General features: G+C 35.7%; 54 protein-coding genes and 1 tRNA gene (2 of these 55 cut by a window edge). 42 read left to right on the forward strand and 13 right to left on the reverse strand.

Annotated elements, in window-relative coordinates:
* From AC2A1G_RS18200 to mce, 3 genes are all read right to left on the reverse strand, one after another.
* Nucleotides 1-450: the 5' end (the start) of a KAP family P-loop NTPase fold protein gene (locus AC2A1G_RS18200; RefSeq protein ID WP_484048318.1), read on the reverse strand. The gene continues 1,182 nt to the left of window position 1, outside the view; 450 of the gene's 1,632 nt are visible here — the first part of the coding sequence; the start codon lies at nt 448-450; the stop codon falls past the left edge of the window.
* Nucleotides 451-592: 142 nt separating this feature from the next.
* Nucleotides 593-666: transfer RNA gene (locus tag AC2A1G_RS18205), tRNA-Ile, on the reverse strand.
* Between the two features lie 62 nt (nt 667-728).
* Nucleotides 729-1,127: a methylmalonyl-CoA epimerase gene (gene mce, locus AC2A1G_RS18210; RefSeq protein WP_484048319.1), complete on the reverse strand. Its 399-nt coding sequence runs from the start codon at nt 1,125-1,127 to the stop codon at nt 729-731.
* An 80-nt stretch (nt 1,128-1,207) separates the two neighbouring features.
* Between mce and rbfA the strand changes: the two genes are divergently transcribed.
* From rbfA to AC2A1G_RS18245, 7 genes are all read left to right on the forward strand, one after another.
* A complete protein-coding gene (gene rbfA / locus AC2A1G_RS18215; RefSeq protein WP_056034986.1) occupies nt 1,208-1,567 on the forward strand; it encodes a 30S ribosome-binding factor RbfA in 360 nt (119 codons plus the stop codon).
* Between the two features lie 3 nt (nt 1,568-1,570).
* Complete coding sequence (locus AC2A1G_RS18220; protein WP_484048320.1) at nt 1,571-2,776, forward strand: ABC transporter permease; 1,206 nt, start codon at nt 1,571-1,573, stop codon at nt 2,774-2,776.
* Between the two features lie 48 nt (nt 2,777-2,824).
* Nucleotides 2,825-4,885: an endonuclease gene (locus AC2A1G_RS18225; protein WP_484048321.1), complete on the forward strand. Its 2,061-nt coding sequence runs from the start codon at nt 2,825-2,827 to the stop codon at nt 4,883-4,885.
* Between the two features lie 62 nt (nt 4,886-4,947).
* A complete protein-coding gene (locus tag AC2A1G_RS18230; RefSeq protein ID WP_484048322.1) occupies nt 4,948-5,688 on the forward strand; it encodes a shikimate dehydrogenase family protein in 741 nt (246 codons plus the stop codon).
* Between the two features lie 73 nt (nt 5,689-5,761).
* A complete protein-coding gene (locus AC2A1G_RS18235; protein ID WP_484048323.1) occupies nt 5,762-7,558 on the forward strand; it encodes a DUF349 domain-containing protein in 1,797 nt (598 codons plus the stop codon).
* A 63-nt stretch (nt 7,559-7,621) separates the two neighbouring features.
* Nucleotides 7,622-8,647 carry a bifunctional diaminohydroxyphosphoribosylaminopyrimidine deaminase/5-amino-6-(5-phosphoribosylamino)uracil reductase RibD gene (gene ribD, locus AC2A1G_RS18240; protein WP_484048324.1) on the forward strand — a complete coding sequence of 342 codons (1,026 nt, stop codon included), beginning with the start codon at nt 7,622-7,624 and terminating at the stop codon, nt 8,645-8,647.
* A gap of 11 nt (nt 8,648-8,658) precedes the next feature.
* Nucleotides 8,659-9,264: an IMPACT family protein gene (locus AC2A1G_RS18245; protein ID WP_484048325.1), complete on the forward strand. Its 606-nt coding sequence runs from the start codon at nt 8,659-8,661 to the stop codon at nt 9,262-9,264.
* A gap of 80 nt (nt 9,265-9,344) precedes the next feature.
* Here the strand turns inward: AC2A1G_RS18245 and AC2A1G_RS18250 are convergent, their stop codons facing one another.
* Complete coding sequence (locus AC2A1G_RS18250; RefSeq protein ID WP_484048326.1) at nt 9,345-10,040, reverse strand: zinc metallopeptidase; 696 nt, start codon at nt 10,038-10,040, stop codon at nt 9,345-9,347.
* A gap of 105 nt (nt 10,041-10,145) precedes the next feature.
* On the opposite strand from AC2A1G_RS18250, the gene AC2A1G_RS18255 reads away from it, so the two are divergent.
* From AC2A1G_RS18255 to AC2A1G_RS18385, 27 genes are all read left to right on the forward strand, one after another.
* On the forward strand, nt 10,146-11,270 hold the full coding sequence (locus tag AC2A1G_RS18255; RefSeq protein ID WP_484048327.1) for a GTP cyclohydrolase: 1,125 nt from the start codon (nt 10,146-10,148) through the stop codon (nt 11,268-11,270).
* 1 nt (nt 11,271) lies between these two features.
* A complete protein-coding gene (locus tag AC2A1G_RS18260; protein ID WP_484048328.1) occupies nt 11,272-11,448 on the forward strand; it encodes a hypothetical protein in 177 nt (58 codons plus the stop codon).
* Between the two features lie 50 nt (nt 11,449-11,498).
* A complete protein-coding gene (locus tag AC2A1G_RS18265; protein WP_484048329.1) occupies nt 11,499-12,530 on the forward strand; it encodes a T9SS type A sorting domain-containing protein in 1,032 nt (343 codons plus the stop codon).
* Between the two features lie 115 nt (nt 12,531-12,645).
* Complete coding sequence (locus AC2A1G_RS18270; protein ID WP_056074660.1) at nt 12,646-13,017, forward strand: NADH-quinone oxidoreductase subunit A; 372 nt, start codon at nt 12,646-12,648, stop codon at nt 13,015-13,017.
* A 101-nt stretch (nt 13,018-13,118) separates the two neighbouring features.
* The gene (locus AC2A1G_RS18275; protein WP_056034962.1) at nt 13,119-13,679 is read left to right on the forward strand and encodes an NADH-quinone oxidoreductase subunit B; all 561 of its coding nucleotides are present in this window, start codon (nt 13,119-13,121) and stop codon (nt 13,677-13,679) included.
* 6 nt (nt 13,680-13,685) lie between these two features.
* Nucleotides 13,686-14,180 (forward strand): NADH-quinone oxidoreductase subunit C, encoded by a 495-nt coding sequence (locus AC2A1G_RS18280; protein ID WP_484048330.1) that lies wholly within the window; start codon nt 13,686-13,688, stop codon nt 14,178-14,180.
* Nucleotides 14,181-14,261: 81 nt separating this feature from the next.
* Entirely contained in the window at nt 14,262-15,485 is a 1,224-nt protein-coding gene (locus AC2A1G_RS18285; protein ID WP_262151266.1) for an NADH-quinone oxidoreductase subunit D, read from the forward strand.
* Between the two features lie 191 nt (nt 15,486-15,676).
* Nucleotides 15,677-16,186 (forward strand): NADH-quinone oxidoreductase subunit NuoE family protein, encoded by a 510-nt coding sequence (locus AC2A1G_RS18290; RefSeq protein WP_047447219.1) that lies wholly within the window; start codon nt 15,677-15,679, stop codon nt 16,184-16,186.
* Between the two features lie 79 nt (nt 16,187-16,265).
* The gene (gene nuoF / locus AC2A1G_RS18295; RefSeq protein WP_484048331.1) at nt 16,266-17,621 is read left to right on the forward strand and encodes an NADH-quinone oxidoreductase subunit NuoF; all 1,356 of its coding nucleotides are present in this window, start codon (nt 16,266-16,268) and stop codon (nt 17,619-17,621) included.
* A gap of 227 nt (nt 17,622-17,848) precedes the next feature.
* A complete protein-coding gene (locus AC2A1G_RS18300; protein WP_484048404.1) occupies nt 17,849-18,577 on the forward strand; it encodes a hypothetical protein in 729 nt (242 codons plus the stop codon).
* A gap of 30 nt (nt 18,578-18,607) precedes the next feature.
* Complete coding sequence (locus AC2A1G_RS18305) at nt 18,608-19,606, forward strand: NADH-quinone oxidoreductase subunit G (RefSeq protein WP_484048332.1); 999 nt, start codon at nt 18,608-18,610, stop codon at nt 19,604-19,606.
* A 176-nt stretch (nt 19,607-19,782) separates the two neighbouring features.
* Complete coding sequence (nuoH, locus tag AC2A1G_RS18310; protein ID WP_484048333.1) at nt 19,783-20,847, forward strand: NADH-quinone oxidoreductase subunit NuoH; 1,065 nt, start codon at nt 19,783-19,785, stop codon at nt 20,845-20,847.
* 167 nt (nt 20,848-21,014) lie between these two features.
* Nucleotides 21,015-21,572 (forward strand): NuoI/complex I 23 kDa subunit family protein, encoded by a 558-nt coding sequence (locus AC2A1G_RS18315; RefSeq protein ID WP_056034942.1) that lies wholly within the window; start codon nt 21,015-21,017, stop codon nt 21,570-21,572.
* Nucleotides 21,572-22,069 carry an NADH-quinone oxidoreductase subunit J family protein gene (locus tag AC2A1G_RS18320; RefSeq protein ID WP_262151250.1) on the forward strand — a complete coding sequence of 166 codons (498 nt, stop codon included), beginning with the start codon at nt 21,572-21,574 and terminating at the stop codon, nt 22,067-22,069. Before AC2A1G_RS18315 ends, AC2A1G_RS18320 begins: the two co-directional genes overlap by 1 nt.
* Nucleotides 22,070-22,073: 4 nt before the next feature.
* Nucleotides 22,074-22,403, forward strand: a complete 330-nt coding sequence (nuoK, locus tag AC2A1G_RS18325) for an NADH-quinone oxidoreductase subunit NuoK (protein ID WP_056034936.1) — start codon at nt 22,074-22,076, stop codon at nt 22,401-22,403.
* A 3-nt stretch (nt 22,404-22,406) separates the two neighbouring features.
* Nucleotides 22,407-24,320 (forward strand): NADH-quinone oxidoreductase subunit L, encoded by a 1,914-nt coding sequence (gene nuoL / locus AC2A1G_RS18330; protein WP_484048334.1) that lies wholly within the window; start codon nt 22,407-22,409, stop codon nt 24,318-24,320.
* The gene (locus AC2A1G_RS18335; RefSeq protein WP_484048335.1) at nt 24,320-25,813 is read left to right on the forward strand and encodes a complex I subunit 4 family protein; all 1,494 of its coding nucleotides are present in this window, start codon (nt 24,320-24,322) and stop codon (nt 25,811-25,813) included. Before nuoL ends, AC2A1G_RS18335 begins: the two co-directional genes overlap by 1 nt.
* A 112-nt stretch (nt 25,814-25,925) precedes the next feature.
* Nucleotides 25,926-27,317, forward strand: a complete 1,392-nt coding sequence (locus AC2A1G_RS18340) for an NADH-quinone oxidoreductase subunit N (RefSeq protein WP_484048336.1) — start codon at nt 25,926-25,928, stop codon at nt 27,315-27,317.
* Nucleotides 27,318-27,467: 150 nt separating this feature from the next.
* Nucleotides 27,468-28,490, forward strand: coding sequence for a hypothetical protein (locus AC2A1G_RS18345; protein ID WP_484048337.1), 1,023 nt, complete (start codon nt 27,468-27,470; stop codon nt 28,488-28,490).
* 4 nt (nt 28,491-28,494) lie between these two features.
* On the forward strand, nt 28,495-29,325 hold the full coding sequence (locus tag AC2A1G_RS18350; protein WP_484048338.1) for a DUF4280 domain-containing protein: 831 nt from the start codon (nt 28,495-28,497) through the stop codon (nt 29,323-29,325).
* A 12-nt stretch (nt 29,326-29,337) separates the two neighbouring features.
* A complete protein-coding gene (locus AC2A1G_RS18355; protein ID WP_484048339.1) occupies nt 29,338-31,476 on the forward strand; it encodes a L,D-transpeptidase family protein in 2,139 nt (712 codons plus the stop codon).
* 2 nt (nt 31,477-31,478) lie between these two features.
* Entirely contained in the window at nt 31,479-32,537 is a 1,059-nt protein-coding gene (locus AC2A1G_RS18360; RefSeq protein WP_484048340.1) for an SH3 domain-containing protein, read from the forward strand.
* 293 nt (nt 32,538-32,830) lie between these two features.
* Nucleotides 32,831-34,621 (forward strand): N-acetylmuramoyl-L-alanine amidase, encoded by a 1,791-nt coding sequence (locus tag AC2A1G_RS18365; protein ID WP_484048341.1) that lies wholly within the window; start codon nt 32,831-32,833, stop codon nt 34,619-34,621.
* A gap of 6 nt (nt 34,622-34,627) precedes the next feature.
* Nucleotides 34,628-35,494 (forward strand): hypothetical protein, encoded by an 867-nt coding sequence (locus AC2A1G_RS18370; RefSeq protein ID WP_484048342.1) that lies wholly within the window; start codon nt 34,628-34,630, stop codon nt 35,492-35,494.
* A 152-nt stretch (nt 35,495-35,646) separates the two neighbouring features.
* Nucleotides 35,647-36,600, forward strand: coding sequence for a hypothetical protein (locus tag AC2A1G_RS18375; RefSeq protein WP_484048343.1), 954 nt, complete (start codon nt 35,647-35,649; stop codon nt 36,598-36,600).
* Nucleotides 36,601-36,730: 130 nt separating this feature from the next.
* On the forward strand, nt 36,731-37,396 hold the full coding sequence (locus tag AC2A1G_RS18380; RefSeq protein ID WP_484048344.1) for a hypothetical protein: 666 nt from the start codon (nt 36,731-36,733) through the stop codon (nt 37,394-37,396).
* Nucleotides 37,397-37,529: 133 nt separating this feature from the next.
* Nucleotides 37,530-39,821 (forward strand): GAF domain-containing protein, encoded by a 2,292-nt coding sequence (locus AC2A1G_RS18385; protein WP_484048345.1) that lies wholly within the window; start codon nt 37,530-37,532, stop codon nt 39,819-39,821.
* Nucleotides 39,822-39,941: 120 nt separating this feature from the next.
* Here the strand turns inward: AC2A1G_RS18385 and AC2A1G_RS18390 are convergent, their stop codons facing one another.
* Nucleotides 39,942-41,105, reverse strand: coding sequence for a Pycsar system effector family protein (locus tag AC2A1G_RS18390; protein ID WP_484048346.1), 1,164 nt, complete (start codon nt 41,103-41,105; stop codon nt 39,942-39,944).
* 25 nt (nt 41,106-41,130) lie between these two features.
* Here AC2A1G_RS18390 and AC2A1G_RS18395 point away from each other — a divergent pair, with 25 nt between their 5' ends.
* Nucleotides 41,131-44,847: a metallophosphoesterase gene (locus tag AC2A1G_RS18395; protein ID WP_484048347.1), complete on the forward strand. Its 3,717-nt coding sequence runs from the start codon at nt 41,131-41,133 to the stop codon at nt 44,845-44,847.
* Nucleotides 44,848-44,915: 68 nt separating this feature from the next.
* Here the strand turns inward: AC2A1G_RS18395 and AC2A1G_RS18400 are convergent, their stop codons facing one another.
* The 7 genes from AC2A1G_RS18400 to ruvX all read right to left on the reverse strand — a co-directional run bounded on the left by AC2A1G_RS18400 (nt 44,916) and on the right by ruvX (nt 51,306).
* Nucleotides 44,916-45,782, reverse strand: a complete 867-nt coding sequence (locus AC2A1G_RS18400) for a hypothetical protein (protein ID WP_484048348.1) — start codon at nt 45,780-45,782, stop codon at nt 44,916-44,918.
* Nucleotides 45,783-45,907: 125 nt separating this feature from the next.
* Nucleotides 45,908-46,135 (reverse strand): hypothetical protein, encoded by a 228-nt coding sequence (locus AC2A1G_RS18405; protein WP_484048349.1) that lies wholly within the window; start codon nt 46,133-46,135, stop codon nt 45,908-45,910.
* 4 nt (nt 46,136-46,139) lie between these two features.
* A complete protein-coding gene (locus tag AC2A1G_RS18410) occupies nt 46,140-48,404 on the reverse strand; it encodes a T9SS type A sorting domain-containing protein (protein ID WP_484048350.1) in 2,265 nt (754 codons plus the stop codon).
* Between the two features lie 244 nt (nt 48,405-48,648).
* Nucleotides 48,649-49,416 (reverse strand): nucleoside triphosphate pyrophosphohydrolase, encoded by a 768-nt coding sequence (gene mazG / locus AC2A1G_RS18415; RefSeq protein ID WP_484048351.1) that lies wholly within the window; start codon nt 49,414-49,416, stop codon nt 48,649-48,651.
* Nucleotides 49,417-49,694: 278 nt separating this feature from the next.
* Nucleotides 49,695-50,252, reverse strand: coding sequence for a DUF5606 family protein (locus tag AC2A1G_RS18420; protein WP_262151219.1), 558 nt, complete (start codon nt 50,250-50,252; stop codon nt 49,695-49,697).
* 68 nt (nt 50,253-50,320) lie between these two features.
* The gene (def, locus tag AC2A1G_RS18425) at nt 50,321-50,893 is read right to left on the reverse strand and encodes a peptide deformylase (protein ID WP_262151217.1); all 573 of its coding nucleotides are present in this window, start codon (nt 50,891-50,893) and stop codon (nt 50,321-50,323) included.
* The gene (gene ruvX, locus AC2A1G_RS18430) at nt 50,890-51,306 is read right to left on the reverse strand and encodes a Holliday junction resolvase RuvX (protein WP_484048405.1); all 417 of its coding nucleotides are present in this window, start codon (nt 51,304-51,306) and stop codon (nt 50,890-50,892) included. The genes def and ruvX overlap by 4 nt, the downstream gene beginning before the upstream one ends.
* Before the next feature lie 125 nt (nt 51,307-51,431).
* On the opposite strand from ruvX, the gene AC2A1G_RS18435 reads away from it, so the two are divergent.
* Complete coding sequence (locus AC2A1G_RS18435; RefSeq protein WP_484048352.1) at nt 51,432-51,914, forward strand: SixA phosphatase family protein; 483 nt, start codon at nt 51,432-51,434, stop codon at nt 51,912-51,914.
* Between the two features lie 558 nt (nt 51,915-52,472).
* Here the strand turns inward: AC2A1G_RS18435 and AC2A1G_RS18440 are convergent.
* Complete coding sequence (locus AC2A1G_RS18440) at nt 52,473-54,017, reverse strand: serine hydrolase (RefSeq protein WP_484048353.1); 1,545 nt, start codon at nt 54,015-54,017, stop codon at nt 52,473-52,475.
* Between the two features lie 217 nt (nt 54,018-54,234).
* Here AC2A1G_RS18440 and AC2A1G_RS18445 point away from each other — a divergent pair, with 217 nt between their 5' ends.
* From AC2A1G_RS18445 to AC2A1G_RS18470, 6 genes are all read left to right on the forward strand, one after another.
* Nucleotides 54,235-54,732: a metallophosphoesterase family protein gene (locus AC2A1G_RS18445; protein WP_484048354.1), complete on the forward strand. Its 498-nt coding sequence runs from the start codon at nt 54,235-54,237 to the stop codon at nt 54,730-54,732.
* A gap of 356 nt (nt 54,733-55,088) precedes the next feature.
* Complete coding sequence (locus tag AC2A1G_RS18450; protein ID WP_484048355.1) at nt 55,089-55,583, forward strand: Smr/MutS family protein; 495 nt, start codon at nt 55,089-55,091, stop codon at nt 55,581-55,583.
* Between the two features lie 18 nt (nt 55,584-55,601).
* On the forward strand, nt 55,602-56,318 hold the full coding sequence (locus AC2A1G_RS18455; protein ID WP_484048356.1) for a DUF3822 family protein: 717 nt from the start codon (nt 55,602-55,604) through the stop codon (nt 56,316-56,318).
* 53 nt (nt 56,319-56,371) lie between these two features.
* Nucleotides 56,372-56,725, forward strand: a complete 354-nt coding sequence (locus AC2A1G_RS18460) for a four helix bundle protein (protein ID WP_484048357.1) — start codon at nt 56,372-56,374, stop codon at nt 56,723-56,725.
* 60 nt (nt 56,726-56,785) lie between these two features.
* Complete coding sequence (locus AC2A1G_RS18465; RefSeq protein WP_484048358.1) at nt 56,786-57,373, forward strand: RsmD family RNA methyltransferase; 588 nt, start codon at nt 56,786-56,788, stop codon at nt 57,371-57,373.
* A gap of 83 nt (nt 57,374-57,456) precedes the next feature.
* Nucleotides 57,457-57,671 carry the beginning of a nitroreductase family protein gene (locus tag AC2A1G_RS18470; RefSeq protein WP_484048359.1) on the forward strand. The gene runs 385 nt beyond the window's last position, so only the first 215 of its 600 coding nucleotides appear in the window; its start codon is at nt 57,457-57,459; its stop codon lies beyond the right edge, outside the window.

A 57,671-nucleotide genomic window follows, 5' to 3' on the forward strand; every position in this document is an offset into this window, starting at 1 on the left:
AAGTCCACCATTACTTTCATTATTATATTGAATCTGAAATATATTTTTTAAATAACCCGTAAGATGGAGAACCAACAACAAATATAATCCATCAAGATATGCAACGTCTGATAAGAATTTCCATTTGAAGTAAGTAAACGGAAATTCAGTGTTAAAAAATCTTTCATACGTATAAAAAACTAACAATAATACAAGTAAGAAAGTAACCTTTATGTTGGGAATCTCATATTCACACTCTCTAACCTTGATTGACACATAAAAAACACTAATCAGTAAAATCAAAAAGTCCAAATAACCGTTTGAGTCCACTGTGTAAAACCAACCAAAAATCTCACCTTTAAAAAAAGTTTCGATTTCCGACGTGAAGGCGATCAACACTGCAATTGATACTAGAATAAAAAAAATATTCTTTATACAAATCTGAATATTAAAATCTGATTTCTCCTCCATAAGTGATGAAATATTTCATAAAGTTGTACTTGCAAGATAGTAATTAAAAAAATGTATTGATAGTGGTCTCACAGATTCTTGCAACAATCTTGCAACAACATAAAAAAAGACACTCACATCTTTGTAAGTGTCTGATTTTCAGTGGTCCCACCTGGGCTCGAACCAGGGACCACCTGATTATGAGTCAGGTGCTCTAACCAACTGAGCTATAGGACCTCAAAATTTGGTTAAATTTTGTGTTTGCAAAAATAGTAAAATTTCTGTGCCTGCAAAACTTTTTATGGCTTTTCTTGACAAAGTTCTACCAAAACACCATTGGTTGATTTGGGATGAAGGAAGACAACTAATTTGTTATCAGCACCTTCTTTCGGTTCTTCTGAGATAAACAGAAAGCCTTCTTTTTTTAATCTCTCAATCTCATCGGCGATATTTTCTACGCCAAAAGCCAAATGATGAATCCCCTCCCCTTTTTTATCAATAAATTTTGAAACCGGACTTTCTTCTTTCGAAGCTTCTAATAGTTCTATTTTCGATTCTCCGGCATTGTAAAAAGAGGTAACAACACCCTCACGCTCTACAGATTCTTTTTTGTAAGATTTTTTGCTTAAAAGTTTTGTGAAAAGTTCGTCAGAAACTCCCAAAGATTTTACAGCGATACCGATATGTTCAAGTTTCATAAGTATATTCTAAGATAATTAATTCTTTGATCCATTTTAAAAAGATCAATTGAAACAAAAGTAGTAAATTTGCACAAATTATGGAAAGTAACAGACAAAGAAAAGTAGCACAGATTATACAGGAAGATTTCGCAGAACTTTTCCGCAAACAGGCATCGGAAAGTAAACAAAACTTTTTGGTTTCGGTTTCTGATGTGAAGGTAACACCGGATTTGGGGATTGCAAAAATTTATTTAAGCATTTTCCCGCAGGAATTCCGTTCTTCAATTATGAAAGAAATTGAGGAAAATAAAGCGCAGTACAGAAATTTCATTGGCCAGAAAATGGCTAAACAGGTTCGCATCATTCCGCAACTTAATTTTTACCTTGACACCACTCTTGATGATGTGGAAAAAATTGAGAAAGAACTTCGTGGTGAAGGAGAAAATCCTATTCTGTAAATCTTGAAAAACATTGCCTTTTACATAGCATCGCGCTACCTGATTTCAAAAAAAGGGAGTACAGCGGTCACTTTTATCACATGGCTTGCCGTGGGAGCTATGAGTGTTGCAGTAACGGCAATGTTTGTAATTATCTCTGTATTTTCGGGTCTTGAAGATTTTAATGAAAATCTTGTAAAAGACCTCCACGCCGATCTTACGATAAAAAGTTCTTCGGGAAAAACGATCAAAAACACTTCTGAAATAACAAAGGTTTTAAAGCAAAATCAGGAAATCTCTCAGTTTTCGAGGGTTATTGAGGAGAAGATTTACATTAATTTTAATGGAAAAGGCGACATTGCATACCTCCGTGGCGTAGATTCGGTTTACGCTCAGGTAAATCCTATTCACCGCAGCATCGTTTATGGAAGCTATCCGGATTTTAGATATAATGACGAAGTTTTGATCGAAAACTCCCTCGATTTAAGACTTTCCATACCTGTAAATTCTGAAAAGGATCAGGCAACTTTGTATATGCCAAAACCGGGTAAAGGTCTCATTAATAAAGAAGAAGATATTTACAACCGTAAAAACATTTTTGTTACAGGTGTTTTCCCCGGAAAAGAGCAACTCAACAATTATATTATCGCTCCGATTTCTTTAGCCGAGGAACTTTTAAATCTTCCCAAAAATTCGGCTTACAATATTGTTATCAAACTTAAAAATCCTGAGAAGGCAAATGAGGTGAGACTGGACCTTGAAAAAAGTTTAGGCAAGAATGTAATTTTAAGTACAAAGTCTGAGGAGAATGCAGCATTCTGGAAGATGATTAATACTGAAAAGCTTTTTATCTATCTCATATTTGGACTGGTCATTTTCATTACAACTTTTAATCTTGCGGGTGCTATCATTATTTTGCAGTTAGATAAACGCGAGCAGGCGAGATCTTTGGTTTCATTAGGTTTTCCTCTAAGCCACCTCAGAAAAACATACTTTTACACGGGAATTCTTATTGTTTTTGCAGGTATTTTGAGCGGACTGATTATCGGAACTTCTCTTTGTGTTTTCCAGGAGTACACAGGGTTATTTAAAGTTGTTGAAAATCTTCCCTTCCCTGTAAAAATAGAATGGAAAAATTACCTTATCGTCTCTGCCACTGCAGCAGTCTTTGGCGTGCTTGTTTCTTGGATTTTTTCCAAAATCAGCAAAGGCTATATTACTAAAAGTTAATATATCAGCGATTTAAATTTCGTACCTTTGTCGCCCAATTTTAAAAAAATGAAGCGATTTCTCTCTTTTTTAGCATTTAGTTTTGCTGTAATTTTCAGTAATGCGCAGGCTCCGGCAGGTTATTACGACAACGCCGCAGGTCTTACCGGAGCAAGTTTAAAGACAGCTCTGAAAACAATTATTACTGCCAATCACAACGCAGGAAGTTACAACGGCTTATGGACAGCTTATCAGACAACTGACCGTGATAACGCTCCGGGTGTGACAGGCCTTGAAAATGACGGAAGTATTTTAGATATTTATTCTGAAAACCCGAACGGTACAGATCCTTACAATTACTTCAGTACTGCTTCACAGTGCGGAAGTTATGGTGGAGAAGGCGATTGCTACAACAGAGAACATATTGTGCCTCAAAGTTTATTTAATGAAAATTCTCCAATGGTTTCTGATGTTCATTTCATCAGAGCAACTGATGGATCGGTAAATAACGCCAGAGGAAATTTACCTTTCGGAACTGTGGGCACAGCGAATTACACTTCACAAAATGGCTCTAAAAGAGGAAACTCTGTTTCACCGGGGTACACAGGAACTGTTTTCGAGCCTATTGATGCATTTAAAGGAGATGTAGCAAGAATGATTTTCTATTTCGTAACTAGATACGAAACACAACTTTCAGGATTTTCTTCAGGAAACATGCTAGGAAGCTCTGCATTTCCAGGACTTCAAACCTGGGAACTTAACCAGCTTTTAGCGTGGCACAATGCAGATCCGGTTTCACCTAACGAAGTCATTAGAAATAATGCTTCTTACACTTATCAGGGAAACAGAAATCCTTTTATTGACAATCCTGCTTATGCTAATCAAATCTGGGGAACTCCAAGCACCGATACAGAAGCTCCAACAACCCCTACCAATCTTATCGTGACAGGTACAACAACCAATTCAGTTTCTTTAAGCTGGACAGCTTCTACAGACAATGTGAGTGTTACAGGATATAATATTTTTGTAAACGGTGTATTCCATTCAACGGTTACGGGGACTACAGCCACCGCTTCTGGACTTGCTTCCGGAACAACTTATTCATTCTATGTAATTGCAAAAGATGCTGCTAATAACCTTTCACCTCAAAGCAATATTGTACAGGGAACTACAACTACAGATACACAGATTCCAACTACCCCAACAAACCTTGCCGTAACTGGAACTTCACACAACTCTGTATCATTAAGCTGGACCGCTTCAACTGATAATGTAGGCGTAACAGGATATAACATCTACGTAAACGGAACTTTTCATTCAACAGTGACAGGAACGACAGCAACAATTGCTGGTTTAAACGCTTCTACAACTTACACATTCTACGTGATTGCTACAGATGCGGCAAACAATCTTTCAGGCCAAAGCAATACTACTCAGGGAACAACAACAGCTACTCCACCAGCCGGCACAAACTGCGGAACAGAAACATTTGACGCAATGCCTGCAGATGATTCACAGTACACCAGCAGAACGTGGACGAGCAACGGTATTACATGGAGTGCAACCGCTGCAAGAACTGACCAGAACATTACCGGAAGAGCATTGATGATCAGAAACGGTAATCTTACAAGTTCAACCATTACAACCGGAATTAATACTTTGACTTTAACTACTCAGCTAAAATTCAACGACAGCGCGGGAAATCTTACCGTACAGATCAACGGAAATGTGGTGGGAACTATCCCTTACAGTTCTACAGTACAGACGACAACTATCAGCAACATCAATGTTTCTGGAAATGCAGTCATTTCAATTATTAATTCCAACAGCAATAGAATTGCAATTGATGATTTGAGCTGGACTTGCGGAACATTGAGCACAAAAGATCTTACCGTTGAAAAAGCACAGTACCAACTTTATCCAAACCCGGTTAAGAATCACCAGATTTTTGTTAAAGGTGAAAAACTGGATAAAATTAAAACTGCTGAAATTTATAACCTGAATGGTCAGCTTTTGAAGAAGATTGAAAAACCATTCATTCATTCGAATAAAATTGAAGTAAGAGAGCTTTCTAAAGGGATTTATATTTTAAAAACTGATGAGTTTTCGACAAAATTTATAATTGATTAATCTAAAACGATTTTCAAACCTAAAAGGCCGGCATTGTCCGGTCTTTTTTTTATTTTTGAACTATGGAAAGCAAGCATAAACTGGGGTTGATCGGGCAGAATATCTCCTACTCTTTTTCAAAAAAATATTTTGAGGATAAATTTCATAAACTGATGGTTAAAGATTATTCCTATGAAATTTTTGATTTGAAGAATATTAATGAGGTTGAAAATCTCTTCGCTGATACCGAAATTTTAGGTTTTAATGTAACCATTCCTTTTAAAGAAAAGATCATTGGTTATCTTGATGAACTCAGTGATGAAGCGAAAAAAATAGGCGCTGTAAATTGTGTAAAAATCGAAAACGGAATTAAAAAAGGCTACAATACCGATGCAACAGGTTTTGAGAAAACTTTACTTCTTCATATGAAACCGTATCACCAGTCTGCAATGATTTTAGGAAACGGAGGTGCAGCAAAAGCTGTAAAATATGTTTTAGATAAAATGCAGATTCCTAATATCACTGTTGCGAGAAGCTCTGAAGATTTTAATTTTAAAAATATTTCGGCAGAAACTGTACGAGATCATCAGTTGATTATCCAGACTACACCTGTTGGAACTTTCCCGAACGTGGACGACTGTCTGGATTTCCCCTTTGACGGAATCACCGACCAGCATTTGATTATTGACCTGATTTACAATCCAAACTACACTAAATTTATCATTAAAGCTTCCGAAAAAGGTGCAAAAACCGCCAACGGATTTTATATGCTTGAGCAACAAGCAGAAAAAGCATGGGAAATTTGGAATAATCAAAAAAAATAGTATAAATTAGTACTTTGTTATGTTTTTTACAAAATTTGAAAAACATAACACCAAAACACATAAAAGATTTGCTATGACTGCAGAAAATAACTTTTCTGAAAACGAAGAAAAGAACATCCAGGAAAACCAGGAAGAAACTACAAACCCAGTTCAGAATGAAGAAACTTCAACGAATGAAGAAAACGAACATCACGAAGAAGTGGAACATGAAGAACTCAATCTTGCAGATGCCCTGAAAGAAATGGAAAGCATCATCAACAGTCCGTCGGCAGGTGAGCAGCACAAAAGATTTAATTTCCTGAAAGAAAAAGCAAATCATTTTATCCACGACGAAGTGGAAGACAAAAGGCATGAACATACCGATGCCGGAAACCCTTCTGAGCATTTCAGCTACCATCACCCGCAGCAGTCGAGACTCAATGCTTTGGTACATATTTTCAAAGAAAAGCACGACGATTTCCAGAAACATCAGGACGAGGAGCAGCATAAAAATCTTGCTCACAGACAGGAAATTATTGAAAGGCTTAAAAATCTTTATACTAATTCCGAGCCTGGCGTAAATTTATTCAAATCAATCAGAGAGATCAAGGAGGATTGGTCAAATTCCGGTCAGGTAGCAAAGTCTGAATTTAAAATTTTAAACAACAATTATTTTCATCACCTGAATCAGTTTTATCAGATGCTTGATCTTAATAAAGAATATATGGAGCAGGAATATGCTCATAATCTTGAAAAAAGACAACACATCATCGACCGTGCAAAAGAGCTGGAAAATGAACCAATCATTCAGAAAGCACTGAACGAACTTCAGTATCTTCACAAACTTTGGAAAGAAGAAGCAGAGCCGGTTGCAGAGGAATTCCGTGAAAAAACATGGGAAGAATTTAAAGAAATTTCCAATAAAATTCACGAAAGAAAATCTGAACTTTCTGCTGCTATTGAATCTGAGCAGAATGAGAATCTTGATAAGAAAAACAAGATTATTGAAGAAATCAAAAAACTTTCTGAACCAGGCGAAAACCCCAACCATAATTTCTGGCAGAACGCCATCAGAAAAGTGGAAGACCTGCGTACGGAGTTTTTAAAAATCGGAAGTGTCCCAAGAAAACTTTCCAACCAAAACTGGAATGATTTTAAGGTAACTTTACGCACTTTCAATACCAGTAAAAACTCTTACTACAAATCTTTAAAAGGCTCACAGCAAAGCAATCTTGAAGAAAAGCTAAAGCTGATACAAACGGCTAAAGATAATATGAACAGTGAAGATTGGGATGTTATTGTTCCGCTTTTCAAAAAACTTCAGGAAGACTGGAAAAAAATTGGTCACGTACCAAAAAGTATGACCAATAAGATTTGGGAAGACTTCCGTGAGGCCTGTAATACTTTTTTCAATAATTACAGAGAAAAAAGCAATGTTTCTAACGATAACTGGAAAGAAAATTATAAGACCAAAAAAGCTTTGCTTGATGATTTGAAACTGGTTACCGACGAAGAAGGAAGCGTAGAAAAAATTGAAAGCATCAAAACAGCCTGGAACAATATCGGAAAAGTTCCAAGAGATAAAATCGGGATCAATTCTGAATTTAATAAAGCTTTAAGAGAAAAACTGAAGCTGAATAAAATGAACGAACTGGAGCTGAAAGAAGAAGGTCTTTCTGAAAATCAACTTACAGATAAAGCCAGAAAAATCAAAACTCAAATCTCTGAACTTGAAGCTGAAATTGTAAAATTAGAAAACAATCTTGCATTCTTCACAAAACCATCCAGAGAAAACCCTCTTTTGGCAGATACTTACAACACATTAGACAGTAAAAAAGCCCATTTGGAGACTTTAAAACAGAATCTTCACAGCATTATCAGTGGCGAATAATTACTAAAATACTTTATACAGGCGAAGCAAAGCAATTTGTCTTCGCCTTTTTTAATTTTAAAAATGAACGACGAATTTTATATTCAAAGATGTATTCAGCTTGCAAAAAAAGCTTCAGGGAAAACCTATCCTAACCCCATGGTTGGAAGTGTAATTGTGCACAACGACGTCATTATCGGTGAAGGTTACCACCAGAAAGCGGGCGAGCCGCACGCTGAAATCAATGCTGTCAATTCGGTAAAAAATAAAAACCTAATTCCGGAATCAACCATCTACGTTTCTCTTGAGCCATGCGCTCATTACGGAAAAACACCGCCTTGTGCTTTAAAAATCGTTGAACTCGGTTTCAAAAAAGTGGTCATTGGAGCAATGGATTCTCATGATAAAGTAAACGGTAAAGGCAAAAAAATCATTCAGGATGCAGGGATTGAAGTCGTTTCAGGTATTTTGGAAGAAGAATGTTTAGATTTAAATAAAAGGTTTTTTACCTATCATCAAAAAAAACGTCCGTATATCATCCTGAAATGGGCGGAATCTGCTGACTGTTTTATGGACAAGGATTTTAAACCCACCCAAATCAGTAATACATTGACCAAACAGTTTGTACATCAACTCAGAAGCGATGAACATAGCATTCTCATCGGCACCATGACAGCCATGAGAGACAACCCAAGTCTCACAACAAGAGAAATTATTGGCAGAAACCCGGTACGAATACTGATTGACATTGATTTAAAAGTTCCACAGCATTATAATATTTTCAACGATGAAGCTGAGACTCTGGTTTTCAATTCAATAAAAAATGACGAAAACGGAAATGTAAAATTCATTAAAACTTCAAGAGAAAACTTCATTCAAAATCTATTGATTAAATTATACGAACGCCAGATCCAGTCGGTGATTGTGGAAGGTGGCGGATTGGTTTTACAACAGTTTATTGATGCAGGTCTTTGGGATGAAGCGATCGTCATTAAAAACAGCAATCTCGTTTTAGAAAACGGCACAAAAGCTCCGAAATTTGAAAACGAAGCTTCCGAAATTCAGGATTTCAGAGATAATGTTATTGAATTTCACTTCAGAAAAAATTAAGCAGGCAATCAATGTTGTACGATTATAAAACCATTGCGAAACCTGTCGAAAACGTTCTTCTAAAAGAAAAAGGAAGCAAGTTTATCGGATTTGCCTTCCCTGTAAACAGTGAATCTGAGCTGAAAGCCGCTTTGGAAAAAATACGCAGTGAACATCCAAAAGCAACACACCACTGTTATGCTTTCAGAATGGGTTTGAATGGTGAAAACTATCGTGCAAATGATGATGGCGAACCATCCGGAAGTGCAGGTTTACCCATTTACAACCAGCTTTTAGCGCATGAGATTACCAATGTTCTTGTCATTTCGGTAAGATATTACGGCGGAACGAAACTGGGCGTTTCAGGTTTGGTAAAAGCTTATAAAGAATGTGCAAAAATCACTTTGGAAGAGGCCGAAATCATTACCAAAGAACTGGAAACTGAAATTACAGTTCAGTTTAATTTTGATCAGCAGAATGTTATTTTTACTTTACTTTCTAAGTTTGATGCCAAAATTTTAAGTTTTGAAACTCTTGAAAAGTGTGAAATAAAAGCATCATTAAAATTGGTGGAAAAAGAAAAAATTGGAGAAAAACTTTCGGAGATGCAGTATGTTTCTTTTGAGTTTGAAGAATAATTAACATGGCAGTTTCTCTTTTAAAAACAAAAAATCCTGAACAAAAATTCAGGATTTCATTATTGTAATTTTCAAAAGTCTTAATCTCTTCTTCCACTCATCAAAAGTGAAGCGAAATATAATAGTTGAGCCAAAGATCCTAAAGCCGCTACCAAATAGGTTCTCGCAGCCCATTTTAAACTGTCCTGAACGCCGACATATTCTTCAGTTGTCACAGTTCCGGTGTCTTTCAGCCATTTCATCGCTCTGTTGCTGGCGTCATATTCTACGGGAAGTGTGATGAAAGCAAATAGTGTAGTCAAAGCAAACATAATGACGCCAACAAACAGAAGAATTCTATTTCCACTCATCGCCATCAGAATAATCCCACCCATCAACACAAACTGCATCAGATTTGAACTGATGCTTACCACAGGAACCAGCTTTGATCTCAGTTGCAACATCGAATATCCAACTGCATGCTGTACTGCGTGACCGCACTCATGTGCTGCAACCGCTGCCGCCGCTGCATTTCTCTGCATATAAACCGCTTCTGATAAATTTACAGTTTTATTCTCAGGGTTGTAATGATCAGTAAGCTGTCCGGGAACAGAAATAACCTGCACATCATGAATTCCGTTATCGTAAAGCATTTTTTCTGCCACTTCCTTTCCTGAAAGTCCGTTACGAAGCCTTATTTGCGAATAATGTTCAAACTTTGATTTTAATCTTGAAGAAACCCACCAGCTGATGAGCATTGAGATTCCTATAATAATATAATAGGTATAATTCATCATTTTTACTTTAAATTTTAATCTGAAATTAGGATTAGAAGATGTAAAAATTGTGCCAAAGTTTACGCATTATTTAATTATATTTGTGGTTCTATTTACCCGAAAACTATGTCTGAAGTTTCCATTTTTGAAGTAAAAACATCTGAAGATTTAAAGAAATTTGTAAAGTTCCCGATGGAATTATACAAAAACAATCCTTACTATGTTCCTTCTTTTATCAAAGATGAAATCAATGTTTGGAATCCTAAAGAAAATCCTGCGTTAAGTTATTCGAAAGCGAAACAGTTTTTGGCTAAGAAAGACGGAAGAATAGTAGGCAGAATTGCGGCTATCATCAATCATAAGGAAGAAAAGGAACTGGGCATCAGAAAAGTTCGGTTTGGATGGATTGATTTTATAGACGACAAAGAAGTTTCAAAAGCTTTAATAGACACCGTAATTGATTATGCAAAATCAAATCAGGTCAACAAAATTGAAGGACCAATGGGCTTCACCAATCTCGACAAAGCAGGAATGCTGACTTTCGGGTTTGAAAAAATTGCCACGATGATTGGAATTTACAATCATGAATACTATCATCAGCATATTGAAGAACTTGGGTTGGCAAAAGAGAAAGAATGGGTAGAATTTGAAATGAATTTCCCAAAAGTACTTCCTCCGAAAGTTGAAAAATTCAGCTCACTGATTGCCGAAAAATACAACCTGCGGGTTTTGAATTTCCAAAGCAAAGAAGAGATTTTACCTTATGTAAAACCAATGTTTAAGCTACTTGACGAAACCTACAAACATCTTTCTACTTACACTCCTATTTCCGAAGAACAGATTAAAACTTACAAAGAAAAATTCTTCCCGATGATTGCCAAAAACTACGTTATCTGCGTGGTTGATGAGCATGACGAGCTGATTTCTTTTGCCGTGACAATGCCTTCTTATTCTAAAGCACTGCAAAAATCCAAAGGTAAACTTTTGCCGTTTGGCTGGTGGCATTTTATGCAGGCTCAAAAGAAAAACGACCGGGCAAATTTTTATCTGATCGGAATTCATCCCGAATATCAGAGACGTGGCGTAACTGCAATTATTTTTAAAGAAATTTTTGTACGTTTCAATAATATGGGAATTGATTTTGCAGAAACCAACCCTGAACTAGAAGAAAACAAAAGTGTGCAACTTCTTTGGCAGGATTACAACCCTGTGAACCATAAAAGAAGAAGAACTTATTCACTCCAATTTTAATATGAAACCACATCTTATCATATTCGGAATTCTGATTGCCGGTTTCATCGTTTACAACCTTTTCTTTGCATTCCCAGACGACCGGATGAATACCTTAATCAACATTGTTTACGCAAGTGTTCTTTTTGGCTACATTTCGTTTGTGGCATTTACAGTTTTGAAAAAAATGAAGAAATAACAACAGACTTTCAGGTTTTAATCATATTTTCGTGAAGTAAATCAAATCCCATGAAAATACTGATCAAATACATTCTGATACTTCCATTCTTTCTTACCACAACAGTTTTCTCGCAGGAATTTTACATCAATACATACGAGTTTATTCCACCTTTCAGCTACCCAAATAAGATACCTAAGTTTGATGTTTCAAATACAATTGAGATAGCTCAACCTTTCTGCTCTCCTACAGTTAATTCGTATGACATTTATTCTGATATCGCCATTGATTCCAACAATAATTTTTATTATGTAAGTAATGACGGCTCTCTTTACAGAAGAAATTCAGCCAATGCAACTTGTGATTTTTTAGGTACATTTCTCACTGGTAACATCAATGCTCTTACAGTAGACAATGGAAGTTTCATATATGCTGCAGGCTCTAACAACATGGAAAGATATGACATCACTTCAGGAACTTTCACAACTATGGGACAGCTTCCTTCCGGATATAGCTCTTCAGGAGATTTATTTTTTTATGAGAACAGACTTTTCTTAACAACCCTTATGGGACTTCTTGAGATCAACATGATAAATCCTTCTGAAAGTTGCCTTTTTATGAGCCTTAATGGTATCAGTTCATTTGCCGCATTTTCCACAAAAGATGAAACCAGCTCAAAAGCTTATATCATCAGCAATGCTTCACCAAAGTCTCTTCATGAAATCGATATGGTTAACAAACTGGTAGGCAGCCCTATCAGATCGTTCAATTATGATGTTTTAGGAGCTGCGGCACCTTATCCGTTAACGTCTACAAATTCTATCTGCGGAATCCTTAATACGGAAGAAAATCAGATTGATAAAGATTTTTTAACATTGACTAATCCTTCAAAAAATCACATTGTCTACAAAACAAATTTTAAAAGCAGGGATATCGTTTCAATACAGCTTTTTGACAATTCAGGACGGCTTGTGAAAAACTTCTTGAATCACAGCCCTAATGAAAAATTAGATATTTCAGAAATCAAAGCTGGAAATTATTTATTTGTACTGACAACTAAAAACGGAAAAACACTTACCAGAAAAATAATAATTTCAATCTAATTTTTATTGATTCTAAATTGTGGTTTTTCTCCTCATAAAACCGACTTTTAGCGTGATTAATTTCATGCTTTCTTGTTTATTGCCTAAATTTGCAACTTGAGATAATAATGTAAAAATGAATTTACCAGAAAATTACATTCCAATCCTTATTCAGGCGGGTGTAGCTGTCGGATTTGTGGCGATTTCACTTTTAGGCGCACACTTTTTAGGACCAAAACAGAAAAAAGGAAATTCTGTAAAAAACCAAAGTTGGGAATGCGGTGTACCTGTAGAAGGTAACGCAAGAACCCCGTTCTCCATTAAATATTTCTTAACGGCAGTACTTTTTGTACTTTTCGATATTGAAATCGTATTTTTTTATCCCTACGCAGTAAACTTCAGAGAATTTGGTTTTGAAGGATTCCTTGCTGTACTTACATTCGTTGCTATCTTCTTCCTCGCATTTTTCTATGTCTGGAAACGTGGCGCTTTAGACTGGGATAAATAAACCATTAATTTTTAAATAAGACTTTTAGATTAACTCTATCAAATCTAAGTTAACATAATAACAGATTTGAAATCTAAATTAAAATCTTAAAAATCAAAAAAATGTCAGATCAAAAACCAATTATAAGAACAGATGCACCAGCTCCGGAAGGATTTGAAGGAGAAGGATTTTTCGCAACGAAACTGAGCAGCGTCATCGGGATGGCAAGAAAGTTTTCACTTTGGCCTTTACCTTTCGCGACTTCTTGTTGTGGAATCGAGTTCATGGCTACGCTAAACCCAACCTATGATGCATCCAGATTTGGTATGGAAAGAAACTCTTTCTCACCAAGACAGGCAGATATGCTGATGGTGTGCGGAACTATTTCCAAAAAATTAGGTCCGGTTTTAAAAGAAGTTTATACTCAGATGGCAGAACCGAAATGGGTTGTTGCTGTGGGAGCATGTGCTTCCAGCGGTGGTATTTTTGATACGTATTCGGTTCTTCAGGGGATTGATAAAATTATTCCTGTGGACGTTTATGTTCCAGGTTGCCCTCCAAGACCGGAGCAGATTATTGAAGGTGTAATGCAGGTACAGGCTTTGGCAGAAAGCGAAAGCATCAGAAGAAGAGACACGCCTGAATATCAGCATTTATTAGACTCTTACAACATCGACAACTAAGGAAAAATGACGAACGAATTTGTATTAGAAGCACTCTCAAGAGAATTTCCGGAATCAATAATTTCCAGCTCAGAACCTTATGGGATGCTGACTGTGGAAGTAAACAAAGATGATATTAAAAAAATAATTCATTATCTTAAAGATTCATCACTGGAAATCAATTTTCTTACAGATGTTTGTGGAATCCATTACCCAGAATTTCCAGAGAAAGAAATTGGTGTGGTTTATCATTTACAAAACATGATGACCAACTTCAGACTGCGTTTGAAAATCTTCATGACAAGAGAAAACATCGAGGTTGATTCTTTAACAGAATTATATGCAGGAGCTAACTGGATGGAAAGAGAAACCTTTGATTTTTATGGAATTAAATTTAAAGGACATCCTGATCTTAGACCTATACTGAATATGGAAGATCTTGGTTATCATCCAATGCTGAAGGAATATCGTCTGGAAGACGGAACAAGAACAGATAAGAACGACAGCATGTTCGGAAGATAGGACAAATTTGAAATTGATTATTTGAAATTTGAAATTGTTCAAATCTCAAACTTCAAATCTCAAACCTCAAATGAATTTATTATGAAAGACAACTCATTATCTAATATACTTAACCAACACGACAGTAACGAGCAGATTGACGGGCAATTATACACCCTGAATCTGGGACCTACTCACCCTGCAACACACGGAATCTTTCAGAACGTTCTTACCATGGACGGTGAGAGAATTCTTCATGCAGAGCAGACGGTGGGTTATATCCACAGAGCTTTTGAAAAAATTTCTGAAAGAAGAAATTATGCTCAGATCACTACGCTTACTGACCGTATGAACTACTGTTCGGCTCCAATTAATAATATCGGATGGCACATGACGGTAGAAAAGCTGATCGGTGTAAAAGTTCCGAAACGTGTAGATTATATGCGTGTCATCTTAATGGAATTGGCAAGAATCGGTGATCACTTAATCTGTAACGGGGTAACCGGAATGGATGCAGGTGCAATTACAGGATTGACTTACATGTTCATCGAAAGAGAGCGTATTTACGATATGTACGAGCAGATCTGTGGAGCGAGAATGACTACAAATATGGGAAGAATCGGAGGTTTTGAAAGAGATTTCACTCCAAAATTCCATGAGTTGCTGAAAGATTTCCTTAAAACATTCCCTGCAAGATTTCAGGAATTCTGTAATTTATTAGAAAGAAACAGAATCTTTATGGACAGAACCATTGGTGCGGGTGCAATTTCAGCTGAAAGAGCTTTAAGCTATGGTTTTACAGGTCCGAATCTTCGTGCATGTGGTGTAGATTATGATGTGAGAGTTGCAGAACCTTATTCTTCTTACGAAGATTTTGATTTTATCATTCCTGTAGGAACTTCCGGTGACACTTACGACCGTTTTATGGTTCGTCAGCAGGAAATTTGGGAATCTCTTAAAATTATCAACCAAGCCTATGACAATTTGCCGGAAGGACCTTTCCATGCAGATGTCCCGGAATTTTATCTTCCTGAAAAAGCTGATGTTTACAAAAAAATGGAAGCTTTAATTTACCATTTCAAAATTGTAATGGGAGAAACTGATGTTCCGAAAGGAGAAGTTTATCACGCTGTCGAAGGTGGTAACGGAGAATTAGGATTTTATCTGGTAAGTGACGGAGGAAGAGCACCTTACAGACTGCATTTCAGAAGACCTTGTTTCATTTATTATCAGGCTTATCCTGAGATGATTACAGGTTCGGTAATTTCAGATGCCATCGTTACGATGTGTAGTATGAATGTGATTGCGGGAGAATTAGACGCATAAAATTGTAGAAAGTACAATGTAGTAATGTATAATGTACTTGAAAATATAAATAGTTAAATAATTACCCAGTACTCTGTACTTCGTATATTTTACAACTAAATAGTTCCAAAAAGAACTTTTTAATTAAAATAAATTTAGAATTGAGCTTTTGAATCTCAAATTTCAAACCTCAAATTTCAAATCAGATAAAGATGAGCGAAACAATAGCTTTTAAACCGGAAAGTTTACAGCAGGTCCATAAAATCATGGCAAGATATCCTGAGGGAAGACAAAAATCTGCTCTTCTTCCTGTGCTTCACATTGCGCAGAAAGAATTCGGAGGTTGGTTAGACGTTCCTGTGATGGATTATGTTGCTGAATTATTGAGTATTAAACCTATCGAAGTATATGAAGTTGCTACTTTTTATACCATGTTTAATATGAAACCGGTAGGTAAATATGTTTTGGAAGTTTGTAGAACCGGACCTTGCATGGTTTGTGGAAGCGAAAAAATATTAGACCACATCAGAACCAAACTGAACATCAAAGACGGTGAAACTACCGCAGACGGAATGTTTACATTGAAACCTGCCGAATGTCTGGGTGCTTGTGGATACGCTCCAATGTTACAGTTAGGAAAGTTCTATCACGAAAATTTAACCATAGAAAAAGTTGACGAAATCCTTGATCTTTGCAGAGAAGGGCAGGTTGATTTGGGCTAAATAAATTTTAAACTAATTAAAAAAAGCGCAAGGCAAATAGCCAAAAGCTAGAAGCCAAACGCTAAAAGCATAATTAAAAATGAGTAAAAAACTTTTACTTAAAGACGCACACGTAGAAGGCATCCGCTACTTTGAAACTTACCGCAAACAGGGAGGTTACACTTCAGCAGAAAAAGCTTTTAAAATGACACCCGAAGAAATTCTTGAAGAGGTAAAAACTTCAGGTCTTCGTGGTCGTGGTGGTGCAGGTTTCCCAACGGGGATGAAGTGGAGCTTTCTGGCAAAACCAGAGGGAGTTCCAAGACACTTGGTTGTAAATGCAGATGAATCTGAACCGGGAACTTTCAAAGACAGATATTTGATGGAATTTCTTCCTCATCTTTTGATCGAGGGAATGTTGATTTCATCTTTCGTTTTAGGTTCAAATGTTTCTTATATCTACATCCGTGGAGAATATTCTTGGATTCCTGATATTTTAGAAGAAGCGATTGAAGAAGCAAAAGCTGCAGGGTTTTTAGGTAAAAACATCTTAGGAACAGGTTTCGATTGCGAAATTTATGTTCAAAGAGGTGGTGGGGCTTATATCTGTGGTGAAGAAACTGCTTTGCTTGAATCTCTTGAAGGTAAAAGAGGAAACCCAAGATTGAAACCACCTTTCCCTGCTGTAAAAGGACTTTGGGAAAGACCAACGGTTGTAAACAACGTTGAATCAATCGCAGCAGTGGTTCCAATTATTGAAATTGGCGGAGCAGAATATGCAAAAATTGGTGTTGGAAGATCAACTGGTACAAAATTAATTTCTGCCTGCGGAAATATCAACAAACCTGGAGTTTACGAGATCGATATGACCATTACAGTTGAAGAATTTATTTATTCTGATGAATATTGTGGTGGAATTCCAAACGGTAAAAAGCTGAAAGCCTGTATTCCTGGAGGAAGTTCGGTTCCAATTGTTCCGGCAAACTTATTATTGAAAACGGTAAACGGTGAACCAAGATACATGAACTATGAATCTCTTGCTGACGGTGGTTTTGCTACCGGAACAATGATGGGTTCAGGAGGTTTTATCGTTTTGGATGAGGATCAGTGTATTGTAGAACATACCATGACTTTAGCGAGATTTTACCATCACGAAAGTTGCGGACAGTGTACTCCTTGCCGTGAAGGAACGGGATGGATGCACAAGATTTTAAAGAAAATAGAAAAAGGTGAAGGTAAAATGGAAGATATCGATTTGCTTTGGGACATCCAGAGAAAAATCGAAGGAAACACCATTTGTCCGTTGGGTGATGCAGCAGCATGGCCGGTTGCAGCAGCAATCCGTCATTTCAGAGATGAATTTGAATGGCACGTAAAAAATCCTGAATTAAGTCAGACCCAGAATTATGGTTTAGCAAATTACGCAGACCCGATTCCTGTTGCTGCAGGTAATTAATAGAGATTGAAATTTTGAAGAAGATTATTGTTGTTGGAATATTGATGTCGAATTTTGCTTTTGGGCAAAATGCTAAAAGTGATACTTTAAAATATCCTTATGAAGATGGAAATGGTCCAACCGTAGGTTTGCCATCGTACAAAAAAGACGATAATGAACCGATTGTAGGAATCTCAGGAAGTCATGTGAACAATGCTAAAGGCAAACAAGTATTCAAAAAAGGAGCAATGTTCGTTTTTTGGGGTTGGAACAGAGCTGGATTTAGCAAATCTGATATCAGATTTAAAGGAAACGGCTATGATTTTACCTTAAATAATGTTGTAGCACACGATAGACCGTCAGAGTTGAGTATAGCTTATATCGATCCGGGACAGATATCTAAGCCACAGTTTAATTTTAGGTTAGGATATTTTATCAAAGATAATCTTGCCTTGGTTGTAGGAACAGATCACATGAAATATGTGATGGATCAGGAACAGACTGTTGATTTTAACGGAAATATTTCAGATCCGAAATATGCTGCAATGGTGAAGAACGGGCAGGTAGATTTAACAGATCAGGAATTCCTGACTTTTGAGCATACAGACGGACTTAATTATGTAAATGCAGGTCTTGAGAAATATAAAAGCTTATTAAATAAAAAGAATTTTGATATTTCGTGGGCTTACGGAGGAGGAATCGGAGCTTTGTTTCCGAAATCCAATGTAAAATTATTCGGAAACGAAAGAAGTGACAGGTTTCATGTAGCAGGATTTGGGTTGGATGCAAGAACCAACATCAATTTTGTTTTTTGGAATCATATTATGGCGAGAGTGGAAGGGAAATTTGGCTATATTAATATGCCGGATATTAAAACAACTCTTAATAATAAACCTGATAAAGCCAGTCAGGATTTTGTATTCTACCAGATTAATTTCGGGATTGGATATACATTTAATACGAAGAAGTATAATTAAAATAGAGCTTAATAGCTAACAGCATAGAATATGAGCGAAGAGGTTAAAAAATTCAAAATAACGATAGACGGACAGACTGCTGAAGTTTTGCCTGGTACTTCTATTTTGGAAGCTGCAAGACAAATCGGTGGAAAATCTGTTCCTCCGGCAATGTGCTACTACAGCAAACTGGAAACCAGCGGTGGAAGATGCAGAACGTGTTTGGTGGAAGTTTCCAAAGGTTCAGAAGCAGATCCGCGTCCTATGCCAAAATTGGTAGCAAGTTGTAGAACCAATGTGATGGACGGAATGGAAGTGAAAAACCTTTCTTCTGAAAAAGCTCAGGAAGGCAGAAAAGCGGTTACTGAATTCTTGTTGGTGAATCACCCGTTAGATTGCCCGGTTTGTGATCAGGCTGGTGAATGTCATCTTCAGGATTTGGGTTACGAGCACGGAAATCTTGAAACCAGAACTGAATTCGAAAGAAATACATACGATGCTGATGATTTAGGTCCGAACATCAAACTAAATATGAACCGTTGCATCCTGTGTGCGAGATGCGTTTTGGCGGCCAACCAACTGACAGGAAACCGTGATCACGGAATTTTGTTCAGAGGAGATCATGCTGAAATTTCGACCTATTTAAATAAATCATTAGATAATGACTTCATCGGAAACATAATTGATGTTTGTCCGGTAGGAGCTTTAACAGACAGAACAGCCCGTTTTGCAAGCAGAGTTTGGTTTACAAAGCCAATGAATGCTTCCTGTAAGTGCGATAAATGTTCAGGAAAAGCTACGGTTTACATGAAAGGTGACGAAATCGTAAGGGTTACCGCAAGAAAAGACCAGTGGGGAGAAGTTGAAGAATTTATCTGCGACACTTGCCGTTTCGAAAGAAAATCTCTTTCAGACTGGAATATTGAAGGACCAAGACATATCGACAGACATTCGGTAATTTCATTAAACCATTACGAGAAACCTAAAGACGAATTGAGAGTTTTAGACAATCCGATGGCGAAGGAAATCAGCGAAAAAGACGAAAAATAATGAGGCTGGAAGTTTGAAGCTGGATGATGTAAGTTTTTTAACTGTTAAAAACAAAAGCATCTTTCAAATTCAAACATTTAGATTTAAAAAAATAAAATTTGATTATATGATGATAAGCTCTGCGACGAATTGCAAAACTTCCAGCATCCAGCTTCCATCTTCAAACAATAAAAAAAATGGATTTAATTACATTTAAATTAATACTTGTACTTGCACTTTTCCTGCTTTCACTAACGATTGCAGCCTACTCTACCTGGGCAGAAAGAAAAGTGGCAGCCATTATGCAGGACAGAATCGGGCCAAACAGATCTGGACCATTCGGTTTGCTGCAGCCTCTTGCGGATGGTGGTAAATTTTTCTTTAAAGAAGATTTTACACCTGCCAATGCTGAAAAGTTTCTTTTCGTAGTGGGACCTGCGTTGGTGATGTTTATCTCATTGATTACCGGAGCGGTTATTCCATGGGGTAAAACATTGAATATTGGTGATGTTTCATACGATCTTCAAGTGGCTAACATCGATGTTGGGGTACTTTTCATTATCGGAATGGCATCCATCGGAGTTTACGGAATTATGATCGGAGGTTGGGCTTCCAACAACAAGTATTCATTGTTAGGTGCGATTAGAGCTTCTTCTCAGATGATTTCTTATGAATTGGCGATGGGTCTTGCATTACTTTCTATCATTATGATGACAGGAAGTTTAGATTTAAAGGTAATTACAGAAAATCAGACTGAAGGCAAACTTTGGGGAATTATCCCTATCGGTTCCGGAATGAACTGGAATATTTTCTACCAACCATTTGCATTCTTAATCTTCTTCGTAGCGGCTTTGGCAGAAACCAACCGTCACCCTTTCGATTTACCTGAGTGCGAATCTGAATTAGTGAACGGATATCAAACGGAATATTCTTCAATGAAACTGGGTTTATATATGTTCGGTGAATACGTGAATATGTTTATTTCCAATGCTTTCATGGTGGTACTTTTCTTTGGAGGTTACAACTATCCGGGAATCGAGTGGGTTACTCAAAACTGGGGAGAAAATACCGCAGGAATTTTAAGCATCGCAGCCTTTTTAACTAAAACGGTAATCGGAATTTTGATCTTTATGTGGATCAGATGGACGATTCCTCGATTCAGATATGACCAGTTAATGCACTTAGGGTGGAAAACATTAATTCCATTGGCATTGATAAACTTAATGATTACAGGAGCGGTTATACTTGCTTTCGGTAATTAATTTGAAAATGAAATAATTTGAGAATTTGAAAATGGGAATTTTACATCAAACATCCCGCTTCCAACTTCTAACAGAAATATAAATTTGAAAAATGAGCTGATGAGAAAGCAGCGATGAGATTACTTCCATCACCCCGCTTCCATCTTCCAACATTTAAAAAATAAAAAATGAAATTAACCAACAGATCAAAAGTTGTTTCGAATAAAGAGATGACCCTTGCTGAAAAAATCTACCTTCCGGCGATTTTTAAAGGAATGGGGATTACTCTTAAACATGCTGTGAGAACCGTTGTAAAGCGTGCTCCAAATGTTTATTCTTATCCGGAAGTACAGAAACCGAGAGCAGATATCTGGAGAGGCCAACACGTTCTGAAGAGAGACGAAGAAGGCAGAGAAAGATGTACAGCTTGTGGTTTGTGTGCCGTGGCTTGTCCTGCTGAAGCAATTACAATGACTGCTGCGGAGAGAACAAGAGAAGAAAAAGATCTTTACAGAGAAGAAAAGTATGCTTCGGTATATGAGATCAACATGTTGAGATGTATCTTCTGCGGTATGTGCGAAGAGGCTTGTCCGAAATCTGCGATTTATCTTACAGACCGTTTGGTGGATGTAGAAACCAACAGAGGTTCTTTCATCTACGGTAAAGATAAATTGGTAGAAAAAATAAATGAAAGGATTGACATTACAGAAAGACAGTCCGAGAAACAAAAAAATGCGGTAAAATAATGGATCAGTTTTTATTTTTCTTGGTGGCGTTTTTAGCAGTGGCAAGTGCGGTTTATTTCGTGTTTGCAAAAAATCCTTTGTATGCTATTCTGTCATTAATTGTTACAATGTTTTCAATCGCCGGAATGTACGTTCTTCTGAATGCACAGTTCCTGGCAATCATCCAGATCATCGTTTACGCCGGTGCGATCATGGTTTTGTTCCTTTACATTTTAATGATGCTCAATCTTAATAAAGAAGACGAAAGTAAGAAGTCCGGTACTTTAAAATTTATCGGAGTTTTTACTGCAGGTTTACTTTTGATCGGTATTTTAGGTGTTTTCAGAGGAATTGATCAGAAACATGTGGTTGTTGCCAATGTTGATAAAGGTGTCGGACTGACAAAAAATCTGGGAAGACTTTTATTTAACGAATATGTTTTGCCGTTTGAGCTTGCATCCATCCTTATTCTGGCTGGTATTGTAGGTGCGGTGTTAATCGGTAAAAAAGATTTATAAAATTATGGGAGAAGTAAATACATTTATGCAAAGCATTCCCTTAGAGTACTTCATTATTCTTTCGTCTGTATTGTTCAGCTTAGGAGTTTTGGGCGTATTGGTAAGAAAAAATGCAATTGTGATGTTGGGTTGTGTAGAGCTTATGCTAAATTCTGTAAACCTTTTACTGGCTGCATTTTCAGCGTATAACGGAAACAGCGACGGACAGCTTTTGGTATTCTTTATCATGGTGGTAGCTGCTGCCGAAGTTGCGGTGGGTCTTGCAATTATTGCGATGCTTTACCGAAACACCCGTTCTGTAGATGTAAGTATATTTAATAAATTAAGAGGATAAAGAATGGAAAATTTAGTGTATGCGATAATACTTTTACCTCTTTTAGGGTTTCTCATCAACGGACTTTTCGGGAAAAACCTTCCTAAAATAGTTGTTGGTTCTTTGGCTACAGCCATGGTTTTTGGATCTTTTGCAATTGCCGTTTATTTATTTTTAAATTTTGATTCCGAAAGCCAGCCACAGGTTTTTACAGCTTTTGAATGGTTTAGAGTAAATGGGATTCAAATCAATTTCGGTTTCCTGATCGATCAGCTTTCTTTGATGATGGTGATGATCATTACAGGAATCGGATCTCTGATTCACCTCTACTCTATCGGATATATGAGTCATGATAAAGGTTTCTATAAGTTTTTTACTTATTTAAATCTCTTCATCTTCTCCATGTTACTTTTGGTAATGGGAAGCAACTACCTCATCCTTTTCATCGGTTGGGAAGGTGTAGGGCTTTGTTCTTATTTATTGATCGGATTCTGGTACACCAACGAAGAATATGGTAAAGCAGCAAGAAAAGCTTTCATCATGAACAGAATCGGTGACCTTGCTTTATTAATTGGAATCTTTATGATTGCATCGCAGACCAACGCGATCGATTATCTTTCTATAAAACAAAACGCCGGACAGTTTGAACTTGACGGAACAATCATCATCTTTATCACAGCGAGTTTATTCATCGGAGCGACGGGTAAATCTGCTCAGGTTCCTTTGTACACTTGGTTGCCAGATGCGATGGCAGGTCCAACGCCGGTTTCTGCTTTGATTCACGCAGCGACGATGGTAACAGCGGGTATTTATTTGGTGGTGAGATCAAACTTCTTATTCACTTTAGCCCCAACTGTTCAGGGTGGAATTCTTTTCATCGGATTCTTAACGGCAGCGTTGGCTGGTTTTTATGCGCTTAGACAAAACGACATTAAAAAAGTACTGGCATATTCTACAGTTTCACAGCTTGGTTTTATGTTCATTGCTTTAGGTTTGGGAGCTTACACAACTGCGATGTTCCACGTAATGACGCATGCTTTCTTTAAAGCTTTAATGTTCCTCGGAGCAGGTTCTGTAATCCACGCAATGAGCAACGAGCAGGATATGCGTTTCATGGGAGGTTTAAAAAAATACATTCCAATTACACACTTTACCTTCCTTATCGGAACATTGGCAATCTCAGGATTTCCTTTGCTTTCAGGGATGATTTCTAAAGACGAAATTTTAGTTGCCGCTTTCGCTAAAAATCCAATGTATTGGGTATTATTGTTCATTTTGGCAGCAACAACCGCAGCATATATGTTCAGACTTTACTATTTAACTTTCCACGGAGAGTTCAGAGGTACTGAAGAGCAAAAACATCATTTACATGAAAGTCCGTCTACGATGACTTTACCGTTGATTGTTCTGGCAATATTTTCAGTTTTGGGTGGTTTAATCAATCTTCCTCACTTTATCGGTCACGGTCATTATGCTAAACTGATGGAATGGCTTAAACCTGTTCTTACAGAAGAAAGCTACAAACAAATGGAAGCTACTTTATCGGGAGTTCCTTTCGGTACTGAAATGATTCTTTTGGGAGCGACAGTTTTAATGTTCTTCACGGTTTGGTTTATCGTTAAAAACATTTATGTCAACAAGAAGAAACAGGCTTTGCCGGAAGAACAGTATACCGGATGGGAAAAGCTTTCAGCGAGAAAATTATATGTAGACGAACTTTACAATGCTTTAATTGTAAAAACAGTCGAAGGATTGGGACGTGGCGGAAAAATGTTTGACAAAAACGTATTAGATAAAGCCGTAGATTTCGTAGGCGAAGGTGCTGAAGACAGCGGAAGATCTATGAAGCGTATTCAGAACGGAAATGTAGAAACCTACATTCTCATCATGTCTTTAGCTGTGGGAATTATATTGATTGTTAACTTTATATTACAATAATGTCTTATTTACTATTAACATTATTACTTTTACCTCTTGTAGGTTCGGGAATAGTCTTTGCGTGGAAAAATGCTTCCAGCAAATATGTAGCATTGGCGATTGCCCTTGTACAAATGCTTCTAACTTTCTACGTGGCTGCGGATTTCGATTTTGCGCCTACTGTAGACAGCGTGTTGCAGTACGAAATCAATTATCCCTGGTCTCAGTTTATCAAAAGTACGCTGCATTTCGGGATTGACGGGATGAGTTTGCTTCTTTTGTTGCTGACCAACATTTTGATGCCGATCATCATTCTTTCATCTTTTAATGAAAATGTAAGCTACAGAAATACCTTCTATGGTTTAATATTATTGATGCAGTTTGGTCTTATCGGAGTTTTTACTTCTTTAGACGGATTGTTATTCTATATTTTCTGGGAAGTTACTTTGATTCCGATCTGGTTTATCGCTGCACTTTGGGGTCAGGAAAACAAGAGATTTGAATTCACTACAAAATTCTTCGTGTATACTTTCGTAGGATCTTTATTCATGCTTGCAGGATTGATCTATGTCGGAATTCACTCTCCTTCATTTGCACTTACAGATTTGTATAATGCCAATTTGGGAGATACGCAACAGGTAGTTGTTTTTTGGATGATTTTCTTTGCTTTTGCAGTGAAACTTCCGGTTTTCCCTTTCCACACATGGCAGCCGGATACGTATACCTACTCTCCTACTCAGGGATCGATGCTTTTATCAGGTATCATGCTGAAAATGGCGATCTATGGAGTTTTAAGATATTTATTACCAATCACACCATCTGCTATTTTAGGAATCAGCGGACAGATTGTTATTATTTTAGCGATTGTAGGAATTGTACACGGTGCTTTGATTGCAATTATTCAGACGGATATGAAAAGAATTATCGCTTATTCATCATTCTCTCACGTAGGTTTGATGGTAGCGGGAATCTTTGCTTCAGCTGTTGTTACTTTAAGAGGAACCTTCAATGTTGAAGGTGCTGAAGGTGCTCTGGTACAGACTTTCGCTCACGGTATCAACGTTGTCGGACTTTTTTACTGTTGTGATATTTTATACAAAAGATTTAAATCAAGAGACATCAGACAAATGGGTGGACTGGCGAAAGTTGCTCCTAAATTTGCAGTTCTTTTCCTGATCATTATTTTAGGTTCAATGGGCGTTCCGTTGACGAATGGTTTTATCGGAGAATTTATTTTGATTAAATCAATTTTCAGTTTTAATGTTTTGGCAACAATTATTGCAGGACTTACTGTTATTCTTTGTGCTGTTTACTTACTTAGGTTTTACGGAAAAGCAATGTTCGGAAAAGGAGATGATGCTGTTTTAAGTACAGCGAGAGATCTTTCGGCAGTAGAGTTTTCAGTATTGGCAAGTATCGCTGTATTTGTAATCGTGATGGGTATTTTCCCACAACCGATTATCGATATGGTAGGCAGTTCCGTACAGTTTATTTACAAATCTTTGGTTTCGTAAGAAAAAGGTTTAGTGATATAAATTTTAATTAAATAATTTAAAAAATAAGAGAACAGAAAAATTTAGATAAGACTAATTTCAAATCTCAAATTTTAAATCTCAAATCCATACTATGAGTGTTTTAATAATTGTTTTCCTCACGGCTGTTGCAGCACTGTTTTCAGGAGTTTTTGAAAAAGGAAAATGGGCAAGATACATTGGTATTCTGGGGCTTATCATCGCTTTGGTTGTGAGCTTTTTCCCACAGGCAGAATTTCTGAATCAGTACAAAGCTATGTACAACTACAGCGACAACGCGGCATTGTTTACCAAATTAGCTTTAGTTACAACATTATTGCTGTTCTTCCTTGGCGGTTTCGCATTCAGCAATCACAGAAGCCATCAGTCTGAACTCTATGCATTGATGCTTTTTGCATTGTGTGGAGGAATTACCATTTTCGGATTCCAGAATTTAGTGACATTATTTATCGGGATTGAAATCTTATCTATTCCGTTGTACGTAATGGCGGGAGCAAACAAAACAGATTTAAGATCCAACGAAGCTTCAATAAAATATTTCCTGATGGGCGCTTTTGCCACAGGTTTCCTTCTATTCGGAATTGCTTTCATCTACGGAAGCACCGGAAGTTTTGATCTGATGAATATTCAGGATTTCAGTATTGCGCATCCTACCAACATCATGTTTACCATTGGTGTGATTATGATTCTTTGTGCGATGTCTTTCAAAGTAGCTTTGGCACCTTTCCACATGTGGAGCCCTGATGTATATTACGGTTCACCTTCATTGATCACTGCTTTTATGGCAAGTGTGGTGAAGATTTCAGGATTCTTTGCTTTATTCAAAATGATGAGCATCGGTTTCGTAGGAGTTACCGAGCAGTGGATCGACATTTTAGGTGTATTCGTTATCATCACTTTGCTTTTGGCAAACGTAATGGGACTTGCACAAACCAACGCAAAAAGAATGTTGGCTTACTCTTCCGTTTCTCACGCTGGATACATCGGTTTGGTTTTCTTCGGAATGAATTCTATGTCTCCATACACTTTGGCTTTCTACTTATTTGCTTATTCATTGGCGACAGTAGGCGTTTTCATGTGTCTTATTTACGTAGAAAAAATCAAGAGAGAAGCATCTTACGAAGCGTTTAAAGGATTGGCAAAATCTGAACCTTTATTAGCAGTAGTAACTGCGATCTCTTTGCTGTCAATGGCAGGTATTCCTTTAACTGCAGGTTTCATGGGTAAATTTTCACTATTTGCACAGGCCTTAGGAAATGATGATAATGTGGGAATCGTATTGGTAGCCGTTTTAGGTTCAGCGATTTCAATTGCTTATTATTTAAGATTAATTATTGCGATGTTTTTCTTCAAAGAAACTACATTCAAAACGGCAGAAAAAGCTACTATCACTTACAACATTGTAGCAGTTTTTGTAATTGCATCATTAGTTGTCTTCGGTGTTTTCCCTGATTTGTTTGCTAAAGTTTTTGCATTCGCAGGATAAGGAAATTAAATTTAAAATATACACTAACCTTTCAAATTATTTTGGAAGGTTTTTTTGTGCATAATTGAATTTTAACATCACTTGTCGTAGAACTACTACAAAATATTACATCAAAACTTCTTAGCTTTATGTAAATAAACACACACACAAATGACAACCCAGGAATTTATTTTGCACAAAGTTCGTCCTAATGACACTTTGGCTACACTTGCGAAAAGAATCAGTATTTCTGAAAATGATTTGAAAACATTTCACAATCAAAATTGTGGCAAGATGAATAAACTTTGGGTAAACAATTTACAGGGAGTTGAATTTGTTTTGATTCCGACCCATTTTTCTACAAAAGAAGAATTGGAAGTTCAACAAAGAAAAATGTTGCCTCCCGAAAATTATTTTCCTGCTTTTCATTCTAATCGATACATTGTCGAAGAAAGTTTTGTGTACTCAGGAAAAGAAGATTTAAAACTCAATTACAATGTTAATCTTAAAATTCATGAAGAAAATGGTATTTCAATTGTCAAAACCACCCTGTCAAATTTTTTAAAAAACCAAAATGTTCCCGATGACAAAATATCTTCACTGTCACTGGAATGTATGAAAAGTATTTATCCTGTTTCTCTTCAACTTGCAGAAAACGGAACCATTAAATCCTGTTCTGATTATCAACATATTGTCAAAAAATTCAAAACTAAGAGAAATGAAATTGAGGACTTTTATATTGGAGAATTGTCGAGAGCTTATCTTGATTTATTTGAAAAAAACATTTCTGAGGAAGAATATTTTCTGCAAAAGCTAAAATCCTATTTCTTATATCAAATTTTATTTCCAAACTTGAAATGGTTTAGCAAAACTTCTTCCTGGAAGGAGAAATTATATATTCAAATCAATTCATTTCCTTTAGAATTTACTTTTAAAACTGAAAATTCCTACGAGATTCCAGACTTCGTTGAAATAACAATTACTGGTACCATCTCAGAAAACTGCAGCTTGCGGGAACTCTTAAAAGGGTTTAGAATTGAAGATGAAAATCCTGAAGATTTCATCAATGTTGAAATTCAGATAAAATATTTTACAGATAAAAAAACAAAGCAACTTTATGAAGTAAAAGCTTCCTTGAGTATATGGCATCAAAATGAGTTATTTCAAAAACACGAATTACATTTAACACAATAACAAGATGAAAACCTATCAAACACAACCGAACGATAGTTTTGCCAGTATTGCAAAAAAATTTAGTATTAGAGATGAAAATTTTCTCAGAACATTTCATAACCTAAACTGTCCGGAAAATGAAATCATCATCGAAGAAATCCCGACAGGAACAACTGTTTTAATTCCTGAAGACCCTCAGTTTTTTATTGAAGAATCTGATTTTCAGGATGAAGATGATTGCATGAATGATGATTATGAATCTGATGAAGAAATACAGGCAACTACTGAAAATGAGCATACTATAGAAACCGGAAATTCAGAGAATAAAAAGTCTGGAGACAGTAAGAAGAATGAAAGCACCTCAAGCGAGCATGACGGCAAATACTTCGTGATTCAAAAAGGAATGTGCCAGTGCAACCAGGGTTTCAAATTTCCTAAATTCAAGGTAACCAGCCACCAAAAACACGACTGGAACGATGCCAATGGTGAGGCAGATTATCTTGCTGTAACAGAAGATGACCTTACATTAGACCCTCCCGTACAACCTTTTGGACAATGCAAACTGAAACCAAGTTCAGGTGGATATCTCCCCTGCACTTACGCCCCCGCCGGAAAATGGACAAAAACCTATGACAAGGTAAAAGTCATGGGTAAAAGCTGCGTCACCGAAATATCTGAACTGATGTGCAGTACAGGTGGAAAAATAACGATTTTTAAACATGGTCAGCAGAGCGAAATTGGAAAAAGCAATATCAACAAAGCAGATTCACAAGAGCAGCATGTGTATAATCCTTTGGTGGATTTTGAGGAGTTTAAGGAGGAGATTTACGGTGATGATCCTTATGAAGTAATATAAAATATACAAATTATGAAAATTATTAAAGGAAGCCCAAGTCCAAAAGCTGAAGAAAAAACTTTTTACGAGATTCATGATTTCATACTTGGGTCAAGCAATCCCATATTTAAGACTCCTGATTCCACAAAATTTACTTGGAAACTATTCAAGAAGCAGAAAGGAAATTGGAAACAAGTTTCAAATAACATTAAATATGGTAAAAAAGTGCCATACACCTTTGGTGAAAAAGTAATTGGTGTACCATTTAGAATTGAAGTTTATGAAGAGTACAAAAATCTCTTCAATCAGCTTGAAACGAAATTGGTCAACCATCTCATCGTAATACCCAGAACCCGAAAAGAAGCAACCATAAGCAGAGTTATTTTACTGAATAAAGGACACGCCGATGTAAATCAGGCAAAATTTAATGAAACATTGACAGCCGAGGCTCGAACAACTAATTTAGTAGGAAAAGAAATAACTTTTTATCTTTGGGAAGAAGGAGCAGCGGAGTCTGACAAATATAAAAAACCAAAGATAGCTCGTGTAGATAAAGACGGAATAGCAAAGATTACATTCAATCTCGCGGAATACGCGATACCAAAGACATGGATGAGTTTTTTTAATGATGACAAAACCACAAAAAAGTTTTTTGTTACTGCATCATACATGATAAATGAAGTTACTAATAAAACGTCAGTTACGGTTACCACAAATGAGGAAATTGAGAAGAAAAAAGAACCACAAAAGAAGGAAAATTCAAAAAGCAACGGAATTATCGCAAAGATGACAGAAGTGGTTCTTATAGGAGTTGTGAAGACTGGGGAAGTAATTTTTGGTGATTCTAAAACTCCGACGAGTATTGAGCAAACTTCAACAAATACTGAAAAGAATGGATGTTTCTGTCAAGAACAATACAAGGATCTAATCTGGGGAAATAAAGTAAGTTGTGAATTTAGAAAGAAAGTTGTTGAGATTGCAAAAAGATTAGGTAAAGATCCAAATTTACTTATGGCTGGAATGGCATTGGAAACGGGTAGAACGTTTTCGCCAACTGCGGGTAAAGGAACGAGTTATGTCGGTTTGATACAGTTCGGAGATTCAGCAGCCGAATCTGTAGGCACAACACGAGCAGAATTATTAAAAATGACAGCAATTCAACAATTAGATTATGTGGAAAAATATCTGACTAAGAAAAAAGACAAAATTAATACACTCACAGATTTCTACCTATCAATATTGATGCCCGTAGATGTTGGAAAAGGAAATCAGGCCGACCATGTTGTATTTGATAATAAATATCCGTTAGTGCGTACAAATAGTGGAAAACTGACTGATTTAAGTAAATCCAGACATTACGGCTATCGACAAAACCCATCATTTTTTTTTGAGGGGACGTTACATAAAAATGTAAGAATCAAAACAAAAAATGGATTTAAATCATTTAAAGAGATATACGATGAAAAAAAAATATGGTATGAAAATGGAGAAAAAGAATATGATGGTGAAGGAAAAACACATATATGGGAAATAGAAAAAAGTATATCGAAACTTTACGAAGAAGGAAAGCAAAATAAAACAAAAAACTTTGAATGTAAAAAAGCTGAAATCACTGCAAAAAAACCACTGTTGGAAAAAGTAGTTTGGAATGTAATTATTACAGAGAAATATACAGGTAGCCAATGTACACACAGAGAGAAAACTCCTTTTAGAAGAAATTGCAGAAGAGGAAAAATTGACGTGTACGATCATACAGAAAAAATCGTTTTTACAATATCAGATTGCTTACTTGAAGGAATAGCGGGTGAAGATCGAATGATTACTGATTCTGATGCGCCTTTTGGAATTTATCAAATAGCGTCTTCACCATTTATAATGGGCTCATCAACCGGAAAGAAAAGAACAGCATATGGTCCGAATCCCAGATTATCTTTTGAACCTATACCGGGCAGTAATGACGAAGCAGCTAAAAGTGGAAGATCACTAATAAGAATTCATGGCGGTAGACAAGAAACTGAAACATTTGTTCCTAGATCAAATCCTTATCTGATGAGAACTCATGGCTGTATCAGGATATTTGATCAAGACGCAAAAAAATTCTATAATTGGTGGGTTACGTATCAAGAAAATAATCCTAACATTAAACCTGGAAAGTTAATTTTAAAAAAATAACCATGTTAAATAAATCATTATCAATATTTCTTTTAAGTTCATTATTAATAATAAATAATTGCCAAAAAGAAAACAACATAAACAAAAATAATACGATGAATGATAAACTTACAATCAATACTGAAGAAAGATTAATTGACAGATTAATTATAGATAATTCTATATTTATGAGAGATGATATAGATCTGAAAAAATATCAATATATGAATTCGTATTTAGAGGATCTAAAAATTCAAGATTTGATGGATGCGAAATATCGAAAAGCATTTGTAAAATATTTAAAAGAAATAAAAACAGAAGACGACGAATTTAAATCCACTTTGGTTTCACAATTATTATTTCTAAGAATGGTGCAATTATCTGACAGTAACGCATTCTTTCTCTTATCTGAATTATCAAAGGATGATTTGATTGCGTATAATGGCATTGAGCTTTATTCTGAGAAACTTGTGAGATTTTTTATCGAAAATCCCATGTTCTTTATACAACAAGGAACTAAATATCACGAAATAACAATTTTTAATTCACTTAGCGCACAGTTAGATGATTATTTTGTTCAAAAATCATTTTTCACAGATAATTTAGGAGAAATCAATTTTAAGTCTGGACAACTATTTCTAAATCCTGAAAAAGAAAAAGACTTTAGTGAATCTTTTAAAGAAAAAATCTCAAAATTTGATGCTGAAGAAGGTGTATTTTCTCCATCTCTTTACACATCGTGGGAAAATAAAACAATCAAATTTATTGATATCAGCCCTATATTTGGGGATTCACTTATAAAGAAATTAAACACATTTGAAATAAATTATTTTAAACAAAATATATTATCTACTCTAAAAAAATATGTAATAAATGGTGATGAATTAAAAATAGTCACAATTAACGACCCTGACGGCTTCACAAATCTCCGCAAAGAAAAAAGTACATCATCAGAAGTTTTACAGCAAATCAAATCCGGCGAACAAATCCAAGTTTTAGACAAATCCGGCGACTGGCTTTGGGTTAAAACCAATGAAGGTAATCAAGGCTATATACATAAAAGCAGAATAAACACACTTTAAACACTGACAAACAACAAGTTGAAAACTCTTCAAACAGAGAAAAAATGGTAATTTTACAAGTACCAACATAAAAAAAAAGGGAATCAGCGAATTTACTTTTGGCGAAAATGCAGTAGGCTCAGTTTACAAACTGGAAGCCTATCTCTATGCTCCGGAGGGAGGTGGATTAATTATTCATCCTCAGCCCAGCAAAATTCCGGTTATCAATAAGGTAGAACTGTTTTATGTAGACGACACAGAAGGTATTATGTTTAGCTTCATGGAAAAGCTGCGGGCAAAAGCTTACTATGCTTATGAAAGAACTTACTTTTACCTTGTGGGAAGATGATGCTCCGGGAAAAGGTCATCATCCTAATAACAAATTGATACTCACCAAAAAAGCAAAAGTGGATAAAAATGGTTTAGCTGTTGCAGAATTTATGCTTACCCGCGCATTGATGCATAAGGCGATGCAGGGCGAAGCAGACCCAAATCAATTAGAATTTTATGTTACGGTAGAATATTATGCTAGAAAGAAACACGCTACAGAGAATATTCACGTCAACAATCCTCTTCCTCCTATTAATGGAGAAGTAAGAGATTCCCCGGCTGAAACTATCCCGAAAGCTAAAGACTCTCCAGCAGAAAACAAACCTCCGAGCATGAAAGAGGAAAAAGGAATTGGAGATATTGCTGTAGATAAAGCAAAAGAGCTGTGGGATTGGATGGAAGCCAAAGGAACCATTATAAAAGAACAACTTCCTACTGTGCAACAGCCAGATGGGAAATCGCCGGCGGTGGTGAAGGAGACGACAGTGAAAAAGAAAGAGGGAAATTGTGAATGTTACTGTGGTGAAAAAGAAATATCTCCAGAAGAACTTAAAGAAATGGTTGTAGCAATGAGAAAAGCAACATTTGATGATGCTGGTGAAAATTTCTACAAATGGAACAAGGACAATCTATTCACCGCAGGTCATGAACAATTTACTGATAAATCATATTCAAAATTTGCAGAAGTTCTTAATAAAACATTTATTAAATATGATATAACATCCTGTATCAGAAAAATACATTTTCTAGCACAGTGTTATCATGAAACTGGTGGTTTTATGAGAAGTGTACAGGGTAATCTTAATGACGAATTTTCGTATGATCCATACACAGGAAGAGGATTTATACATCTAACATTATCAGGAAATTATAAGAAATTTGAAGAAGATTCGGGTTATAATGTTATTAATAATCCAAAAATTGTCTCAACTAATATTGAAGCTGCAGCAAAATCTAGCGGATGGTATTGGAAATACAATGATATGGGAAATATCAATCCATTTGCAGATAAGGATAGTATTTTTGATACATCCCGACTCGTTAATAAACCTAATGCTACAAAGCCTTCCTCAATTAATGGTTATAATCAAAGAGTAAATGCGGTAAATGCATTAAAAACAATATTCAAATATCCTCAATCATGTTGTAACTTAGGAAAAAAAGAAGAAGCTAAAGAGAATACCACCTGCTCAAGTGGTTTAAGCGAATGTATCTGCCTCGACACATTTGCTATTGAAGATGGATTTATAAAAAGCTCTAGGATAACAAAAAATCGTGTGGGTGTCCTTGAGCAAGCAAACTTCCGGGATCCAAAATCAAGTATCCAAAAAATAATATTGCACAGAACAGCGGGAGGTACAACTGAAGCTTGTATAAATGCTTTTAAAAGTGGTAGAAGAAATAAAAGGGGAGGCATAGATCACTATGGAACACATTTTATCGTTGGAAAGGATGGAACGATTACACAAACAGCCAATCTCTCAAAAGTAACATGGCATTGTGCTGGTTGGAATTCTAAATCTGTCGGAATAGAAGTTGTGGGCTTTGCAATTGATAGAAATGGAAAACCAACATTAGGTTTAAGGGGTCAAAATCCTGTTACCGGATGGGAAGAACTAACAGAGTCACAAACAAAATCTGTAGCCTGCCTTGTAAAAGCTTTGTTAAAATATTATAATTTGGATAACAGCAAAATAGATTGCCACGAACATTTAGCTCCCAAACAAAGTGGAGAAGGACAGGTTGTCTTCAATGCTATTAAAGACTATTTATAACTTACTATGAAAAATATATTTATACATTTCGCAATATTATTTTTATTTATTTTATCATGTAAAGGACAAGATAAAGATGTAAAAGTAAATGATAAACAAGAAATTGAAATATATTTGGCAAATTGTCAAAATGAATATTCAACGGGTGAGAAAGTATCTGGGAGAGATAAAAATTGGTCTCTTACAAAAAAAGATATTGATGAGATAATGAAATTGTCCTCGGAAATTACAGAAAACGAATGGCATTTTTCATATCCTGTTACACCTTGTAATATTGAAATTAAGAATTTTTCTTACAAAGGAAAAAAATATAATGTACAAATTAATGGCGGTTCTTACCTTTCTCTCTTTAATGGAAAAGAAACCATTATTTTGGGCTGTGATTTACCGAATTGCAAAAAATATTTTTTAAGATCAAAAGAAAATATGACGGAAGAAGATTCCTCATTTTCTCAAATCAATGCAAACGAGCTTATAAAAGCAAAAAGTTATGAAATAGAATTTAATAAGAATGATACTAAGGATGTTTTACTTGTAGAAAAAAAAGAGGCAGGTTATAGATTAGAAGCAAAAATAGATCATAAGACTTTCTTCAGTAAAACTTTTGAATGTGATTTTATAGCAATAGAAACCAATACAAAAAACAATCAAACATTTAATTTGGTTTTAGAATATGTAGACCAATATCAAAAAACTTTTAGAAAAATAGTAATTCCTGTATTCTATAAAAATAAGGTTTTATTCATTGAAAAAATTTTTATAGCAACTCTGGGAGTAAGTGCCAAAACTGGTAATGAAGAATGGTTACGAAAAGAAATAAACTTGAGGACTGATTTAAGAGATTTAAATCTTGATCAAATCATTTTAAACTAATCTTTAGGTACTGACACTAAGTTGGTAAATGTTTTCTGATGTCCATCAAGGAATGAGCAGTCCACAAGATTTCAAAAAACTACAATTCGAAAAATTGCAACTCTACTTGCTTCAAACGGCTGTTACCATCTTGAAGTAAATCAACAAATTATATGAAAAACATAATTTTAGTATTTATAACGATTTTATTTTCAGTAGAATGTCAAAAACCTAATGAAAAGATTACTAAATCTCATTCAATATCAGATACTATTTTTCTGAAAGATAATAATATCATTTTTGTTTCACCAAGTGACAAAAACATAGACAATCTTAAAAAAAAATATGGAGAAGGTTTTTATACATTTGCTGATGATTCCAACAACTATTTTTCTGAAGCCTCCAGCTATTTAGATTCTTTGAATGTAAATTATGCAAGTCATGGTAACGATAAAATATTTGGATTTAAAAAAGACAAAAAATTTGTAGAAATTCCAAAATATAAAAACCCTTGGTATGTAATATTTTATAACAATGGAAATTATAAAACTTTGGATTTAATAAATCTCAGAGAAAGTTATCCAATTTTCTTTACCCATAAAATCTCTAAAAACATAACAAAACTTGACGTCAAAAAAATTGCAGACTCTATAGCAGGAAATAGATATTTTGTTGTGGAAGAAAAAGAATGTGATCTAAATACGGATAATTTTAAAGATAAAATCATTGTTTTTGGAAATAATAATGATATTAATCCTCAGGATCCTAGCACTAAAATAGCTCCCGTACTAATCTTGTTAAACCAACGGAATGAACATTATAAAATACTTAAAAATGATTATATATATCCAAATAATTTTGGAGATGCATTTAAAAAATTGGTCGTTAAAAATCAATATTTTACTATAGAATTGTCAAATGAAGTTCCAGATCAATACATTTCATACAAATATATAACGTTCAAAGCTATACAAAATTCAAATGATATCATTTTATCAAAATATGGTGAAAATATTGAATGGAGTGAGGAAAGAAAAAACAATATCCTTTGCTCAGAGAAAAAATTTGGAAAAATTCTGTTTCAAGATTACAACTCTAGTGATATTAGGATCAAATGCTTAGAATGATTCAAATTGAGTAAGATAATGGAGTTTTTTACTTTTGAAAAATTAACCTGTCAGTATAGAATAACAAGTTTATCTCAATCAAAAAATCTCCCTATCTTTAAACCCTATAAATATTAAATCAAAAAAAACAATGAAGTCACTTGTTATTACATTATTAATGATTCTTTCTTTAGGGAAATTATCAGCTCAAACCACCGAAGGTCAGCTTACCTACAAAATGGATTTTTCAAGCGACAATCCACAGATGGCTGCTGCAATTCCTATGATGCAGGGCTCTGCATTGAATCTGTATTTTATGAAAGATAAATCTGTAGCTGAAGTTTCAATGGGCGCTTTTATGAAATTAAAAAGCATTATGGACGGAAAGCAAGACAAAGGTCTACTCCTTACAGAATTAATGGGACAAAAAACTGCTACTGAAATAGAATCTATTTCTAAGAAAAAAATAGATACTGATAAAATTGGAAAACCTGTAAAAACGTCAGAAACTAAAACAATCCTTGGCTTCAACTGCAAAAAATATGTGATTAAAGACGCTGAAGGAAAAGATGATACTGTTCTTTGGGTGACAACAGACATTAAAACTTCACTTAAAGGTCAAGAGCAATTCAGTAATGGTGTAGAAGGGGTGCCATTAGAATTTTCTACATCGAAGGAAGGAATGGATGTACATTTCGAAGCTACCAATTTTAATAAAACAGTTGATCCAGCTATTTTTAGTATCGCAGTTCCTGAAGGTTACGAGATAAAAACAGAAGAAGAAATGAAACAAATGGGAGGCGGACTTTCATTATAAATCATTAAAATAACAGTAATAAAAATACAGTCTTAGGATTGTATTTTTTTGTTTTTAAGACTCATTTTTAAAGTAAAATCATCATCCAGATTTTCATTAATTTCCCTACCTTTAACCTCCAATTTCTTCATTAGTGTCAGAATTTTTTCACGACGACAGTCCGTTTCAGGTTTTTTTATCATTCAAAAAATATTTGGATGTGCTGGAGCATATCCGCTACAATGACAGATTGGAGTATCGGGTAAATTATGCAGAATCAATCATAGAAAGATTCAAAAAAATACCTGAACTCTGTGAAGGTTCACAGGATTTTTCTTTGTTGACAAAACATCAGGAACTCATCAGAATGCTGTTGGCAGACCTCTTCCCGACTGGTCTTACACATAATGAGATCAAAGCAGCAAGTATTCCTTTTACAGATATTTCATTTAATTATACAGAGCGATTCAGGAAGATACTTTCAGATGCAGGTCACAACTTCACTCTCGAATTCCGTGATATGACGCAGGATGAGATGTATGTGCTTTCATGCTGCATCATCGTACAGCTTTATTTTAAAAAAGACATCAAATTTATAATCCCTTTCTACTATGATATTCCCGATCAGCATGGCATTATAAGACATTATAAAATCACAGTAAACTCAGATTTCTCAGAAATCATACCTATAGAGCAAAAAGATTTTCCGACGGATCATGAGATAGAAATTCTTCTCGAAAATCTGGATGACGTAAGTCTCTGGAAAAAGCATTTTCCACCGCAATCCTGGATGCTGAAAGGTTTTAATATATTTTCTCTCGTAGACTGTACTTCAGAAGTGGCGTTGTCTGATTTGAAATCGACAATGATTCAGATCGATCCCGAAAATCCGCTTCCAAACGAAAATTTAAAGGAGATATTTAAATCTTATTTTGATGTTGCTGAACTCAATTTTGGTTTGATGCTCATGGATCATCAACACCAGAAGCTGGAAAAACTTCCTATATACGAAAACGTTTTCAGCAATTATCTTCTCGATTTCTGGATCAATCTTTATGATGAAAAAATGCAGAAAACGGAATTCCAGAATTTGAAATACAATCCAAAACCAATTGTCATTTCAGATGTGGATCATTTTGATGACGAGATTAAAAATACACCCAACTTTTCGGTATTAGCCAAAAACAACATCAAAAGTTTCATGGTGATCCCGATTGTTCATGAAGGCGAAGTATTGGCTTTGATGGAATTCACTTCAGAAATCGCAGGAAGTTTTAACGGACTTAAACTTCGTAAACTGGATTCTCTCAGCGACATTTTGATATTTTCATTAAACCGATTCAAACACGAACGAGATAATCAAATCGAGGCGATCATTCAACGGGAATATACTACGATTCATAATTCTGTGATCTGGAAATTCAGAAATGAAGCTGAAAAATATTTTAATGCTTCTCTTCAGAGAAAATTGTACACATTACGTGAAATAAGCTTTAAAAATCTGAGTCCGCTTTTTGGAGTTTCAGACATACGCTCATCTTCAGACAAGCGTTTTCATTTGATGTTAGATGACCTCAACGAACAAATAGATTGTCTAAATCAGCTGTTTTCAGATGCACATTTTGATGAAAGTGAAAAATATCTTTTAGCACTTGATGTATTTGAAAACGAACTCAACAATGATTTTAAAGCGGATACAGAACAGAGATTTCAGCATTTTTTACGGGAAGAAATCCATCCGTTTTTACAGGCACAGTTGGAAATGAAATCTTTGGAAAGTATCAAAGATTATTTTTCTAAAGTGTACTCTATCAACAGTCTTTTTTATTCAAACCGAAGAAAACTGGATGAATCTATTACTTTGATTAATCGAAAAATAGCCGATATTTTAGATGAAAGTCAGGAAGAAGCACAGGAAATTTATCCTCATTATTATGAAAGATTTAAATCTGATGGTGTGGAACATAACTTATATATCGGGCAAAATCTGAATCCTTCAATCGGCTACACAGCAAAACTGCTTAATGAATTACGATACTGGCAACTGAAAACTATCTGCAAGATAGAACACGATTTCGAAAATTTCAGCAAACAGCTCCCCATTTCACTGGAAATTGCGTCACTTATTTTTGTTTATAACGAAAGAATAGACATCCGTTTCAGAATGGATGAAAAGAGGTTTGATGTAGACGGTGCTCACAATTCTTTTTATGAAATCATTAAAAAACGCCTGGAAAAAGCAAAAATTAAAGATTCCACCGAAAGAATTACCTGTCCGGGGAAAATTACCATTGTTTATTTCGGTATGGAAAATCAGAAAGAATATCTCGGCTACATTTCCAGACTTCAAAAGATTGGAATTCTAAAAAATGATGTTGAATTACTGCGCGTAGAAGATTTACAGGGAGCTTCCGGGCTTCTGGCTATGCGTGTTTCTTTGGCATAATTAATCATAATAACTTTTCAGAAAGCCCTGAAAGGGCAAAATCAAAAGCATGGGGTGAAGCCCAATGAATTAAATCGGCAAAAAATTCTTACAAAGTCCTGAAAGGGCGAAATCAATAATCTATAATGTCATAAAAGCATACGCAAAAGACAGCACTGAAATAATAATCCCAGCCATAAAAATCTGATACGTAATTGAAAGCAACTTATATTTTCGGTCTAAAACTTTGCCCAAAAAATACAAATCCTTCATCATCGAATCATAAATATATTCTCTGTCTTTAATTAAATCCCGCATTGAATTTTGGAAATCGTCAAAAAGCATCTGATGAAAATTCCCGAAAAACAAAAGATTTACTTTTCTGTCAGCGATGTCCTGTTTCGTAAAATTGGTCTTAGTGACATTCGGTTTTGTAGAAAGAATGGCAAAAATAATCGTCAAAACACTCGACAGCAAAAGCAAAAATGTAGGAATAATCAAATGCGTATTTTTCGGGGTATCCAGTTTCGGAACCAAAACAGAAAGACCAACTGAAATGATAATTGCATTGACAGAAAGTAAAATATTCGCTTTGCTGTCGGCAATATCGCTCAGCCTTGTATGATTATTTAAGGTAACTCTGAAAAGAGTATCTACACTTCTATCCGACTTTTCTTCTTTTTTCTCTGACTTATCTTTTTTAGGTTTATCCTCTTTTTCCAATTTTTTCTCGATTTTTTTTACGTTTTTAAGCTTTAAAGGCTCCCAGTTTTCTTTCGCGTAATCGGTAAAATACTGATGTTTATTTTTGAGGAAATCTACGTTCATTTCGTTCCATTCATCGGTGGAAAAACACGGTCCGCCGGTGAGTTCCCACTCTTTTCTCAAAGCTTCTGCGGAATCATTATAAAACGGGCTCGCAAAATGACTGAAATCTGCATCTTTCATGATCATTTCAAGAAAACCTTTCGGCTGATGGTACTTTTGGGTTGCAAGAATCAAATTTGAAACTTCCTCAATATATTCATCAGAAAAATTATCTTTTTTAAGGAAATCTTTCATCAAAACGGCTCCCCTTTCCTCGTGTCCTTCAGCATTGCAATCAGTAAAACCTACATCATGAAACCACAACGCAAGAATTATTTTTTCTCTTTCAACTTCAGAAATTTGGCTGTGTTTAATGATCTCTTCCGCTTTCTGAACAGCAAAAGAGGTGTGAATAAAATTATGGTAAAAGTAAACCGAAGATAACTTATCTTTGAATAAGCTTTCTACGTGATTTTTAGCCTTATCTAAAATATTCATTGCAGATTTTTCTTAATGTAAATGTATGAATTTATCTTGTATTAAATTTCGCAAAAACAGCCGCACAATTTCCGGCTTAATTATATCTTCTGTCCTACTCTATTCCTGTGCAACCTACAAAGTTCAAAAAGGAAAAGAATTGCAGGAAATCCCTGTTTCCCAGACCAAAACCGAGAATGATTTTAAACTTTTCCTCATTGGTGATGCCGGAAATGCCAATGAAGATCAGGCAAAAAACACCCTGAAATTGTTTAAAAACAAACTCGACTCTGCTGATAAAAATTCGATGGTCATCTTTTTGGGCGACAACATCTACCCTCTCGGCATGCCGAAAGAAGGCAGCAAAGACTATGATTCCGCCAAGGTGAAAATGGAAAATCAATTGGCTGTTACCAAAAATTTCAAAGGGAAAACACTCGTCATTCCGGGAAATCATGATTGGTACCACGGTTTGGAAGGTTTGAAAGCGCAGGAAGATTTCGTAAAAAATTATCTGAACGATAAAAAGGCATTTTTACCAAAAAATTCCTGCCCGATTGATGATATTAATTTAACCAAAGACATTAAACTGATTATCATCGATTCTGAATGGGCGCTGATCGACTGGGACAAATATCCGGGAATCAATAAAGGCTGTGATATCAAAACAAAGGAAGATTTTTACAAAGAGTTTAAAGATTTAATCGTAAAAAATCAGGATAAAAGAATTATCGTTGCCGTGCATCACCCTATTATCAGTTCGGGCGTTCATGCCGGATTCAATTCTGCAAAGTCTCATCTGTCTTCATTTCAAGGGAAATTACCCGTTCCGGGCGTTGCCACTTTGATTAATACTTTAAGAAGTTCGTCGGGAGCGAGCATGGAAGACCTCAGCAATAATCATTATGCGGAATTTGCCGGAAGAATTAAAAATATCGTTCAGGACAAAGAAAATGTAATTTTTGTTTCGGGACACGATCATAATCTGCAGTATCATTCAGATAAAAATTTGAGACAGATCATCAGCGGAGCGGGTTCCAAAACAGATCCTGTGACGATTGCTTCAAAAAAGGATTTTTCCTTTGGGGGAAGCGGTTTTGCAGTTTTAAATTTAAGAAAAGACCAAAGTGCTGACGTAGAATACTTTTCAACAAAAAATAATGATTTAAAGAATCTTGCAAATATTAAAGTAAAAGAAACTCCGAAAGAATTTGTCAATAATTATCCATCAGATTTACCCTCCACTTTCACCAGCACAGTTTACACCGAAAAGAGTACTCAAAAAGGTAAAATTTACCGCTGGCTTTGGGGAAATCATTACAGAAAATACTACGCAACACCAATTACCAATGAAGTTGCAGATTTATCTACTTTGAACGGAGGCTACACACCTTTTCGTGAAGGTGGCGGAAATCAGTCGAACAGCTTGAGGTTGCAGTCTAATAACGGACAGGAATTTGTGATGCGTGGCGTGAAGAAAAATGCCATCCGTTTTTTAAACAATCAGGGTTTTAAGAAAAGCAGTTTTGGTTCAGAACTTTCAAATACTTTTCCAGAACGGTTTCTGATGGATTTCTACACCACCAGTCATCCTTTTACGGCGTTTTCAGTGAATAATCTCGCAGATAAAATCAATCTCTTTCACAGCAATCCGACGTTATATTATATTCCGAAACAGAAGCAACTCGGTCAGTTCAACCAAAATTATGGTGATGAAATGTACATGATTGAAGAAAGATTTTCTTCTGATCCCAAAACTTTGGCTTCATTGGAAAATGCTACAGATATTATCTCGACAGCTGATTTAATTAAAAATCTTCAGAAAAACAGCAATTATACTGTTGATCAGGATTTGTACATCCGTGCTAGACTTTTTGATATGCTCATCGGCGACTGGGACAGGCACGAAGACCAATGGAAATGGGCAGAATATAAAAATGGTAAAAATGTGCATTACAAGCCGATTCCGAGAGATCACGATCAGGCTTTCAGCAATTATGACGGAGCAGCTTTTAAACTGATTATGAATATTCCGATGATCCGCCACATGAAATCATTTAAAGATGAAATCAAAAATGTGAAGTGGATGAATATGGAACCTTATCCTTTAGATTTAATCATCCTAAAATCTGCAAGCGAAAAACAATGGAATGAGCAGGCAAAATTTATTCAGGAAAACCTTTCAGACAAAGATATTGATGAAGCATTCAGAAATCTTCCAAAAGAGGTTCAGGATGAGACGATTGCTGATATTCAGAGAAAGCTGAAAGTTAGAAAAAGTGCTTTACACAATTATGCAACGGGATATTATTTTAATCTAATAGAAAAAGTACCCATTGCAGGAACCGTCAACAAAGATAAATTTGTCATTTCCAAAGAAATTGACGGCTTAGTCAATGTAAAACAATACGAAATCGATGACAAAAACAACAGTGAAAAACTGGTTTTTGAAAAGACCTACAACGATACTTTAACCAAGGAAATCTGGGTTTACGGACTTGAAGACGACGATATTTATGAAGTAACGGGGGATGGGAAATCTAAAATTAATTTACGATTGATTGGTGGCTACAACCACGATGTTTACAGAGTTGCTAACGGTAGCAAGGTGAAAATTTATGATTTTAAATCACAGAAAAACACTTACGAAACCAAAGGAGCATCAAAACGACTAACAAACGACTACGAAGCCAATACCTACAACTGGAAACACCCGAAATACAACTTTTTCGCAGGCTATCCGAATGCGGATTTCAATCCTGATGATGGTGTGATTTTAGGATTTGTTGCCAATTACACTGTGAACAATTTCATCCGTGATCCGTTTACGCAAAAGCATTCTTTGAGTGCCAATTTATATACGGCTACCGGAGGTTTTAATTTAGGTTATAAAGGCGTTTTTAAAAAAGCAATTTTTGGCTGGGATGCCAATGTTGACGCTTTCTACACGACTCCTCATTTTGCAAGAACTTTCTTTGGATTGTCGAATGAGAGTGAATTTAATAAAGAAATCAGCAGAAATTATAACCGTGTAAGAATTTCTCAGATAAGAGTTGCTCCTTCTATTTCAAAAACGAGCTGGTTGAATCTGAAGCACCAGTTTCAGTTGAGTTTTGAGCATTCTGAAGTGCAGAGAAATGATGAGCGTTTTGTGGCAATTTCTAAAGATATTAATCCTGAAACTTTTAATGGGCAACAATTTGGTGGTGCCAACTATACTTTTAGTTTTAAAAATTCCGACAGCAAAGCCTTCCCTACTTTGGGTATGGAGCTGATTCTGAACGCAGGCTGGAAAACAAATTTTGCAAATTTTGACCAGAACTTTGTCGCTTACCAGGGAACTCTGAATCTCTTTAGAAGAATTGATAAAAACGGGAAATTTGTATTTGCCAACTCAGCCAATGCCATGATCATCAACAATAATAATTTTGAATTTTATCAGGCGGCAAGCATCGGCGGAAGAAACGGATTGCGTGCTTACAGAAATGAGAGATTCTCAGGAAAATCTTATTTCGTCAACAGTGCAGAAGTTCGTTGGGACTTTGGCCGTGTGAAAAACAGCATCGTTCCCGCCAATATGGGTATTTTGGTCGGCTACGATCTAGGCAGAGTGTGGAATGATCACGAGAGCTCAGATAGGTGGCATCAAGGTGTTGGTGCAGGTTTCTGGCTTGGAATTCTGGATATGATTTCTGCCAGACTTGATTATTTCATCGGCTCGGATGGCGGTAGAATTTCCGGTGGCGTGGGAATGAGTTTTTAAAGGCATTGCCTTTTTTGTTTGAAGAGTTATTAAACCTTCAAGGTTTTTGAAACCTTGAAGGTTTGTTTTTATTTCAACTCAAATCTATACACATTTCCGCCCTCTTTTTTGTCTTTTTCATCGGCAATCAGCAAAGTTTTATCATCAAGAAAAACGATTGCTTCTTTCTGTGAATTGTGATTTAAAGATAATTTCTGAATTTTAGCTGAATTAAAATTATCCGGAGCAAAACCGGAGAGAACATGAATGTTTTTGTGCGTCAAAAGAACTATTTCATTTTTAGAATTTAGCGAAGCCGAAGTAATTGCAGCATCATTATAACCTCCTTCTAATTTTAATTTCCCAATTAATTTCGCTTCAAAATCGCCTTCTTTATTTGGAATTTGAAACACTAAAAAAGTCCCGTTGAAACCTTTACTTCGGTTTTTTGTGAAGAGATAAAAGTTGCCATCTTTTTCAACAAAAGCTTCGCAATCATACAGTAAATTTGATTTTTTTGGCGGAAATTCTGTCTGACCTTCGTAATGAAACTTAGTGGTCTGAACGACTTTCGTAGATTTTTGTGAACTGTCTTTTAAATCTAATTTAATAATGGAAAGATTCTGTCTGTCGTTTTCATTATTCCCGAAATCACCGATGTAGATATTTCCTGCTTTATCTTTTGTAATATCTTCCCAGTCGTTGTTGTCGGCATTTTCAACCAAAACATCTGTGATAAGATTACCTTTCAAATCTAAACCGTACACCACATTTTTATTACCTGCGTCTTCAATTGCCCAAATGGTTTTCTGGTCTTGAGAAAGTGCAATTCCTGAAACTTCTTTGAGTTTCTTGGGAAGTGAAAATTCTGTTTTCAATTCCTGAGACTGCGCATTTTCCTGAGTTTTGGGATTACAGCTTAATAAAAGTATAGCGAAAATATAAGTGAATTTCATGAGTGTAATTTAATTCAATAAAGTTAGGTATTTTATTTCAACAGACTGCCTTGCTTCTTTTGCGGTGACCAAAAAAAGCCTTCAAAGAAAACTTTGAAGGCTTGGGTATATTTTAATTTAAAGAATTATTCTGTAACTCTCTTTTTTCTTCCGTAGAAAGCGGCAATACCAACGGCAGCCAATACTAAAACCGGAATATAATCATCGATTGGAGCCCCAGGAGCTGAAGGAAAATCTCCCTCTGCTTTTTCTGTTGAGTTATCTTCCTGTTCTTCATAGACATATCTGTTATCACTCTGCGAAAATGCTAAACCTGATAAAAAGATTGTACTTATTATAAATATTTTTTTCATGATCTTAGTAAGTTATTTTTTTAGAGTATTCTTTACCTGCTGATTTCGCTTTGATAATGTAGAAACCTTTAGAATCTAATGGAATTCTTACCAACTGAGAAGCTGGATTAATTTCCTGAATTTTTCTTCCTGAAGCATCGAATACTTCAACGCTGTCGATATTTTTGTTGTTTCTCGCATAGAAATCATTGCCATCTCTGTAGATTTCAAATGAACCTTTTTGAGCTTCTGATGTAGAAAGTGTTCCTAATAAATACACTACTTCAAATCTGTCTGCAATCTCACCTGCATTTACCGTGAAATTATAAGAAGTGTTCTGAAGGTTGGTATAAGTTCCCAACACTTTATCGTGAAGATAAATTGCCTGTCCGTTATTGAAAACCCCTGTCTTGTTAGCTAAAGAGATTGTGTGTAAACCATCTGTAAAATGCTTAGATCCTAAAGGAACTACATCTGTATTGACAAAGTCTGCACGCCCTTGAATAGCCAGTTTATTATCTGAAACTTTACTGTAGAATGCATCTGAACCAAGAGCCATAGCTTTAGAATCGAAACCATCGACAGCATTTGTAGCTCCTTCACCGTAAGTAACTGCCAAAGTATTATTTGCAGAAAGCGGAGTTTTAAGTTTTAACCAATATTTACCTTCTGAGCTGCTGTTACCATTTTTGTTAACAAACGTTCCGGCATCCGCACTTCTCATTCCATTATTGAAAACCAATGAAGTTCCAGTTAAAGATTTTACGATAAATCCTTGACCTGGGTTTACTTGTGCTGGTGCATTAGTTAAATTGATAAAGTTCCCTGTACCGTTTGTAACTGTTTGTGCCGGAGCCCATGTTCCTGATCCACTTGCATTGAAAGTTGCATAACCGTAGTTCGCAGATGTCTGACCTGTTTGGTTTGCTACAGGCGCACTGGTGTTATCCCAGAAATACAAAGTTGGGTCAATATTTCCGCTATTCCCCGTTAAAAACAATGGAAGATTTAAGTTTGAAGGATAAGGATTTCCTACCAGATTATAACCAAAGCTTGCATTTGAAAGTGCTACGCTTACATTTCCATTATTAGGTGTTCCCACGAAAGATGCTGATCCACCAACCGGCATTTGAATAGAATATCCTTTACCGGAGTTGTTAGTAAAATTAGTAACAGCATCATAATAGTTTGTTGCAGTATTGTACGTCGTTACATCAGCAGGCTGTGTAGTAAATGCATTAAACATATTCTGATTCTGCACCGGTGAAGACCAGAATGCATATTTGCCGGCTACGTTGGTTGCGTAAGCTTTGTTTACTGTAAATGTAGCCCCTGTACCCGCTGTATAAGTACTTGTTGCACTCGTTTGAAGTAGATTTCCTCCATCATTTACAACGATAGCACCATTGTTTGTGATGTTACCTGTAGTAACTGTCACTCCTGTATTAACATTTAATGTAAAACCACTATTAACCGTTACCGACTGTGCTTCAAAAGAACCTCCTGTATAGTTTGCATTGATTACTGCAGGTGTACTTGCTGTTGGAGTTCCGTTATCCCATGATGTACCACCGTTCCAAGTTGGATTATTTACAGCTGGAAAAATATCATTCCATGTTTTCGCCACTCTTATACCATCAACAATTTGTTTTTGAGATGCGCTATATTGTCTTAATGCAACGGAAGCGATACTTGTTGTTGTAGAAGACGAATAACTTTGATTTGCAGTTAAAGGTTCACTTGTTGGTAAAGAATCAAAAACATATAGGCTAGTCTGTCCATTCGTAATATCTCTTTTTATAACTACTAAATAGGTTGTTCCAGGAGCAATTGTTACATAACTTGGAACAGTATTATCTTCACTTATTCCAATTCCTGTTCCACTACTATTTACATATAATCTTGAATAAAAATTAGAACCAATTGGACTTCCTCCCAAGTTAAAAAAGTAACCTGCAGCATTAGAAGAAGAAGTTTGCAACATAAATGCTATATAAACGGATCCTGTAGTCTGAGAAGCAAATGTCTTATTGACATCTTGACCATTATCATCAATGTTTGCAGCACCTCCGATACCAGAACCGACATACCCCATAAAGGTAAGTCCATTTGTGACATCGATAGGAGCCGTTGTAGTACCGCTGTGGGCATTCCATCCATTAGCTGTTAAATTTGATCCAATAGTGTAATTAAAGTCTTCTGTGAGAAGAACCTGCGCCGATCCCCACGTCGAGAAGGAGACCATCAATAACGCCAAAGCTGTTTTTGGTAAAAATAAATTTTGTTTCATAAAATTTTAACTTAATTGGTTACAAAAATAAAATTTTTATGAAAGATAGATTTACCTTTAAAATTACATTTACGTTAATTAATTATCAGGTATTTACAGTTTTGAGAATATTATTTTTATAAAGAATTATGTTTTTTAAAAATTTATGTTTACGATCAATTAATTATCATATTAATAAAGAAAATTAAATAATTCAAATTGATTTTAAATGAAAACACTTTTAGAAGTCACTTCTCATTAAACATTAGTCCTGAAGCTTCGCTTTTTCCCAAAGCACATCCATTTCTTCCAAAGTCATATCAGCTAATTTTAAACCTGCCTCAGCTGCAAGCTCTTCCATTTTCTGAAATCTTGATATGAATTTTAAATTGGTTCTTTCTAAAGCGGAATCCGGATTTAAACCTGAAATTCTGGCGTAATTGATCAAGGAGAAAAACACATCGCCCAATTCCAATTCTTTTTTATCTAAATCGGTTTCTTCATGAAATTCTTTAATCTCCTCATCTACCTTTTTCCACGCATCTTCAGCATCGTGAAATTCAAAACCAATTCCTTTTACTTTGTCCTGAATTCTGTAAGCTTTAACCAAACTCGGTAAACCTTTCGGAACGCCACCCAAAATAGATTTGTTGCCTTCTTTTAATTTAAGCTTTTCCCAGTTTTGTTTTACTTCTTCCTCGTCTTTCACTTTGGTATCGCCGTAAATGTGAGGATGACGGAAAATCAGTTTTTCATTTAAAGAATTGATGACATCAGCAATATCGAAACTTTCTTTTTCCGAACCTATTTTAGCATAAAAAACCAAATGTAAAAGCACATCGCCGAGTTCTTTTTTTATTTCCGTTAAATCTTCCTGCAAAAGTGCGTCAGAAAGTTCGTACGTCTCTTCCAAAGTCAGATGACGAAGGGTCTGAAGCGTCTGTTTCTGATCCCACGGACATTTCTCACGAAGATCATCCATAATATCTAAAAGTCTTCCGAAAGCTTCGAGTTTTTCCTGTCTGGTATTCATTTTTTAGGTTAAGGTTAAGGTTAAGGTTAAGGTTAAGGTTAAGGTTAAGGTTAAGGCAAATTTAATTATAATAAAAATTCTTTAGTGTCTGTTCATAATAAAAATCAATTTACTTTCCCGACCCGACAGGGTGTAAGTTGATTTTTACGTACACATCTGGATTAAAATTTCTTCCTCCCTTTAGGGTTGGGGGAAGAAGAAATTTTACAAAATCATTTATTCAGACAAAAAAAACCTCATCATTGCTGACGAGGTTTGTATTAATTCAGATAAATAAATTATCCCATTTTTCTGTGTGTACTCTTAGTAGCTGCTTTTGCTCCGGTGCTCGCCTTTACTTTTGGTGTAGCAGGCTTTTCTGCTTTTGGAGCTTTTTTAGGAGCTTCTTTTTCTACGTTGATTTCCTCTGCCGCTTCTCCTTCCACAGTTTCAGATTCTGCTTTTACAAAACTTTCAGGAGTGATGTAACCTGCTTTGTGAAGCGTGTTGTACCATTGAGCTAGCTTCTTGATATCAGAAACATATACTCTTTCTGTATCGTAGTTTGGAAGCGATGCACTCATAAATTCCTTCAGCTCTGCTTCTGAAGATTTATGAGAAATCGTTTCTTTATAGTCATAGTTTTTTGCAATATTTTCAAATACTTCAAACAAAGGCACTTCCTTATCAAAAGTAAACATTGCAATATTGTCTAAAAGACTTACCTGACTTGAATTTCCGATGCTAACTTTCTTCTTGTTTGTAACATCTTCAATGATAAAACCGTTTCTAAGCTGAGAAACCAGTTTGAAAAGTCCCGGTTTTCCGGAAATTGAAATTATTTTTTCTAACTGCATAATCTTGTTTTTGTGGCAATATACAACTGCCTTTTACCTGTTTATTTTCTTTTTTTTAATACTTAAATCTACTTCGGAAACCTCATTTTATAGTTGATTCCCACATCGCCCTGAGAAATTTTTACCAGTTTTCCCTTCACCAGTTTTTTCTTCAGTGCACTGAGATGATCTGTGAAAAGAATCCCCTCAATATGATCATATTCATGCTGAATAACGCGGGCTCTAATATCGGAAAAAGTTTCTGTATGTTTAACGAAATTTTCGTCATAATATTCGATCAGAATCGTACTTTTTCTCTTTACATCTTCCCTAACGTCCGGAATCGAAAGACAGCCTTCATTGAATTTCCATTCTTCACCGGATTCGTCAAGAATTTTGGCATTGATAAATACTTTTTTGAAGTCTTTCAGTTCCTCAGCAATGTCTTCATAATCTTCATCCTCTGCCAAAGGCGTCACATCCACCATGAAAAGCCTGATGTCCAAACCAATCTGAGGCGCCGCCAGACCGATACCGTTGGCACTGTACATGGTTTCAAACATATTATCAATCAACTCCTGCAGCCCCGGATAATCTTTATCAATATCCTTTGCCACTTTCCTTAAAACCGGATCCCCGAATGCTCTTATTGGTAAAATCATCTTGTTCTTTGTTCTAAAAAATTCTGCAATATAATCGTTGCACTTACTTTGTCTATAAGACCTTTCTGCTCTCTCTGTTTTTTATTCTTTCCGCTTTGGGAGATAAAAAACGATGCCATTTTTGAAGTAAATCTTTCATCTAAACGATGAACTTCCACCTCAGGAAATTCTGCCCTAAACTTTTCGATAAAAGCTAAAATACTGGTCTCAATTTCAGACATATTGCCTTTCAAATCTGTCGGCAAACCCACTACGATGGCTTCCACCTGATTTTCTGAGAAATACTTTTTTAAAAAATCAATCAGTGAACCGGTGGGTACCGTATCTAAAGCACTTGCGATAATTTGCATATCGTCGGTGGCTGCGATACCACATCTTGCCTTTCCGTAGTCTATTGCAAGAATTTGTTTCAGTGAAGATTTCATAAGACTGCAAATTTAATAAATTTTAGTGATTTTATTCTAAACACAGTTTTTTTTATGAATTTTGATATTTTCAACAATTTTTTTTATAAATTTAATTTTCCAAACCACTCATTATGAAGCAACTCATCTTAGTACGGCACGCAAAAAGCGACTGGCCGGAAGAAACAGAAGACTTTGACAGACCCCTTGCTCACAAAGGTCTGGAAGATGCGATGTTGATGTCAAGATACATGAAAAACAATAATATCGGCATTGATTACCTTCTTTCAAGTCCCGCTGTGAGGGCTTTGAATACCTGCGAGATTTTCAACCAAACCTATCAGCTGACAATAGGAACTGATCAGAATCTTTATAATCCCAAAGAAAGAAATTTCGAATCGGCTATTTATACTTTGGATGATTCTCTGAATTCTGTTGCACTTTTCTCGCACAACAACGGGATTTCCAATTTTGCCAATTCCATTTCCGAAGACATTTATCACTTCCCGACCTGTGGCGTTGCCGGATTTCAGATTGAATGTGATTCGTGGTCGCAGTTTGAAGGGGCGAGAAAAAAACTGCTTTTCTTTTATGAACCCAACAAAATTAAAATGTGAAAAACTCTATATTCTAAAACTGAAATGCCTGTCGATTTGACGGGCATTTTAATTTATCTAAGATTAAAAATTTCCCCTACTCTGGAAATCGAAGATCGAGATTTGCCGAAGTCAAACTTAAATAAAAAATAATGAGGCACTGGTGGCGCAAAATCTTCGATTTTTTGACGGGGTGGTTACACGCAGATTTAAATTTCGGCTAAAGCCAATTCATAGCGCTAACAAATCAGGCGGGCTGAAGCCCACCCCTATTGATAAAAACTTCACGCAACATTGATCAGATAAGAAGAAATAATAATTTTATATTATCCAAAAGTTCTGTGAGAGGACAAACGGCTATGATTTAATTAAAACAGAACTCTGTAAAAGAACAAACACTCTTGTTTTAATAAAAACAGAAATCTATGAGAGTACAAACACAAATGTTTAACTCAAACAGAAATCTGTGAAAGCACAAACACACATGATTTAATTAAAACAGAACATTTCTCAGACATCCACAAAAAAAGCGCATCATCCTTAGAATGTCACGCTTTAGAATATTTTAATCTTAAAGATTTATTTTCTCTTCAAATCCAGATCATCAAAATCAAAACTGAAATCTGTGATGTCTGAAATTGCCTTCATTTTTGCAGATTCTGCTTTTCCGTTTTCGTCGTAACTGAAAATAATAAATGCATCTGCGTCATAACTTCTGTCGTCCCATTTTACAATGAAGGCATTGTTAGAATATGGAAGTAACTCACCCTTCAGTCTTGGTGAATTCTTGCAGTTCAGTCTGATAGTATTTCCTTCTTTTGTAATCGTCACGTCACCAAACCAGACATCATTGTAAGTTCCTGTGAACTGTTCTGCTTTTGGTTGCAGATTTTTTTCTTTTTTAAAGGCTTCTGATTTTGCGAACGCCTCTTTTTTCTGCTTATCAAAAGACTCTTCCATTTTTTTCATTCTGTCGCCGTAGGTTTTCAGCCAGTTTCTGTCGGCTACACCAAGATAAGAATCTTTTACTATATTTGTAACCGTATTGAAAGCCGCACCTGACTGCTGATTTGTCAACACCACAATTCCCAGTTTCATATCCGGAATCAAAGTAAACTGAGTAACTGTTCCAATCAAACCTCCAGTATGCTGAACCTGTTTGTGACCTTTCACATCACTTAAAAACCATCCCAATCCATAGCCGTAGAAACCTGTATCGTAAGGATTTTTCAAAGCTGCACCACTCGAAATCTGAAGATTCCAAAGCTGCATAATGTTTTTATCTGAAACCAGTTTTTTACCGTCTTTGGTGGTGAAATTATTCATCAGACATTCAGCCCAGGTGGTCATGTCTTTGATGTTACTCATAATTCCGCCGGCTGCGTTAGCCGTTTCGTTCCAGTCGTGAGGAACGGCGATGGCTTTTCCGTCAACGGGAGCGTGGGCATCGATTTTATTGGTAATGGCTTTCGCTCTGTTGTAGCTTCCGAAACTTGAAGTCATACCTACAGGTTTCAGGATTTTCTGTTCGATAAATTCTGCCCAGCTAAATCCTGAAATTCTTGTAATTACTTCTCCGGCAACAATAAACATCACATTATTGTAATCCAAAGTCGTTCTGAAAGGATTTTCAGGCTTTAAATATCTTACGTTGTGTACAATATCTTTTACGCTTAAATTTCCACCTTCGGGAAAGAACATCAAATCTCCCTGTCCAAGCCCCAAACCTGCTCTGTGAGTTACCAGATCTTTGATGGTTACATTTTGAGAAACATAAGGATCGTACATTTGAAATTCAGGGATATATTTTGAAACTTTATCGTCCCAATCCAGTTTTCCTTCATCTGCCAAAATCGCAAGAGCCGTACAGGTAAAACCTTTTGAGTTGGAAGCAATTCCCACCAAAGTATTGTCATCCATTGGCTGTTTTGAGGTCAGCGAACGGACGCCAAAACCTTTGGAATAAATCATTTTTCCATCTTTGATCACTCCGACAGACATTCCCGGAACATCGAAAGTTTTTAAGGTATTCTGAATCAGCTCATCGAGTTTTTTTTCTTCAACCTGTGCATTGGCAATGCCTACCGTCAAAAGAAAAAGGAAAAAAGAAAGTTTCTTTTTCATAAATTTTAAATTTCACCAAATTTAAACATTTCGGGATTATTGAGTAAATTTGTGGCTGATTTAATATCTGCAAAAATCCAGACCGATTATTGAACAGTATTTTTGAAGCTTTGCTTTATATAATTTTATCTAAAAAATAAAACTCAGGCTTTTTTGAACTTTAAAATGCTTTCGCAAAATAAAATCTTCTGTGAATTTTGTGGTAAATGAAAACTCAATGACCAAAATCCTTCTCCTATCCGATTCTCATTCCTATATTGATGACAGAATTTTAGAATATGCTTTGCAGGCTGATGAGATCTGGCATTGCGGCGATTTCGGAAGTTTTGAAATCATTGAAAAACTTGAAAAAATAAAACCTTTGAAAGGCGTTTGGGGAAATATTGACGGAGCAAAAATCCGTTCTGAATTTCCTGAAGTGAACCGGTTTTTCTGTGAAAATGTAGAAGTTTTGATGATTCACATTGGTGGTTATCCCGGAAAGTACACACCGCTGACCATTAAAGAAATTACTGAAAAGGTTCCGAAACTGTTTATTTCAGGGCATTCTCATATTCTGAAAGCCATGTTTGATCAAAAAAATAATCTTCTGCATCTTAATCCCGGGGCATGCGGAAAACAGGGTTGGCATAAGATGAGAACGATGATGCGGTTTGTAATTGACGGCGAAGAAATAAAGGATTTGGAAGTGATAGAATTGGGAGCGAAGGTTTGAAATTTGAAATTTGATGTTTGAGATTTGAGATTTGAGATTTGAGATTCGAGTTTTCGGGTTCGGGATTCGAGTTTTCGGATTCGGGATTCGGGATTCGGGATTTGGGATTCGGGATTTGGGATTCGGGGAGTAAACCTAACGGGTTTCTAAAACCCGTTAGGTTTTGGGGAAATTGTTGTAACTAGCCCTGATTGCAGCGGCATCCTTTTTTTGTTATTGCGATGGCGTAAAAGTTCAACAGATTGCTTCACTTTGTTCGCAATGACAAAAAAAGATATAGCGGAAAGCAGGTTCCCGGCTCCTGAAAAAAAATTAAAAAAAAAAGAAACGGATGGCTTCGTTTCACTCGCAATAAAATGAAAATAGGAGAAAAAGTTTCAGTTTTGGATGAAGATTTGGGCGGAGTTGTCACTTCGGTCAATGGAAATACGGTGGTTTTTAAAGACGAATATGGTTTTACTTACCAATACCCGAAAGAAAAACTGGTTCCGAAAAATGCTGAAATCTATGAAAATATTAAAATCGTAAAGAAGGCTGAACCAAAAAAAACAGTTTCCAAAAAACACGATAAAAATCCGATGATTCTGGATCTTCATTTTGAAAATTTAGTTAAAAATCCTAATGATTATGACAGTTTTGAGCGGTTGTTTCTGCAAAAGGAAAAGCTGATTCAGACAATCAATTTTTGCCGTAAAAACCATTTGAAAAGACTTGAAATCGTACACGGAATCGGCGACGGAACTTTGCAGAGAATGGTTTTGGATGTGCTTGAAAGCCAAACCCATCTTGATTTTTACAACAAGGAAATACTTCATCATCAATCGGGTGCGGTAATGGTAGATTTTCACTAAATTTGCAGCAATTGACTTATGAACGTACTACATTTACTTTTCACAAAAGGTGGACTGATCTACCAGATTGCTAAAAATAAAAGCATTGTGGAAGAAAAATCTTATTTCTCTGACGAAGAATCGCCGGAAAACTTTATTCTGAATACCCTTGACGAGGTTTTGCTCAAACAGAGATTTGAAGAAGTGCATATTGTTTCGGCTCTCAACAGTTTTACGCTGATGCCGGAAGGATTTTCGGATCACGAATCCGGTTTTGATCTGATTGCCTTCAACACGCCTGTGGATAAGGATAGTGAAGAATTAATGCTTTCGGTAAACCGCAAGTTTAAGGTTCAGTTTTACTACACTTTTCCTAAAGCATATTATCAGAAAATCAAGGCGCTGTCGGTTCCTGTTTTCTTTAATTTTTCGGGAGAAAAGTTCTTAAATGCGATCAGTTTTAAAAATAATAAGGAGATTCATATCAATCTGTATCATAATCAGTGCGAGTTTTTTGCGATTGATGATAAAAAAGTGATTCTTTATAATAATTTAGACGTTAATTCTGAAGTTGATTTCCTTTATTTTGTAATGTTTACTTTAAGCAAAATCGGTTTTGCCATTAATGAAACTAAGTTTTTTGCCTACGGAGAAACGACAGAAAACGAAACTTTTATTTCGGAACTGCAAAAATTTGTGAAGAATCTGAAGATTGTTTTTGATAATCTTCCGAGCAAGAATTTCATATTAAATTAGGCTGGATGTTGGATGATGGGTGATGGATGTTTACATGTTTGAGTATATTTTTTATGAGTTTTAAATTTGAAAAATTAATTATCTGGCAGGATGCAATGACATTTGTAGAATCTATTTTTCAAATGTCGTTATCATTTCCGAAAGAAGAAATATACAATCTAACATCTCAAATCCGAAGAGCATCCGATTCTGTTGCACTAAATATTTCTGAAGGCAGTATTTTACAAAGCACCCCGGAATTCAGGAGATTTTTAGGCTTTTCAATTCGTTCTGTGGCCGAAGTTGTAACCTGTCTTTACAAAGCTAAAAACAGAAATTATATCAATGAAAATCAGTTTAGTGAAATGTATAATTTCTCTTACAAACTAATCAATCACATTATAGCTTTCAGAAATAAACTTACATAAAACCACCATCGAACACCCAGCACCCAACACCCAACACCTAACATCTAACACCCCACATTTATGTACAGAATAATTTCCGGTAAATGGAAAGCAAAAAAAATAGCCGCTCCCAGACATTTTGATGTAAGACCTACAACAGATTTTGCCAAGGAGGCACTCTTCAGTATTTTAGAAAATACTTACGACATGCAGTCGATTTCTGTTCTTGATCTTTTCGCAGGAATTGGCTCGATTACCTTTGAATTCGCTTCAAGAGGATGTCAGGATGTAACTTCTGTGGAGATGAATCCTAAACACACATCTTTCATCAATGCGACTGCTGCAGAACTGGATATGAGCCTACAGGTGAGCACACAGCGAGGTGACGTTTATGACTGGCTGAAGAAATTCAGAAACAACAAGTCTTATGAAATTGTTTTTGCTGATGCTCCATTTGAAACTGAAGAAAAAAAGTATCATGAACTGCTATCTTTAGTTTTAAAAAATAAATATCTGAAACCTAACGGCGTTCTGATCATAGAACATCAAAGCAGATTGAAACTTGATCACCCTAATTTTAAATTCACAAGAAAATATGGAAATGTAAGTTTTAGTTTCTACGAACCTACTCCGGAAGTTGAAGAAGAAATAAGCAATCAGGAAAATTAATTCCTGATTTTTTTTGTTCAATTTTCTAAAGTCAGACTTAAAATGTAAATTTATATTGATTAAAATTTTAAAACCAATTCAAAATGAGTTTTCTGCAAAAAATGAAAGACCGGTACACGGTGAAAAAATACAATGCTGAAGGAGAAATCAGTGCTGAGCAAATTGAGGAATTAAAAGAAATCCTGACACTCAGTCCGTCCTCCATCAACAGTCAGCCATGGAATTTTGTTTTTGTGACGGGCAAGGAAGTTAAAGAACAGCTGTCGGAAGTTTCTTTTCACAATACTGCTAAAGTTAT

The organism is Chryseobacterium sp. HNCC26DJ240, from assembly GCF_057180485.1.

Excerpts from the sequence above, each read along its gene's own strand:
- AC2A1G_RS18380 (WP_484048344.1), top strand. The coding sequence starts at position 36,731 with ATGAAGTCACTTGTTATTACATTATTAATGATTCTTTCTTTAGGGAAA.
- AC2A1G_RS18265 (WP_484048329.1), top strand. The coding sequence starts at position 11,499 with ATGAAAATACTGATCAAATACATTCTGATACTTCCATTCTTTCTTACC.
- AC2A1G_RS18345 (WP_484048337.1), top strand. The coding sequence starts at position 27,468 with ATGACAACCCAGGAATTTATTTTGCACAAAGTTCGTCCTAATGACACT.
- AC2A1G_RS18335 (WP_484048335.1), top strand. The coding sequence starts at position 24,320 with ATGTCTTATTTACTATTAACATTATTACTTTTACCTCTTGTAGGTTCG.
- nuoF (WP_484048331.1), top strand. The coding sequence starts at position 16,266 with ATGAGTAAAAAACTTTTACTTAAAGACGCACACGTAGAAGGCATCCGC.
- AC2A1G_RS18305 (WP_484048332.1), top strand. The coding sequence starts at position 18,608 with ATGAGCGAAGAGGTTAAAAAATTCAAAATAACGATAGACGGACAGACT.
- AC2A1G_RS18400 (WP_484048348.1), bottom strand. The coding sequence starts at position 45,782 with ATGAAATTCACTTATATTTTCGCTATACTTTTATTAAGCTGTAATCCC.
- AC2A1G_RS18390 (WP_484048346.1), bottom strand. The coding sequence starts at position 41,105 with ATGAATATTTTAGATAAGGCTAAAAATCACGTAGAAAGCTTATTCAAA.
- AC2A1G_RS18230 (WP_484048322.1), top strand. The coding sequence starts at position 4,948 with ATGGAAAGCAAGCATAAACTGGGGTTGATCGGGCAGAATATCTCCTAC.
- AC2A1G_RS18440 (WP_484048353.1), bottom strand. The coding sequence starts at position 54,017 with ATGAAAAAGAAACTTTCTTTTTTCCTTTTTCTTTTGACGGTAGGCATT.
- nuoH (WP_484048333.1), top strand. The coding sequence starts at position 19,783 with ATGGATTTAATTACATTTAAATTAATACTTGTACTTGCACTTTTCCTG.
- AC2A1G_RS18255 (WP_484048327.1), top strand. The coding sequence starts at position 10,146 with ATGTCTGAAGTTTCCATTTTTGAAGTAAAAACATCTGAAGATTTAAAG.
- AC2A1G_RS18260 (WP_484048328.1), top strand. The coding sequence starts at position 11,272 with ATGAAACCACATCTTATCATATTCGGAATTCTGATTGCCGGTTTCATC.
- AC2A1G_RS18395 (WP_484048347.1), top strand. The coding sequence starts at position 41,131 with ATGAATTTATCTTGTATTAAATTTCGCAAAAACAGCCGCACAATTTCC.
- AC2A1G_RS18370 (WP_484048342.1), top strand. The coding sequence starts at position 34,628 with ATGAAAAATATATTTATACATTTCGCAATATTATTTTTATTTATTTTA.
- AC2A1G_RS18455 (WP_484048356.1), top strand. The coding sequence starts at position 55,602 with ATGAACGTACTACATTTACTTTTCACAAAAGGTGGACTGATCTACCAG.
- AC2A1G_RS18300 (WP_484048404.1), top strand. The coding sequence starts at position 17,849 with ATGTTCGTTTTTTGGGGTTGGAACAGAGCTGGATTTAGCAAATCTGAT.
- AC2A1G_RS18275 (WP_056034962.1), top strand. The coding sequence starts at position 13,119 with ATGTCAGATCAAAAACCAATTATAAGAACAGATGCACCAGCTCCGGAA.
- AC2A1G_RS18435 (WP_484048352.1), top strand. The coding sequence starts at position 51,432 with ATGAAGCAACTCATCTTAGTACGGCACGCAAAAAGCGACTGGCCGGAA.
- AC2A1G_RS18285 (WP_262151266.1), top strand. The coding sequence starts at position 14,262 with ATGAAAGACAACTCATTATCTAATATACTTAACCAACACGACAGTAAC.
- AC2A1G_RS18245 (WP_484048325.1), top strand. The coding sequence starts at position 8,659 with ATGTTGTACGATTATAAAACCATTGCGAAACCTGTCGAAAACGTTCTT.
- mazG (WP_484048351.1), bottom strand. The coding sequence starts at position 49,416 with ATGAATACCAGACAGGAAAAACTCGAAGCTTTCGGAAGACTTTTAGAT.
- nuoK (WP_056034936.1), top strand. The coding sequence starts at position 22,074 with ATGGGAGAAGTAAATACATTTATGCAAAGCATTCCCTTAGAGTACTTC.
- AC2A1G_RS18290 (WP_047447219.1), top strand. The coding sequence starts at position 15,677 with ATGAGCGAAACAATAGCTTTTAAACCGGAAAGTTTACAGCAGGTCCAT.
- AC2A1G_RS18235 (WP_484048323.1), top strand. The coding sequence starts at position 5,762 with ATGACTGCAGAAAATAACTTTTCTGAAAACGAAGAAAAGAACATCCAG.
- AC2A1G_RS18250 (WP_484048326.1), bottom strand. The coding sequence starts at position 10,040 with ATGATGAATTATACCTATTATATTATTATAGGAATCTCAATGCTCATC.
- mce (WP_484048319.1), bottom strand. The coding sequence starts at position 1,127 with ATGAAACTTGAACATATCGGTATCGCTGTAAAATCTTTGGGAGTTTCT.
- AC2A1G_RS18450 (WP_484048355.1), top strand. The coding sequence starts at position 55,089 with ATGAAAATAGGAGAAAAAGTTTCAGTTTTGGATGAAGATTTGGGCGGA.
- ribD (WP_484048324.1), top strand. The coding sequence starts at position 7,622 with ATGAACGACGAATTTTATATTCAAAGATGTATTCAGCTTGCAAAAAAA.
- AC2A1G_RS18225 (WP_484048321.1), top strand. The coding sequence starts at position 2,825 with ATGAAGCGATTTCTCTCTTTTTTAGCATTTAGTTTTGCTGTAATTTTC.
- AC2A1G_RS18270 (WP_056074660.1), top strand. The coding sequence starts at position 12,646 with ATGAATTTACCAGAAAATTACATTCCAATCCTTATTCAGGCGGGTGTA.
- AC2A1G_RS18340 (WP_484048336.1), top strand. The coding sequence starts at position 25,926 with ATGAGTGTTTTAATAATTGTTTTCCTCACGGCTGTTGCAGCACTGTTT.
- AC2A1G_RS18375 (WP_484048343.1), top strand. The coding sequence starts at position 35,647 with ATGAAAAACATAATTTTAGTATTTATAACGATTTTATTTTCAGTAGAA.
- AC2A1G_RS18445 (WP_484048354.1), top strand. The coding sequence starts at position 54,235 with ATGACCAAAATCCTTCTCCTATCCGATTCTCATTCCTATATTGATGAC.
- nuoL (WP_484048334.1), top strand. The coding sequence starts at position 22,407 with ATGGAAAATTTAGTGTATGCGATAATACTTTTACCTCTTTTAGGGTTT.
- AC2A1G_RS18350 (WP_484048338.1), top strand. The coding sequence starts at position 28,495 with ATGAAAACCTATCAAACACAACCGAACGATAGTTTTGCCAGTATTGCA.
- AC2A1G_RS18315 (WP_056034942.1), top strand. The coding sequence starts at position 21,015 with ATGAAATTAACCAACAGATCAAAAGTTGTTTCGAATAAAGAGATGACC.
- def (WP_262151217.1), bottom strand. The coding sequence starts at position 50,893 with ATGATTTTACCAATAAGAGCATTCGGGGATCCGGTTTTAAGGAAAGTG.
- AC2A1G_RS18460 (WP_484048357.1), top strand. The coding sequence starts at position 56,372 with ATGAGTTTTAAATTTGAAAAATTAATTATCTGGCAGGATGCAATGACA.
- AC2A1G_RS18280 (WP_484048330.1), top strand. The coding sequence starts at position 13,686 with ATGACGAACGAATTTGTATTAGAAGCACTCTCAAGAGAATTTCCGGAA.
- rbfA (WP_056034986.1), top strand. The coding sequence starts at position 1,208 with ATGGAAAGTAACAGACAAAGAAAAGTAGCACAGATTATACAGGAAGAT.
- AC2A1G_RS18355 (WP_484048339.1), top strand. The coding sequence starts at position 29,338 with ATGAAAATTATTAAAGGAAGCCCAAGTCCAAAAGCTGAAGAAAAAACT.
- AC2A1G_RS18465 (WP_484048358.1), top strand. The coding sequence starts at position 56,786 with ATGTACAGAATAATTTCCGGTAAATGGAAAGCAAAAAAAATAGCCGCT.
- AC2A1G_RS18410 (WP_484048350.1), bottom strand. The coding sequence starts at position 48,404 with ATGAAACAAAATTTATTTTTACCAAAAACAGCTTTGGCGTTATTGATG.
- AC2A1G_RS18405 (WP_484048349.1), bottom strand. The coding sequence starts at position 46,135 with ATGAAAAAAATATTTATAATAAGTACAATCTTTTTATCAGGTTTAGCA.
- AC2A1G_RS18360 (WP_484048340.1), top strand. The coding sequence starts at position 31,479 with ATGTTAAATAAATCATTATCAATATTTCTTTTAAGTTCATTATTAATA.
- AC2A1G_RS18320 (WP_262151250.1), top strand. The coding sequence starts at position 21,572 with ATGGATCAGTTTTTATTTTTCTTGGTGGCGTTTTTAGCAGTGGCAAGT.
- AC2A1G_RS18365 (WP_484048341.1), top strand. The coding sequence starts at position 32,831 with ATGAAAGAACTTACTTTTACCTTGTGGGAAGATGATGCTCCGGGAAAA.
- AC2A1G_RS18420 (WP_262151219.1), bottom strand. The coding sequence starts at position 50,252 with ATGCAGTTAGAAAAAATAATTTCAATTTCCGGAAAACCGGGACTTTTC.